This window comes from Kocuria salina, from assembly GCF_013368965.1.
GTDB lineage: Bacteria > Actinomycetota > Actinomycetes > Actinomycetales > Micrococcaceae > Kocuria > Kocuria rosea.
In genome coordinates, this window is record NZ_SSSF01000011.1 from 1 (window position 1) to 54,912 (window position 54,912).

The window sequence follows — 54,912 nt, forward strand, 5'->3', positions numbered from 1 at the left end:
ATGGTCCTGGGAGCGACATTAGTCCTGGCACTGCAAGGTGACTCAGGCTGGTGGTTCACCGTGGCCGCCACGATCCTGTTCCTGGTGGGTGTTTTCCTAGGATCCCGTCGATCCAGGGGGGAGCAGGACTTGGAACGAGCATCCTCAAGATAGAGCGTTGCGCCAACCCCAACTGCAGGGCGCCCTTGGTGCGTGTGGTGGTGCCCATAAGCTGGCTGCTGTGCTGATCATGCTGGATCTGGACAACACGCTGGTGGACCGCCGCGGCGCCTTCACCAGCTGGGCCAGTGACTTCGTCGCCGGCCTCGACGGCGACGCCAGTGATCTGGAGTGGCTGATCGCCGCCGATCAGGACGGTTACCGGCCCCGGGCGGAACTGGCCGCGCTGATGCGCGAACGCTTCCACCTGAGCACACCGGTCCCCGGCCTGGTGGACTCCCAACGTCACGAGCTGCTCGAGCGCATCGAGGCCTACCCCGGTGTGCTCGAGGTTCTGGAGACCCTGGTCGAGAAGGGGGCTGCCCTGGTGGTGGTGACCAACGGAAATGTCGCCCAGCAGTTGCACAAGCTCCGCCGCACCGGCCTGCTGCGCTACAGCCCGCAGCCGGTGATCTCCGAGGCGGTCGGGGCGAAGAAGCCTCACCGGCTGCTTTTCGACACCGCCTTGTCCCAGAGCGGGCACCGTCCGGAGCAGTCCTGGATGGTCGGTGATCACCCGGTGACCGACATGACAGGAGCTCATCAGCTCGGCATCCGCACCGGCTGGGTCAGCCACCACCAGCTGTGGCCCAACCCTTGGGTCCCTGAGGTGACAGGATCGACGACCAAGGACGTCCTGCAGCACATCATGGCCAAAGACGTTCCAAGCTGAGCCGCCAAGGCCATACCCGGCGTTGAAAGCGTTACAACGCAACCCGAACTGCGACGTCTCTCGCAATCTATGCGGACGGGACCGGTGCGGTATTCAGCCGGCTAGATGGGTATCGATGACCTGGCGTTGTGCGATCAGCTGGGCGGTGTGGCGTTCGAGTTCTTCTCGGCGCTGTTGCAGGTGCGCCCGCAGGTCCGCGCACATCTGCAGCTGCGGTTGCTGGCCGCGGGCGCAGGGCAGGAACCGGCGGATCGTCTCGGAGTTGAGCCCGAAGGAGAACATCCCCTGGATCTGGGCCACGATCACCGGAGCGTCCTCGGCGTACTCCCGGTACCCGTTGGAAGCCCGCTCGGGCACCAGCAGGCCCTGGTCCTCGTAGTAGCGCAACGCCCGGGCACTGACCCCGGACACCCGCGAGAGCTCACCGATCCGCATGCCTGCCCACCCTCCCGATCCTCGGGGTTGACCTTCACGTCGACGTCACCGTTGAGACTCACCCTATGCACACCGCCACCACCTCTTCCTCCGCCCCCATGTCCCGCGCCGTCATCGTCCACGGCTACGCCGCCGACCCGACCCGCCACTGGTTCCCCTGGCTCACCGACCAGCTCACCACCACCGGTGCCGAGGTCACCTGCGTGGCCCTGCCCGACCCGGCGGCCCCGGACGCCGCCACCTGGCAGCAAGCGATCGCCAGGGGGGAACCCTCAGCGGGCGCCTCGGGCACCTATGGTGGAACCCCGGTTAAGGAGCCCTCATTGCCGATGAGTAAAGTTTTCAGCGACACCACCCCCAGTGCCCGACGCATGGCTGCAAAGAGTCACCAGGCACAGCAACCACAACTCATGAAGGCGTGAACATGGCGCGATGGAATCCGTTCGACAAGCGTGAGCCCGCGTCCGAGCCATTGCCGATCGACTTACCCGAACTTCTGGGCCTCGAGGTCGATTCGCTGACGGCACAAGGGCATTTCATCGAGGCCGTGCGCATGGTTCGAGAGCGCACCAAGCTCGGTTGGCTCGGTGCGCTCCAAGCTGTGCGTCAACGACTGCGACGTCCGTAGTACGGCCAGGTGCAGCCCGCATTCAATGCGCAGACGGAAACCCCTACTGCAACAGGCGAGGCCATGCTCTTAGCGAGATCCGCTAAAGCCTTCATTTACTACCGGGCAGGCTAGCTACGTGGGTGCTCTCGATCATGCTGTGTTCGCCCTGGTGTAAATGCCCCGAGATTGTTTACCAGGAGCACCCCTCCTGCCGCGGGCAGGAAAAGCAACACTGGTACCCATTCGGTAACTGCGAAAATTCCCAGCACGAGAAGCAGGATGACCATTGCAGCAAACCGGACTTTGTTGTGCATGACACCACTTCCGTTGTGTCTGTGAAGCGTATCACTGGCATTTCATCGTTCCTTGAGCGTCGGCAAGTCGATGGGCCGACTCCTCACCCCGCGCTCGATCGTGCACCGTCAACGTCAGAGGACGTTGGAAGTAGTGCCGTTCGGCATGAGCCGCAGACGCTCGAGAAGGAACCCTCACTGGCACCTGCCGGTGCGGCAGTCCCATGGGCAGGACTGACCCGGTGCGCCCGGCGGCACCTGTCCCCTCCATGGGGAACACCGCCCCGCCCCTCCGAGGTGACGGTGGCGCGGGCCACGCCCCTCATCAGGGCTTCCGCCGTACACCCGGGGTGGACGCCTACCGTGGGTGGATGGAGCCTGCACCCACTCCCACCGCCAGAACCCGCCCACGGTTCCGCCACACGGTGCTGCAGGTGCTGGTCCGCGTGGCGCCGATCGTGGTCGTGCTGCAGGGCAGCTTCGAGGTGTTCCTGCGCAACGACTGGTTCGCCACCACCCCGAACACCCCCGGACTGGTTGCCGGGCTGCTGAGCTTCGTGCCGGCCGGGATCTGGGCGGCCGTCGACGGATACCGCTGGGCGTCCACCCGCTACGCCGTGGCCCTGTGGGCCGTGGTCGCTGCCCTGGTCGCCGTCGTGAACCAGGTCTACGGCTACCTACTCGGCCTCTGGCAGTACGCACTGCAGATGCCATTGGAGCAGCTGGCCCAGATGCTGAAACCGACACCGCTGCTCATGGTCATCCACGCCGTACCCGTCGTGCTCCTGGTCCTGCTGGGCGCCGGGCTCTCCCGCCTCCAAAGCAGACCGGCAACACCCGGGGCCGAGGGCTCCGCCGAGCCCGCCAGGTGACCTCAAGCGGGCCCGTATTCGCTCACGCGGAGCTCAGGCAACCGGGGGTGGTTGCCATGCCCGTTTACCCCGCGCGATGAAAAGCCCGCTGAGGTGCCTCATGCGCATCATGGTGTCCACAGGCAACGACGGACTCATATGGTCGTCGCCTGCGGAAGCTCCCGGATCCGCCGGTACAAGGTCGCGCGGGACATCCCGAGGTCGCGGGCGACCTGGGTCGCTGGCTCCCTCGATTCGATGAGTCGCAGCGCGTTGCGGATTTGGGAGTCGGTGAAGGTCTGCCGGCGCCCGCCGAGGTCCTTGCCGGCGGCCCGGCGCTTGGCCACCGAGTCGGTGATCCGCTCCCGCTTGATCTCCAACTCCATCTGAGCCAGAGCCGCCATCACGGTGAACACCATCGAGCCCATCGGGGTGGCGGTGTCCACGTCTCCCCCACCAAGGTTCAGCACCCGTAACCCCGCACCTCTCCCCCGTAGCGCTTCGGCGAAGGCCAGCATGTTCTGCGTCGACCGCCCCAACCGGTCCAGCGTGGTGATGACCAGCGTGTCGCCCGACTCGAGCGCTGCCACCGCCCGGTCGAAGGCCGGACGGGACGCACGCCCTCCAGACACTCCACTGTCTATATAGATGTCATCGCGCCGCACGCCGGCAGCCAACAGGTCATGTACTTGACGGTCGGCATCTTGCTGCCGCGTCGACACTCGTGCGTACCCGATCAGTTTCCCCATGTCCACCTCATCTGTCTCGCAACCAACGTTGAGTATCCGATTCTAGGGGTACGGATAAAGCACAAGGATGCGAGACAGGCTGAACCGCGGAAACATGCGGATGAAAATTTCTCCGATGAGACGTCTCGCATCCCATGCCTTCAGAGACACTCCCAGGGAGCGGCGCATGACTGTCAGGTGAGTACGTGCAATGGTTACGATGAAGCCTGCTGCTATTAGTCACGCACCATAGGGGGAGCGATGCCGTTCCAAGTGTTTGACAAGAGGATGACTCCGCTGGTTAAGGCGCCGAGCGTGACCATCCAGAAGCGCGGAGTGATTTCCCTGAACAAGGCCGCCCACGACCTCATCGACAACACGGAGACGGTAGAGCTGCTGTTCGACCGCGACCGTCAGGTCATGGCGGTGCGCGCCACCGATGACTCCTCCCCGCACGCCTACGCGGTACGCAGCGCCTCCAAGCGTGGACCAGGGCAGGCGGTGGTCTCGGCCACCGCGTTCACCGCCCACTACGGCATCGACACCACCGACACCCGCCGGTGGAAGCCCTTCGTGGAGGACGGCATGCTGTGCGTGGACCTCAGCCAGGAGGGCACCGTCATCACCGGCAATCGCACCAAGCCCACGGCAGTGGCCCAAGATGTCGAGGCAGCTGATCCCGTGGAGGACATCGACTCCCCCGTTGCCCAGGGCCACCCCGTCGGCGATGACACCACCGACGACTCCTGACCACCCCTACGCCAGCACCACCCTGTTCTACGACCCCCTCACGGAAAAGGAACCCACCCCCATGGCCCAGAAAGTCCAAGTGCACCTTGAGGACGACCTCGACGGCGGCCCCGCCGACGACACGGTCACCTTCGCCCTGGACGGCAAGGACTACGAGATCGACCTGTCCACCACCAACGCCGAGAAACTGCGCGAAGCCCTGCGCCCCTTCGCCGAGGCCGGCCGCAAGACCACCCGCAACAGCAGCGGCAGCGGCCCCCGTGGCACCCGCACCCGCGGATCCGGCAGCGACCCCGACACTGCCAAGATCCGGGCCTGGGCGAAGGAGAACGGCCACGAGGTCTCCGACCGCGGCCGCATCCACCAGTCTGTGAAGGACGCCTACTACGCCGCCCACTGAGGTTCTGCCCCCATAGGTGTCTGGGCTGCATCCTCTGCCCAAGGTGAGCCCAGCGCACCCGGGACTGCTGCGCGCCTGCTGGTGATGCTCATTGGCCGTGGCAGTAGTCCGGTGATGTCTCTGGCCCTATGTAGCAACGCCTTGGGCCGTCGACACCCCTGGCCTGGAGCTCAGGGTCGCTGGGGTCCTGTTTCCTCGGGACGGTCCTGCTCATGTTCGGGCTGCTCCGGATCGACGCCCTGACGCGAGGCGGGCGCCCCGGTCCTGCGCGCGTCGTGATTGCGGCGGCGCTCCACCTCCCGCTTGGCCAGAACGGAGGCGACCACGACCGGGACGATGTACTTGGCATGGTCCAGCACCCACCTGAGCCAGGCGGGGAGCTGCCAGTCCGGCCACTGGATCGAGGGCCAGGTGATGTCCGGCCACGGAATGGCCGGCAGGTCCGGCCAGTCGATGTCCGGCCACGGAATGGCAGGCGGGTCCGGCCAGTCGATGTCCGGCCAGGGAATGTCGATGACCACACGCCCCAGCAGCCCCACCAGCACCAAGGGGAGAAGGACACCTAGTACGGCCAGGACGGTCTGGCGCGCCTGGTAGCGGCGTGGATGAGCCCGGATCCAGGCCTCCCGGGCCGCGGCAGCGGAGCCCGGTTCCGGGTCGAAGTCGACACCACCGGTACCCAGGCGTGCCTGGGCGCCGGCGTCCATCGTTTTGGTGCCGCCGAACCAGCTCACCCGCCGTGCCGGGCCGGTGAAGGTCGGGAAGCGCAGCGCCACCGCGCCCACACCGGGATGGGCCTGCTGGTCGGGGACGAGCCGGACTTTCTCCTCCATCGAGGAGACAGTGGCCACCGGCGTCCCATCCACCGTCCAGGTGATGCTGCGCCGCCACCCCGTGTCGCCAATTTCGATGAGGTGCTCACGGTCCTCATGGGACAGGAACCACCGTTGGGGCGTTCTGTCCTTGACCATCATTGACCTCCCCCGCCCCGGACGGGACATACCATAATACTAGAGCAGCGACTCTAGGAATGGGGGACTCATGGCTCGTACGGTCGACCCGGCCCAGCACGAGGCGCGACGGATGCACATCATCGACGCCGCCCTGACACGCTTCGCCGCCACCGGATACGGCGGAACCACGACCGCGGCGATCTGCCAACAAGCAGGCATTGGCTCCGGCACCTTCTTCCACTACTTCCCCACCAAGACCGCCGTGCTCGTGGCGATCATCGACCTCGGCACCGAACAGACCCGCGCATGGTTCACCAACCAGCACGAACGCGCGGATCCACTCACAGTCCTCGACGACTACCTCACCCACACCACGGCCGAGATGGCCGATACCCGCATCGCCGGGTTCGTCCGTGCGGTAGGCGCGGTCATGAACCAGGCAGAGGTGGCCGCGGCCCTGGAACGCGACGACACCGCACTGCGCCAGGGGCTGCTCCCCTGGATCCAGGCGGCTCAAGACAACCGGACAGCCCGCAACGACCTTTCCCCCGAACGACTCACCGAGTGGATGATCCTGCTGCTCAACGGATTCCTCGACCACATCGCCACAACCCCTGAATTCACCGCAGGACACGAAGCCGCCATGCTCCACGACACAGTGCACCGCCTCCTTCGACCCCAGTGACCGAGCACCCAAACCGCAAGACCACCCACCACAGCACACGTCTCACAACCTCAGCGTCTCGCATCCCTTACCTTCAAAGACACACCTAGGAGCTGCGGCTACGTGTCGAATAAGTATGTGCAATGGTTACGATGGAAGTTGCCAATGCTTGTCATAAGCCATAGGGGGAACAATGCCATTCGAGGTGTTCGACAAGAGAATGACTCCATTGGCCAAGGCGCCGAGCGTGACTATCCAGAAGCGCGGGGTGATTTCGCTGAACAAGGCTGCCCACGACCTGATCAGCAACGCGGAGACGGTGGAATTGCTCTACGACCGGGACCGGCAGGTCATGGCCTTGCGCGCCGCCGATGACTCCTCCCCGCACGCCTACGCGGTCCGGAACGGGTCCAAACGTGGGCCCGGGCAGGCAATCATCTCGGCCACCGCCTTCACCGCCCACTACGGCATCGATACCACCGCCACCCGGCGCTGGAAGCCGTTTGTGGAGGACGGCATGCTTTGCGTGGACCTTGCGACTGAGGGAACTGTCATCACCGGCAATCGGACCAAGCCGATGACTCCGGCCAAGGCCACACAACCAACTGAAACATCGGTCGACGATGCGACACCTGAGGTGTCCACCGACGACGACCCCAACCATCCCTGACCCCACTCCCCGCGCGGATACCGAAAGGAACACCACCCATGGCCCAGAAAGTCGAAGTGCACCTCGAGGACGACCTCGACGGCGGCCCTGCCGACCACACCGTCACCTTCGCCCTGGACGGCAAGGACTACGAGATCGACCTGTCCTCAAGCAACGCTGAGAAGCTGCGTGAGGCTCTACGCCCCTTCGCGGAAGCCGGCCGCAAGACCACCCGCAGCAGCGCCCCTCGCAGTACCCGCACCCGCACCTCGGACAGCGACCCGGACACCGCAAAAATCCGCGCCTGGGCCAAGAAGAACGGACACAAGGTCTCCGACCGCGGCCGCATCCACCAGTCCGTGAAGGACGCCTACTACGCCGCCCACTGAGTCGGCGGCGTCACCGGTCGAAATGACGCATGGTGGACGGCCCTCGCCACAACGGGGCCGTCCACCGTCGCTTGCGGGATGGGTAGCACAGCCTCCACGGACGCGGTTGTAAGGGCGGAAAGGGTTCAACGCGTTGCGGTGAGCTGATCGATCCCCACGGCAGGCTCCGCCGCATGAGTTTGCTGCGCAGCCCGGGAGCACACAAGGCACCGCAGCCCTTCCCCTGACTCGAGCCCCGACGACAGGAGCATTTCATGCCCCGTACCACTGTCGCCCTGCTCGCCCTATCCGCTGTGGTGCTCACCGGAGGAGCCCACAACGCTTACAAGTGAGCGCCGTCTCGTACTGCACACGACGACGCATGTCGATTTTAAGTCTTCTTAGTGCAAATTTGGCTAATGCCGACGTACACAGGAGGTGTTGTCCGCGACATGAGCCCTTGTACCGATCTGCATGCATCGAGTTGGTAATGTGAATTACATGACAGATGCCGCGGCTCAAGAACAACCACCACTTAGTGCCATAGAAGAGCGTGACCTTCCTCGGGTTGCTGTAATTGTAACTAATAAAGGGGTCATGGATGAGTCGTCTGCGAATTATTTGAAAAGTTTGGGAACTGGCGTTTCCTTTTTTGAGTCACGCGGCACGGTTAGGCTTGAGTACTTCGATTTTCTGGTGTGTTTCGGGGAAATTGACATTGAGCGCGCAAAAAACAAGCCAATCATAATCTTTGATGAAGATGGATTCGGCTGGAACATATTCACCGCTCGTACTAGCAATCAAGGTCCACCCACAACTATTTCAGTTACCGTGGGGCAAGGGGCGCATGATTTTGATGCTGTCGCACCAGAGGGCTATCCGAGTAAAATTCGTGATCTGGCGACTCGGGAATTTAATCAAAAAGTCAGAAAGGGTGGCGAGTATCAGGTAATAAATTCCAATTCAACAGATATTCCCATTAAACCATTTTTCAAAGAAAGGGGTGGTAAATCTATTGCAGGAGCTATTGAATGGGGATCTTACAATATTTGGTACCTTCCGCCAGAGGCTTCACTCAGGCTTCAGTGGCTGAAGCTATTCTTCGAGTACTGGCGTTCCAAGACGCCTGACAAGTTCACTTTGGATGAGGTCCCCGATGAATGGCTGACCAGTAGTCAGACCGCTGCCAAGCAAGAACTTGTCAATTGTGACAGGTCAATTGAAGAGACAATTCGCAAACTTGAAGAAAAGCGCTTGGGTCTGGTTGAAGCCCTTGAAAATACTATGATGGACCGGGAGTCTCTTGAATCGAGATTACTGTGGTGTCAGGATGAATTACTGGCCTCTGCCGTGCGAGAGTGCCTAGAAGAATTCGGTTTCGTCGTGTCCGACTCGGATGAGGCTGTAAAAGTTGTAGGGGGTAACAAGTATGAGGACTTGCAGGTCCGAAACCCCGATGACTCTGACTGGGTAGCACTCGTTGAATGCAAGGGCTACAGTGCGAGCAACGGAAAGATAACTGACTTCAGGCAAGTTACTCGGGCTCGGACGCGGTACGAGTATTCGATAGGAGAGGTGCCCGACCGTTGCTGGTACGTAATTAATAATCGATTCAGCGATGCCCCCCATCTTCGACCCGAACCATTGGAATCCAACAAAGAAGACTTAAATGATTATTTTGCCAAAGACGGCATCGTAACCATTCCTTCCACGTCGCTTTTCCAGTTATATAAGGCATATTTGGCGGAGGAAATATCTGATGTCGAGGCGCGTGAGAAGCTCTTTAGTTCAGAAGCGCGGTTCTATTACCGCCGTGGTGAGTAGGCTACGCGGAAGGTAGCACCACTTTGTGGTGATTAGATAGACCGCTGGGCTGCAGACTCACCACCGGCGAGGCGGCTACGCTGGTGACCGCCGGTGCCGCCACAACCTTGGGACTGCCCCGACTTTCCCTGACGGGGTAAGCGAAACGTGGGGCAGGTCAAGGAGTCAGGCGAACCGGGGGTATTCCCAAGCAACTCCTGAGGCGCAGGACCCCAGGTTTTCGGCATGATGAAAGCCAGCGCCCTCCCAAGGACCCTAGTTTGTCTTGCGGTTGTTGAGGGCTGACTGCGCTTGGGGGCGTGCCTGCGCCGGGAGAAGGCGGTAGGTGGTCCAAGCCCGTTCCAGAGGAGTGCTCCCACGGCGGCCTCTGTAGATCCAGCGCTCCAGACGCCGTAGGTCTTGGGGTTCGAGGTCGTCCGTGGCTGCGAGGAAACGGCCGATGTCCGCGGAGCCGCTGTCACTGCCGTTTCGGCAGAGTGAGCATTCAGTGACTAGGACTATGTGCGAGGCCCCGTCGCTGCTCTGGATGGTACGTCGGCTCACTGCCAGGACGGCAATTTTGTTCTCGTCCTCGGGGTACGGGTCGCCGCCGGAGATCCCGCAGAGGGTGCACATGAAGTTGTCGCGTTTGAATGCCTGGAGGCGTTCTTTTGCTGTGACGGCTTCCGGCGCCGCGGCACGGCGTTCCCGCGGGTCCCAGACTGCTGCGCCGATCTTCACCAGCCGCTGTTCCTCGGGCTGGAGCGTCACATCGTGGGTGTTGGAGTCGATAACCCAGCCGTACGCCCGCAGGTCCCTGATGCGGCGGTCGGCCTGGGACACCTCGGGGAACGCGGTACGGACGTCGTGTTTGGTGAAGGTGTTGCCTTCTCCAACCTCCTGAACCAGCCAGAGAGCACCGCGCACCATGGTCCCGGCCTTGCTATCGGGGTCGTTCCACGCCGGTGTCGAGGACATATGCAGCTCCTTACGCTTACGTGGACGATACTCGATGCGGAACGATCAGTATGGTCCTTCCCTGCATGGTGCGGCAGCGACTCAGCACTGGAACGGGTCAGGTAGAACGTGAGCGTGCAGATGGGCACTCCGCCCGAGGGTGAAAAGATCCGTGAGCTTACGGAGACGCGCATCAGACAGGCACAGATTGATAACGGCGCCAAGATCACTGTGGAGTACCGCGGCGAGCAGCGCCACTTGCATGTCATTTCTATGCCTGTGGCCCAGTTGTACCTGAACCCGGACACACACCGGATCCGGGCCCAGAGAACCCTGGACCCGGAAAAGGACCGCATGCTGGAGGCAGAGCCATGGAGCGAGGGCGCCCAGGCTTACCTCGAGGAGCTCCTGAAGGCGCAGCCCTCCAACCCAAACAAAATCGATCCAGATTACGAAGCGCTGATGGAGGAGCTAGACGCCTCCGGACAGCGGGAGCCGGGGATCATTACCCCCTACGGTGTCCTGGTCGACGGGAACACCCGTGCCACGGCGCTGCGGGACCTAGGCGAGATGAACATCCGCGTCGGTGTGCTGCCGCAGGATGCCACCAACCATGACGTCAATGCGGTGGAACTGCACTTGCAGCTGCGCAGGGACCGGCGCCGTGACTACTCCTACATCAACCGCTTGATCGCCATCGAGGAACAGCTGAGAGCCGGGCGGCGCACCGATGACATCGCGCGCGACTTCAATATCAAGTCCGCCACCCTGGAGCGGGACCGCTGGGTGTACGCCCTCATCCAGGAAGCGATCCAGCGCAGCACGACCGAGGACGGCATGTCCCTGCGCCTGGTGGACTTCGAGGACCATCAGGAAAAACTGCGCGAGCTGCACCGCGACTTCACCAAGCTCAATGCGACCGACCCGGCCGGAGCGGAGGAACTCAAGGAATCCCGGTTGGCAATGGTGCTGCTGGGTAAGTCCAAAACAGACTTGCGTTTCGTCGACGCAGGGTTCCATGACCAGTACCTGAAAGAGCGGTTGCCGGAATCGCTGCAGCCTTCCCCCACAACCTCAACCATAGTTACCGTCCCCGGTCTGGAGGGTGTTGAGCTCGAGAGCAGGGGCTCGGCTGCGAAGGCGGTGACGGACCGCCTTCTCCACGCTAAGGCCGCGTCCCTAGCTGGTGACAAACTGCCCGCAAAAAAGGTCAAAGAGGCCGTCGAGCTCATCCAGACGGCGGAGAAAACCTTCGAAACTGCAGCAGACATGGCCGGCCGCAACGGGCGGTTGCAGAAACGCCGGGTGGTCGCCTCGGAGCGTCTCAGTGACGCGGCGGACCTCGTCCAGCAGTGCGCGGCCGAGTTCGCCGAGGCCCGGGCGAAGCGAGCCTTCGACGAGGAGGCCTTCGACGACGCCCTCGTGGAGCTGCGCGAGAGCATGGCGCGGCTGGCCAAGCTGGCTAGCCGTGCCTACCCGCAGCCGGGGCAGGGCGTGGAGTGGCTGCTGACCTCGGTGAAAGACCCGGCGTGAGCGGCCAAGCCCCCAGCCTCGAAATCACGTTCGGCGAGGGCGTCACCCGGGCCCGGCTGAGTGTGCGGGAAGGGTTCGAGGAGCATCTGCGGCTCCTGGCCCTGCGCATCCCCTCGAGCATCCAGCGCTCCCCCACCACGGTGGAGGTAGGCCTGGACGAGCTCCTCACCAACCTGGTGGCCCTGGGCGCCTGGCCTGAGCCCGCCACCGTCACCTGGGACCCTCACCTGGCCGGGCTGGCGCGCGACTCCGCCCTGGCCGCCCGTACCGTCACGGACCTCCTGGCCGCACCCGACGCGGCAGCAGCAGGGCCCCTGCCGGAGGAGGTCGAGTCCCTGCTCGGCGGCAACTGGAGGGAGGACCTGGCGTGGTTCCAGCGCCGGGACATCGCGAGGCTGCTTGGCCTGCGGCACGGGGCGAACTTTTCGGTGCCGGGGGCAGGCAAGACGCGCGTGGCACTGGCGGTTTTCGAGGCTGCCCGCCGCGCCCACGGCGTCGAGAGGCTGCTGGTCGTCGGGCCGAAGTCTTCCTACGAGGCGTGGCAGGTAGAGAACACTGCCTGTTTCCATCAGCCCCTGCAGTTCCAGGTGTACGGCGGGTCGGTGGACCCCGGGGCTGAGGCGGTCATAGTGAACTACGAGAGGCTCGGTGGGGCGGTCAACACGCTGGGCAGGTGGCTCTCGGCCCGGCCCTCGATGCTGGTCCTGGACGAGGCCCACCGCATGAAGCTCGGCGCTGAGGGCACTTACGGGGCCGCCTGCCTAGCGCTGGGGCCCCGGGCCCGGCAGCGCCTGATCCTCACAGGCACGCCGGCACCCAATGGCGTGAAAGACCTGCAGAACCTATTCGGTTTCGTGTGGCCCGGTTATGGCCGGCAGCGGGTGACCCAGGCGGTATCCGGCGGGAGCCTCGTACAGGCCAGCCAGGAGCTCAAGCCGCTGTTCACCCGCACCACCAAGCAGGAGCTCGCCCTGCCGCCGGTGAGGACGTCGTTGCGCCGGGTGCAGATGCCGGACCTGCACCAGGAGATCTACGAGGCCCTTCTGGGCCAGTTCTCCCCGCGTGCCGCAGCTGCCGAGGACGACTTCCTGGCCTGGGGTCGGATCGTGATCTACCTGCTAATGGCCGCCACCAGCCCGGCCCTGCTCACGGTAGGGGGCACCGCGCACGAACCGCTGGCGTACCAGGTCCCACCGCTGCGCATCCCGGAGGGCTCTCGCCTCCAGGACCTCATGGCCGACCTGATGAACTACGAGATGTCACCTAAGTACAAGGAGGCCCTGGCGATCGTGGCTGCCAACGCCGCAGCCGGGCGTAAGACACTGGTCTGGTCAACGTTTGTGCGCAGCCTCAACACGCTGGCCTCGGTCCTGCGGGATTTTTCACCGGCCGTGGTCCACGGCGGGACCCCCGACCGGGAGGAGCAGATTGCGAGGTTCCGCAACGACGACGACTGCATGGTGCTGTTGTCCAACCCCGCAACCCTGGGCGAAGGTGTGAGCCTGCACCAGCACTGCCACGACGCCGTCTACATCGACCGTGACTTCGCCGCCGGCAAGTTCCTCCAGAGCCTGGACCGCATTCACCGACTCGGACTCCCTGCTGGCACGGAGACCCGTGTGACAGTGCTGGCCACGGAAGGGACCATCGACGAGGTCGTGGCCCAGCGCCTGGAGGACAAGCTCATCTTCATGGGCGGCATCCTCGACGACCCCGCAGTCCAGCAGCTCTCGGACCTCGACGAGGAACCAGCCGTGGGTGGGGGCCTGGCACCGGCGGACCTGAGGCTGCTGATGGGACACCTCGGTGCGGGCCCTTCCTGAACCCATCCTGCGCGCCGCCCAGCGCTGGCTCCAGCACCTGCCCGGGGCCGGGGCGGCCCGCGCCCGGTCGCTCTTCGCCACGCACCCTGGGTTCGGGGACCTCACACCCTCACAATACGAGGCGGCATACACCTGGCTCTCCGACAACGGTCTGCTCACCGGGCCCGGTCCAGGGGTCCCCGTGGACGAATTTTTGTTCGACGCCGTCGTTTCCAGCAGCGAGACGGGCTGGCTGCGAGACGCAGACGTCCTCGTCCGCGGACCCGACGAGATCCCAGTCGATGCCTTGCAGGCCGCTGCCATCCTCGGGCTCTCCCCGGATACCGCCTATGCGCGTGTCCATGGGATGTGGGGCAAGGTGGACACAGCAGAACGCGCACGCATCGGTGCCGCCGGAGAGCTCGCCCTCGTCAAGCTGCTCGCAGAGTCCACCACGTGCCAGGTGGACCACGTGGCGGCGCGCTCCGATGGGTATGGCTACGACATCTGTGTGTCATGGTTCAGCGAGGTAGCCCACCTAGAGGTGAAATCGACGCTACGGCGCGGGAGGCTCTCGGTCTACCTTTCCCGGCACGAGTACGAAACGATGCGGCGCGACCCTTGGTGGTGTCTAACAGTGGTCCGCCTGACGCCGGAGCTGGACCTGGACGCCATCGCCACCGTCCCGGCGCCGTGGATTGCCGCGCAGGTCCCCTCCGATTCCGGTTCCTTCGGCCGCTGGGAGTCCTGCCGGCTAGATGTTCCTCAGGAAGAACTGCGTCCCGGCATCCCGGTCCTGTCACCAGTATTGAATGGCACCGCGCCCGGAATCCTCACAGGTGCCATAGGCTGGTAATCCCTCCCGAGCCGATTCAGTGGCCAAGTCCGACAAGGAGATCTGGGCCGTCATCACCGGCTGAAATGACCGCCGCCACTTCTTCGCCTGGACCAAAAACAGCACCGACATCCTCCAGAAAGCCAACCGCCCAATGACCTCAAAGAGTGGCCACTAGTTACTCTTGGCGCGGATCCAAGAGTAAGCAAAACGCTGTCTCGGTTCTTTAGCTGATCCTGGAGCGTGCAGCCGATTGAGCGAAGGCCAGGTGGCGATGATGGTCAGCCTGGCCGGTGAATGCCTTGAACTCGCCGAGCCGGTAAGCCAGGCCTTTCCTCGTCTTTTTTGTCTCGATGACGAAGTCCTTATCCAGGTTGGCCAGGCGCTTCTCCAGTTCCGCGAGTCCGTAGGACTGTGCCAGGCGCTTGACCAGGTCTTCCAGGGCCACAAACTCTTCGGCTTCCCGCAGGGCGCGGTAGACGTCGTCGTGGATGCTGCGCTCGGCAACCTCCCGGGCGCCCTGGACTTCAGTCTCGTGATCGAGAGCGGCCCTGATCGAGCGGCCCACGGCCTCGGCCAGAGGCGGTGGGAACGCGTTGCCGATCTGCCGGTACTGGGCAGTTTTCCGCCCGGCGAAGTCCCACTTGGTCTTGCCGTTCCAGCCCTGCAGGCGGGCCACCATCTCCACCGTCAGCTTCGGCGGCTTCTCCAGAAAGTGCGGATCATCGGGCAGCGGGGCGTGATTGGCCACGCCCATGGCATCCACGTGCATGGCCCGCCACGCCCGCTTGGCCCGTGTCGGGCCCAGGTCGGCACCACCGTGTTTCTTGCTGCCGCCGACAATGGTGGGGGCGATCCCGGTGACCGCATCAGCCCATTCGCCCGCATGGTGCCAGCCATTGGAGGCCATCAGATCTCGTAGCGTCTCGCCCACGGAAACCTGGTGGGTAGCGGGTTCGGGCCACTGGAAGTACGGGGCGTCCTCCTCTTTAAGAGCCACCAGCACGAACCGCGGCCGCAGCTGCGGCACCCCGTAATCAGACGCCTGCAGCAGCTTCCAGTCCCCGACGTATCCAGCCTCCGCCAGCCGATCCAGCACCGCCTGGCGGTAAGCGGCGAACCGCGGCATCGACAGCCCGCGCACGTTCTCGAGCATTAACGCCCGCGGCTGCACACGGTCGCACAATTCCACGGCCCAGGCGAAGAGATCCCGCTCATCGGCCGTGCCTAGCTGCTTGCCAGCGATCGAAAACGGAGGGCAGGGAACCCCGCCAGCCAGCAGGGACACCCCCTGGTAATCCTCAGGTGTCCATACGGCAGGGTCGGCGACATCGCCCTGGGCGACCTTCCACTTAGGGCGGTTCATTCGCAGGGTCTCGACGGGATAGTTATCGAGCTCCACGGCCAGCGCATGACTGAAGCCGGCCCGTTCCAGGCCCAGAGCCTGCCCTCCGGCACCGGCGCAGATCTCCACGACGTCATGCGACACGCTTACACACTCCCTTATTGCCTCAGTCCGTGGGACAGAATCAGCCCCGGCTACCGGCCGCAATCTTGCCGCATGGCCCCGACTAGCTGCGGGTTTCCATTCCCGCGACCTCCTGGGTTATGCATGGGGTGGGCCTGCACCCGGCAAGGTGGCGGTAGATTCACCCAGCTATGGCCTCTGGTTCGGACCTGCGGCTGGACAACTTAGCTTAACTGAAGCGGGGGATCCGGCCTTCCACCGTGCATTACCCAGGCAGTGCCGGGCGGTCAGCGGCCTGATAAAGCGGCCGTGACCGCGCCCATCGCTTCGGCAACCGGCTCGTGCTCCCACACGCGCACGACCACCCATCCCGCCTGTTCAAGCGCCTGGGTATTGCGCCGGTCGCGGTCCCGGTTCCCCTGCAGCTTCGGTGACCAGTACCCGCTGTTCACGGCCGGCTGCCGGCCATGCTCGGGGCAGGAATGCCAGAAGCACCCGTCCACGAACACGGCAACCTTCCGGCGTGTGAAGACGATGTCTGGGCGCACCCGGGCGCCGGACAGATCTATCCGCAGATCACAGCGGTAGCGGTACCCGGCTGCATGCAGGGCTGACCGCAAAGCACGCTCTGGGCCGGTATCACGTCGGCGAATGGCTTGCATGTTGCGCCGGCGGCCTGGGCTCACGCCCGAGGCCGTCGCTGGGTCTGGGACTCTGCCGCTAGCCATGGCCATTCATCACACGAAGGTGTGCCACAACAGCCCCTTGCCGGTGGGGCGCATCATGCGAAGTTGGCAGCAACTCTCATCACTCCGGTTCTGGATCCGGTGACCTGCTATCGCCCCGGGGTGCGGTTTCTTCAGCTCATCCCTTTCCAAGCTATGCATCCTGGCCATCATCTCACCGGGTGAAATCGGTGCACCAAGGAGTCCGGTCGGTGGGAATCCTTCACGGCGTGAGTGCTGTTTGGGCAGCACCGGCCCGAAGTGCCCTGTTCTCATGATTGGCTACGTCTGCCGTTTGCTGGCGGCGGGGTGGACGCCGAGGGTGTTCATTGCCGCCATCACGATGGTCACCAGGGGAGCCTTGCTGACACCATTCTCGTCGGCGGCCTCAACCTCGCCGGCCATGTCGAGCCATTCGATGGCATCGGCGCCGTGGCCGTTCATCCAGGCGAGCAGGCCCAGCAGGGCGAACACGTGGGCGCGGTCGGTAACGGGCGTGCACCCCGCCACAGCGTGCAAGCCGTCACGCACGGCTTGTGCCCGGGCCGGGTCGGGATCCACCACTCCCCCGGGCACATCCGTCACTCCCAGGGTCCGCAGCCAGGTCAGCTCGAAGTTGGCGCTTCCGGGGTCTGCCGTCACCGCGCAAACGGCAAAGCGCGCTGCGGACGGATAGACCAGGGCGGCGGCGAGCCGCTCCACCGTTTCCCCGCGGTCCCCGGCGATCAGCTGCTCCCACAGCCCGGCCAGCTCCCTTCCGGAAGGATGCCGCTGTTCCCACAGTTCTTGCGCGTGCACTGCCGCGAGGTAGCCGTAGCCGGCGCGGTACATCGCCACGTGGGCGGCTACGGCCTCATCGGCACGATAGGCCGGGGGCTCGACAGATCCCCTCTGAGATGCTGAGACGATCCGCTCGTCACTGGCCCAGGCGATGAGGTCAACAGACTGGGCGATCTGCTCAGCGCTTCCCTTCGAGCCGGTGTGGAGCAGGGATTCCCAGCCCGCCGAGGTCACCCGGACGGCGTCAGCAACGTCGGCACCTGTCGCCGCAGCGAGAGCCTCCCCGACCAGTCCGGCGCCGAGATAGCGGGCCTGCTCCTGGTCCAGGTCATCGCTGAAGAGGTAGATGTAGACGCCCGTGGCATCCACCCGCTGGCCGTGGAACAGCTGCTCCAGGGAGGTCCCGAACCCGGCCATCTGGTCCGGCATGGGGGCATCAAAGCGGTGGACCGGGCCGGGTCGCGCGCCTCCGTAGAAGTACAGAACGATGGAATCCTGCGGCATGTAACCGAGGGTCCCGGCGATGGTGGCGATCATGTCAGGGTGGCTGCTGACGACGATCTTGGGGCCAACCATAATTCCTCCCACGGTGAGCTACGAGTGCGATTGTCCTGCCCAGTTCTGTGCAACCCGGCTCGAGCCAGACAGGCACAATCTCACTTTATCCCATTACAGCCATTTATTCCATTTATTCCGTTTACTCACTGCTTCTTCAAGGTGATGCACTTCCGACCCGACCCGCCGGAGGTGCGAGCGAACCGCGATCTGGGGAGTCCTCAGTTCGCAGCGGGCCCCTACAAGACATTCGGATGAGGGGCCATGCGCAGAAAAGCACTGGACCCACCGTTCTTGGACAGCTCCCGTTCCCCCGAGATTGCCGATCGTGGCGGTCGAGCCTTCAATACTTCGGAGGCCTGCCCCGGGTCACGGTGCCTGCACCGCCGAAAGGCCGCCCGTCGTTGACCTCGTCGCGGTATTGGTGGATCCGGTCGGTGATGATGCCGGCGACGAAGTCGCTGAGGGTCTGCCCGCGCTGGGCGACGTGGTTGTAGGCCGAGCGCAGTTCGGCGAGGTCGTCGATGTCCATCTGGACCTGGAGGCGACGGCGGGTGTCCGTGGCGTTGCCCTTCTTCTGCTCACCCTTTTGCTGCTCGTCTGCAGGTGGCGGCACCGTCTCCTGTGGTGCGGCGGGTGCCGCAACCTCCGGTGCCGGTGTAGGTGCGGCGGGGGCGGTGGTGTCGGTAATGGAGGGGGCGACGGCGTCTTGGCCGGTGAGGAAGGTGGATTTCCGGCGGCGTCCTGTGGTGCTCATGGTGGGGGTCGTTCCTTTCGTGCCGGCCGGGCTTACCGGTCGGTGATCTTGGCCAGGTGGCGGGTGTAGAGCTCGGCCATGGACTGGCCGCCCTTGATACGGTCCAGGGCATCACCGGTCTCGATGGCGTCGCGGATCACCGCGCGCTTGGGAATGGGCGGGTCCAGCAGCTGCTCCCCCAGGGCTTCTTGGAGGGTCAGGCGCCATTCGCGCCCGGCCAGGGTCGCCGGTTCCCACTTGTTGAGCAGCACCCCGCGGATCGTGAGGTCGGGGTTGTAGTGCTGCTGGACGGAGCCGATGGTGTCGCGCATCAGGGCCACCCCGTCGGCGGCGAACAGGCCGGCCTCGGTGACCAGCACGGCCCCGTGGGCGGCCACCAGGGCGTTGACGGTGAGCATGCCCAGATTCGGCGGGCAGTCGATGATGACCAGGTCGTAGCGCTCCCCCACCCCCTGCAGGGCGCGCTGGAGGGTCCGGGCGCGTTCCTCGGTGCGGGGGGCCTGGGTGAGGTCTTGCTCGATGATCGCCAGGGCCCGCCCCACGGTGGGGGCCAGATCCACCCCGGGCCAGATGGTCGCCACGATAACGTCGGCCAAGGTGACGGGCTCCTCCCCCGGTGCCTGCTGGGGATTGATGACATCGGCCAGGCTGACCTCATCCAGGGGCAGCCGCTCGGGGGTCAGGGCGGTGGTGAGGTTGCCCTGCGGGTCCATGTCGATGGCGAGGACGCGCCTGTCCGCCCGCTGGGCGGCACGGATGAGGTGGTAGGCCGTGGTGGTCTTGCCCACGCCACCCTTCTGCAGCACGGTGGCAAGGATGTCCATACGGTGCCTCCTTTGAGTGTTTGCCTCAGTTTAGTAAATGGAGGCGTTAAGTAAATGGAATGCACAGGTGTGTGCAAGCGTCTCACGCGGTGATGGAGAAGTACACGCGGTAGAGGTCGTCCCGGGCGCGGCAGGCGGTGGCGGTGACCTCCACCAGGTGCTCCCCGTCGAGGTGGCCGGCGTTGACGCACGCCTCGGTGGCGGCATCCGCAAGGTGCTGGGCCTTCCGCGCCAGTTCCTCCAGATGCTGGGCGTGGCGGGTGAGCCACTGGGTGCACTTCTCGCTGTCAGCGGCGGCCTGGGCGGCTGCGCGCAGCTTTTCAATCTTGGCCAGGACCTCCTGGGCGGCCCGTGCCGCTTCTTGGGCGGTCGCCCGGTGCTTGCTGGTTGGATGTTCGGGCTGGATGGTCATGGCGTCCTCCTGGGGGCGGGCGAACTTCGCGTGGGCCGGTCGTGGGGGGGGGTGCCGTGGATCTGCGGTCGACGGGTTAGGTCAGCTGGGCGCGCTGTCGCACCAGGGCGTAGAGCTTGTCCGGGCGCAGACCGTGCCAGTGGTCGCAGACGGTGCCGTCGTCGTCGCGGACCACGGTCACGGGCACTCCCTGGTAGCCCAGGCCGCGGAGGAAGTCGGCGGCCGCGGGCAGGGAGGCGACATTGATCAGGCCGAAGGGGATGTCCTTGCGGTCCATGGCCTGGCCGGCGGCCTGGCAGTCCACACACCCGGGGAGGATGTAGAGGGTGATGGTGGTCATGATGCCCTCCTGGGCTCAGGGGAAGAGCGGGTCTTGGACGTAGAGGCTGTACCCGGCGACGGCACCGTCGTCGTCAAGGACGGCAACGACTGCGGCGGTGCCGTCACCGGGAACACCGTGGGGATAGAGCACGTGTGTGACGTCGAAGTAGTGAGGCCATCCTCGCCAACTGGTCTGACTTCGGTACTTCTGCTCTAAATTTATTCCATTACGTAATTGGAGTAAATAGTGTAAATGGATGATTTTGAGGATCTGTGGAATGTCGGGAATGGCCAGGCGGACAAAAGCCTCAGGAACGAGTAGTCGGCGGTGGGCGTCAGCATCAGCGTTGACACCACGCGGAAGGGCGGCCATCTATGAGTCCCTGCGAACATGGAGTGACTCGATTCCCTCGGGGATGGGAGCGAGCAGCTGCTCGCGAGCGGCAACGCAATCCTCACCCTTAGCTTCACCTGCTGGGTCGCCGTGGATTGGATCATGCCGACGATTTTCATGTTGGGCTCCTTCTTCGTGCAGCGACATGCTCACCCTCCTAAAGCTTCAGCAGGGCACACATGCGTCGACGCGCGCGAGGATGCCGGCCCGCCTCACTCTGCTGCATCTCGTGGACTCCGCTGCCCACAGAGCCACTGAGTCGTCGGCGCTCAGGGTGCTGGGCGGAGCCCCAAGGCTTCCGTCTTCCCTGGACGTCTTCACCCCCTCGAACCATCTAATCGGAAGATTTACCTCCATTTATTCCAAAAAGTCCTTTTACCCACCAGGGTTGTGTGTCACCTCGACCGCAAGCATGGTGCTGGTAGTGATCGCGGTCCAGTCCGGGCTCGGAGGTTCCCGCGGCTTCCCTTGGGCAATCATTTTGGAGGCCCGCCAGGGCCGAAGAAATGTGCGGCAGCCATCGTCTGCCGACCCAGCCCCAAGGAGGACTGTCGCCTTGATCGGCTGGGGGAGTAGGTCAGTCCTAGTGCGGCTCAGCGAAGAAGCATGTGTCTAGGAGACGGTGCGAAGTTCGTCCCAGTCGGTGGTGTAGCGAGGAGAGAGGTCTGCTTGGCGATTGCCCCAGGGGGCGGGGGAGTGGCCGCCGAATCGGCCCAGGGCGAGGGTGCCGGTGCCGAAACGACGGTTCACGGCGTCGATGAGCTCCCCGATCGGGGCAGGCTGATCGAGTACCCCCGGCAGAACAGGCACGGCCCCCTCGGGTGCCAAATCCATGCAGAGAATGCCGGCGCGCATGTACTGCATCCCATGCACCAGCTTGGGCACCAGGGCCGCCCGGGCGGCGGCCACCAGGGGCGTGGGTTCATTGGTAGGCACAGCCAGCCGCACGTGCGCGGAGACATTGTGGGCTGGCCCGGGCCGATGCGGGGAGGTGCTGGCGAAGACGGTGAAGCGTCCGGCAACCTCGCCTTCTTTGCGCAGCCGGCGGGAGGCACGTTGGGCGAACTCGGCCACCGCGGCCCCGACGATCTCCGGGTCATGAATCGGGTCCGGGAAGGACCGGGAGACCAGGATCTGCTGCTTGGTCGCCACCTCGTCCTCCACGGGGATCGCGGGGAAGCCGTTGAGCTCGAGCACTGTGCGCATCTGCACCACGGAGAACTTATGCCGGATAGCCACCGGATCCGCATCACGCAGCTGCGCGATGGTCTCGATGCCCATTGCCTCCAGGCGTTTCGCCAGCCGCCCGGCGATCCCCCAGACCTCGGTGACCGGCAGGGCGGCCATGAGTCGGTCCCAGTACCCGTCCGGGGCCTGGTCCCAGTGGACGACTCCACCGGTGGCGGGCAGCTTCTTCGCGGCCTCGGTGGCGATCTTCGCCCGTGTCTTCGAACTGGCGATCCCGATGCTCACCGGTAGGCCGACGTTGCGGGCCACGGTGGCCTGCAGCCGGCGGGCCCACCGCACCTGCTCGGCCGGAGTGCCGTGCGGGGGGAGGAGGAAGCACTCGTCGATGGAGTACACCTCCTGACCCATCGCGTGGCGGGCCAGCAGCAGCATCACCCGCTCGGACAGGTCGGCGTAGAGCTGATAGTTGGAGGAGCGTTTGATCAGCCCCCACCGTTTCGCGTCGGCGCGCAGCTGGAACCAGGGGTCGCCCATCTTGATCCCCAGGGCTTTGGCTTCGGGGGAGCGGGCGACGACGCAGCCGTCGTTGTTGGAAAGCACCACCAGCGGTTTGCCGGCCAGGGAGGGCTCGAACAGTGCCTCGCTGGAGGCATAGAAGTTGTTGACGTCCACCAGGGCAATCACGGGTCATCACCTTGTTTGGGCCCGGCTAGTGCAGTTTCCGGGAGTGGACGTGGTGGATTGAGTAGGTCACCACACCCCATACCTGGAGCTGGGTCATCGAGGGAATCGTGATGTCGGGATAGGCGGGATTCTCCGCGTGGAGGACCACGCCGTGGTCGTGGACGTGCAGGCGTTTGACGGTGAACTCGTCGTCGTAGACGGCGATCACTACATCGCCGTGTTTGGGGGTGATGGATCGGTCCACGAGGATTTCATCCCCGTGGTAGATCCCGGCTCCTTCCATGGAGTCTCCGGTGACCCGGAAGGCGTAGGTGGAGGTGACGTCTCTGATCAGGACCTCGTTGAGGTCGATCCGGCCGTCGTCGAAGCTGTCCTGGGCAGGGGAGGGGAAGCCAGCCGGGACTCGGACCAGGACCGCAGAGACCAGCACGGGGCGGTCAATGGTGAGCGGAACTGGATGTCTCATGCCGCCAGGATAGAACACACATTCTAAAGATCAGCCCACAAACACAATAGACCCGTACACATATACGGTTTGGCTAGTGCTGATGCTGGGGATTCTTCCCCGTCGACCGGACACGCCAAGGGGCCCGGCTACGGAGCCGAGACGGCACCGGCGGCTTGGTTCTGGCCGGCGGCGATCTGGGCGGCCCAGCGTTGCCGGAACGGCCGGCGGGGGCCAGGCACGGGAGAGGACGCCGGGGCGGTGTGGGCGGTCGCGCAGTGGGGGGTGCCGGCAACCAGAGTGATCTGCGATGCCGCAGGTGGGGCCCCGCCATGGGATTCAGCGGGGCCCCGTGCGTCCATGAAGCGGCCAAGCCTGGACGCACATCGATGAGGGCACCTGCCTGCCGGTGGATTGTCTTTCACGTCCAGCAGGTTCCAGGCGGCGCATCGACGTAGCCAGGGTAGGAGCCGGAACTGGGTCTTACCTAGACACAGCACCGCAGCAGACAACCACCTACTCCTCTCACGGCGGGCAGTTCCGCCTAGTTGGTGGTGTCGCTGGGGGAGGTCCTCAGGGCAAACCTCAATGAATACTGCGCCCCGAACGGCAACGCTTCCTAGAGGGCCAGATGTCCACTGTTGCTCTCGGGGTGGAGGATTACGGTTGTCCGCGGCGTTCTTGGGAGCGTCGGGTGAGCTCGTCGAGGTCGATGTCACCGGCTACGTAGCGGTCGGTGTCGGCCATGGCCGCCGGGGTGGGGGCGAGGTCTTCCAGCACCGCATGGTGCCAGCTCATCTCTGCGGCCAGCACGTGCTGGAGCTGTTCGCGGGCATCGGTGGCTTCGGACTTCGGTTTGCTGAGGAGGGTGTCCACCGAGGGGCCGACCATTGCGCCTAGCGCTGCCGTGGTCACGGCCACACCTATGACCAGGACCCCCAGCGCCCCCAAGGCATGGGCGGTCCCTTGCCGTACGTGGAATGCACGACTCTTCCGCTTTTGTCGTTGTCGCATCAGCAAAAGGGTACGGGAGTGCGTTTCCCGGATCGAAACGCGGTGCATCCCTTGAGGGCCTTCCGAGGCGCCGTGGTCACGGGAGTAGACGCCCGTCAGCACGGGGAGGACACTGGGCCTCGGTGAAAGGCATCTCACCCGAAAGGCCGGGGATCATCCCCGGTCTTTCGTCTGCCATGGGGACCGATGCTGTGGTCCCGGTGGACTCCTTTACCGGGTGCCTGGCTTAAAAGGGGGCGGGCCCTGCCTAGTCGAGGGGGCGGCAGGGCCCGTCCGATGCCCGCACGGGGGAGGTGGCGGAACATCGTCGATCAGCATCTACTCCTGTGGCACGCAGGAATACGTCCATCTGCGGCAGGAGTACTGGCCGTTGCTGATCGATGTCCCCAGGGTAGGACACGTGTGCGTTCGTGTACGTGGTGCGGTGGAAGGTGAAGCCGCGTGTCGGCCGGCACTGGGTCGGGCAGGGAACCGCCGGGGAGCACTCCGGCGGGTCCCTGGTAGGCAGGTGCGGCCATGGGGGGGGGGGAGGGGGGCAGTTCTCCTGTGCTGGGGGCGGGATCAAGCTAGCGGTGCGGCGGCGCGGCCGGCGGCGATCTGGGCGGCGAAGCGTTGCCGGAACGGCCGGCGGGGACCAGGGGCGGAAGAGGACGCGGGGAGGGCCGCGGCGGCCGCTGTGCGGGCCGCGTAGCGTTCAGCGGCCGCCCGTGCGGCCGCCCGGCGCTGGGCGGCCTCGGCGGCGACACGCTGGTCGCGGGACCGCATCGGGGTGCCGTCGGTGTGGGTCCAGGCGCGCATGCGGGCGGTGAGCCAGGCTCCGGGGTTGTCGATGCCTTCCACGGTCAGGAAGCCGTAGCGGGTGCCCGCGGGGCTCCAGTCCAGGGCGGTGAGCACATCGGCGATGGTCCACCCGGCCTCGAAGAACGGCTTGCACACGCTCACGACGTGGGCGGTGGTGAGCTGGCGCAGGACGATGGCTTCGTGCTGGAGCTCCAGGGCAGCCGCCCGCTGAGTCTCCTTCCGCGCCCGACGGGTCACCCGCTTCGTCAAAGGCTCCGTCGTTGCATGACGGGGCCACAGCGGGGCTGTACGACGACTCAGCGCGGCGACCACCTCGCGCCGCTGCGCGGCGCGCTTTCGGGTCGGTCGCGGCGTAGCCGCGTCCTTCGGGGAAAGCTCTTCGCGCGCGTGCGGGGAAAGACTCTCCCACTTCGTGGGGACCGGGGTGTCAGTTAGTTCCACAGGCTCCACTGCCGGTTGCGGGGTGTTGTGGATGAGGGCGTAGACGGGGGCCTCGCCCTGGGTGCGGCCGGTGGCGGCCGGGGTGCGCCCCGCGCTGCGGCCGGTGGCGACCACGGCCAGCAGCCCGGCCTCGCGCAGGTGGCGGATCACCCGCGCCACGGTGGAACGGGAGCGGTCGATCTTGTTGGCCACCCAGTCCCAGGTCGTGCGCCAGGTGCGCGAGGCGGGGTCCTGCTGGCGGCAGATGATCTCCACCACGGCCAGCACGTTCGCCCGGGCATCGGCACGGATCAGCTCCAGGCTGGGGTGCTCCAGCACGGCCCGGCGCCAGGCGGCGACGTGCTTGGCGAGCTGGCATCCCGTGGGCACCGCCCGCAGCACGACAGCCTTGGACCGCTCGTGCTCCACCCGCACACGACGGGTACGCGACGGGAACTCTTGGGGGTGCTGAGGTTTTGGCAGGTCAGCGGCCAACGTCACGTCGGCGGCACGGAGCCGGGAGGACTCCACATGGTGACGCGTCTCAGCTACACTAGGGGGCACAACAGTCCCCTGGTGATGGGTTCATTGCTAGGTCTCATTCAGTTAGCTGTTGAACCAGCTGTCCCCGGTCGCCAAACTAGCGACAGCTGATTGACTTAGACGGCCCGCCCACCACGGCGGGCCGTCAGTCATTTAATGGTCAAGAGGTAGTTGGTCCTTCTCCTGGTTTTGCCGCTCGTCAATCACGTTCGGCAACCCATAATCACGATCAACCAGAGCACCCACATAGTCAGCCTGGGACAGGCCCAGCGCAGCTGCCCGCTCCGCCACACGGCGGTGCTGAGCGGGCTTAACGCGCATGTTGAGTGCGACGCGCTGCCCGAACAGCTTGGGGGGTGTGTACTCCTTCATGTGCTCACCCTCTCACACAGCTTTTGCTAGCGCTAGAACGCCGAGGGGTGTGTCTTATTTATGGCCGACTCATAGGTTCCATTAGCCAAGCCGCTGGGTGAAGCCGAGCAGGGCCGGGGTCTCATCCCCTATGTCAGGGACAAAAACAGGGGATATAGCCGATTGCCCCTCCCCTTGCGCATTGCTTTCGCCGCTGATCACGGCCGATGGAAGGCCGGCAGTACACATTGGGAAGCAGTCGTTTGCATACATATCATCACTGTAGGCGCCCCGGAAATGTCCGCCGGACGACAAGGCCAGTAGCGCCTCAGGGAGATGTGTCGGAGTGGTGTGCCGCGATAGGTCAGAGCGTGTCTTGGCTCAGCAGATACGCGGTCCAGATATCCAACAGCTCACGGGTCCTGTCCATATCCAGCGTGTGAAGTGTGGGACGGCCCCTTCCTGGTTGCGGGGTGGACGTGATGACCCCTTGACCTCGAAGGAGCTCCAGGTGCGGTCCCACAGTCCCTGAAGGCAGGCCGAGACGGGTGATGAGGTCTGGGCCGAGGACGGGGCCTCGCGCGAGCTCGTGAATGATTGCGAGGCGCACGGTGTTTCCCAAGGCCACAGCTGCCGCATGTACTGCGTCGCTCTGACCTCGGGGTTGGATCGGGGCTGGCATGCGTCCCATTCTCCACTGTCCTCTCACTTAAACGGATACAGCGTGATGACGCACGCTGCGAATAAAACGGGTTATACTTTTCATAGAGGATAACCCTGAATGGTTGTTAATGGGACCGGAGGTTGGCGTGAGCGAGGAGTCCAAGGGAGGCGGTGGCTTGGTGACCGCGGTGACCGTGGGTGCGCTCTTGCTGACGGCGGTGCCGCTGGTCGGTGTGGCGGGTCTGGCTGTGCTGACGCAGACCCAGGCTTCGGCCGATGATTGCGCCCCGGCCGCGGTGGTCTCCGGCGAAGAGTCCGAGGACGGTCTGATCAACGTTCCCAATGGTTGGGGCCCGTTGGTGGAGGCGGCGGCTGAGGAGGCTGGGTTGCCGGTGAGTGTGGTCGCTGCCCAGCTCAAAGCCGAGTCCAACTGGGACCCCAACGCTGGTAGCTCCGCTGGGGCGCAGGGGGTCGCGCAGTTCATGCCTGATACCTGGGCCCGGTACGGCCAGGGTGGGGACGTCACCGATCCCGAGGACGCGATTCCGGCCTATGGGCGGTACATGGCTGCGCTGCGCGATGAGGTGAAGGACCTGGCCGGCGATGACGCGGACCAGCTGGTGCGCCTGATGCTGGCCGCCTACAACGCCGGCCCCGGTGCGGTGGCCCAGCACAAGGGGGTGCCACCGTTCGCGGAGACCCAAAAGTACGTGACCACGATTCTCGACGGTGGGCAGGTGGAGTTCTCCGCGGATTGCGAGGTGCCCACCGGTGCCAAGGAGTGGGACGGGGACCTGGGCGACGGAGAGTGGACCACACCGTTGCCGGGCGGGAAGTTCACCTCCGGCTACGGGCGGCGTAACGTCCCGGGCTTGCCGGCCTGGGCCCAGGACCACGTGGGCGTGGACATTGCCACCCCCGGTACCGGCTCAGGTTCGGGAGGTCCGGTGATCGCGCCGACCGATCTGCGCATCACCGGGTTCAACAACGAAGACGGGTGCGTGATCGCTAAGGAGAACGGCGACGATCCCGATTTCGGGTTCGCCTTCTGCCACCTGAACTCCTACGCGGTGAAGAAGGGCCAGAAGCTCTCCCGCGGCGACGTGATCGGCACCGAGGGCAACCGGGCCGGCCTAGGAGCGGTGGCCACGCACCTGCACTTCGAGATTTACAAGCCCTCCGCCCCAGACGTCGTTTTCCCCTACGAGGGCTACAACATCGACCCCGAACCGATCCTCAAAGAGAAGGGAGCGTGGCCGAGATGATCCGCCACCGTCACCGTCTGAGTGCTGTCCTGATCCTGTGCGCCCTGCCCCTGGCGGGCTGCGGGGCGGGCGCTGAGCAGACGTCCCAGCAGGCCACCACCTCTCCCACGAGTGCGGCCGCTTCCAGCAGCACTGCCAGCACCCCTACTGTCCCGGCGACCCCGGCGGTGCCGGGGGATGGCACGTTCCCGGTGCCGGGGGATGCGGACCGCTCCGATGTGGAGTCCACCGCGCGCACGACCGCACTGATGCTGCACTCCTGGGACACGGCCACCGACCGCACCGAGACGGCCGCGGCGATCCGCGCCAAGCCGTTGATGTCTAAGGAATGGGCGGCCAACCAGATCGAGCCGCAGCGCAATTCCTCGCAGGGCGCGTGGTTGAAGCCCTCCGAACACCGGGCTTACAGCGAGGCTCGGGCGGTGGCGGCGATCGGGGACGCTGCCCGGGACGTGGCAGCGGACAAGGCGATCCGGGTCTACGACGTGACCTGGAGCTGGATCAGCCGCGACGAGGAGCCGGCCCCGGGCACGGGGCGGCGGCAGGTGACTCTCTACCTGGAGAAGCATGACGGTGCGTGGGAGGTCGTGGGGCATCAGCTGCGCGACATGGACCCCGCCCATACGGGAGGGCAGTGATGAGTGGGGTGGTCCACCGGTGGCCGCTGATCGTGGTCACGATGACTTCCCACGAGGCTCTGGCGGTGTGTGGGGGCAAGCGGTCGGTGGTCGCCGTCGATGAGGCCGGGTCGGTGGCCTTGGCGGCTCGTGATGCCGCGTTGGCGGTGTGCGAGGCCTTGGGGAAGAGGCGGTGCCGGGTCGAGGGGATCACCGATGACAACCAGACGTATCAGATGGTCGTGGACGTTGATGAGGGCACCTTGGTGGAGCTGCACGAGGCGCCTGGCCCGTCCTCGGGTGCTGGTGGTGTGGCGAGGACCGGGAGCATGGCCGCGGCCGCCGGTGAGATCCGGCGGGGCCGGCGGTGGAACCCGCGCACGCTGACCAAGCGGCAGGCCGGCTACGCGCTGACCGGATTGTTCGTGTTGGCCGGGGTCGCGGTGCCGGTGGGTGCCCAGGTGCTCGGGGAGGACTCCAGTGCCGAGGTCGTGCTGCCGGCGCCGGGGCCCACCCAGCTGCCGGTGGCGGCCCCGGCCGGGTGGTCCACCTACGCGAAGTGGTCGGCCCCGGCCGAGGACCGGGTGCCCGTGCGCCAGGACGCCGCAGGGCGGTTGGTGATCGTCGAGGGCCGCGATGTGGTCACCCGGCAGGCCGAGACCGGGCGGGAGGTCAAGCGCGTGACGGCCCCGTTCGAGCCGACCGGGCTGGCGGTGTGGACCGACAACGGTACGCCGCGGCTGGCCGTGTCCGGGGGCGGGGGCCGGTTGGCGGTGATGGACCAGGACGGCGAGCAGTTCACTGAGGTCCAGCTGCCCGAGCGCGCCGAGGTGGTGCTGGAGGGTGGAGAGCCGCTGATCGTTGGAGCGGACCAGACCGCCGGAGTGCTGGCCGGCAACAGCGTCCAGAAGCGGATCGTGCCCGCTGGGGCCGAAGCGGTCGCTGCCGATGGTGGGGCCTTGATCGCCGCGGACGCGCAGACCGGCCGGTTGTGGAAGATCACCGATGAGAGCCCGGAGCTACCGCAGCCGGCCACCGTGAAAGTACCCAAGGGCATGGAGGTGGCGGCGTTCCCGGCCGGGCACGGGTCAATGGTGGTGGCCCAGTTCGCCGGGGAGAAGAGCACCAGTGAGGTCGCGGTCCTGGAGGTCACCGCCGGAGAGGGCAAGACGGAGGTGACGCAGCTGGTGTCTGAGGCGGTGAAGGGCTCCACCGGGACAGGCCAGCCGCAGTGGGACCCGGCCGGGGCACTGGTGTCCCTGGGGCGGGTGTCGGTGGATTTCGAGGCCGTGACGGTGACGGTGTTGCCGGAGTCGGCCCAAGCCTCGGCTGGGCACCTGTGGGTGACAGGAACCGGGGATGAGACCAGCGCCCGGCTCTCCCGAGCGGGTACCGCCCTGGATGCCGGGGACCCCAAAGCCTCGGTGCCGGTGCTGATCACAGACGGTGGGCTGGCCGTGGTGGAGGAGAACGGCCAGGTGTACGCCGTGACCGAGACCGCCCCGAACCCGATAACAACCCCGAGTGGGCAGGCGAGCACGGAGCAGGACGAGCAGAAGACGACGGACGGGGACGCTTCGACGGCCCCCGAGGATAAGGAGAAGTGATGGAGCTGCACGCGACGATCACCGAGACCGGAGCCATGACGGTCACCATGGGCCCAGACCAAGAGGAGCTGGCTGAGCAGCACGAGAACGTGGCCTCGGCCCGGCGGGCGCTGGTGAAGCTCTCCAGCGAGGTCGCTGGATCGACCGGGGAACCGACCCGGGCGGTGACCTTGGACCCCTCGGGGATGCACGTGCTGACGGTCTCCGCCGATGGGCAGGTCTCCAACGCGCCGGCCCCGGCCACCGAAGAGACCCCGGCACGACAGGCGCCCGCTGAGGAGCTGGCGTCCACGGCAGCGGCCGCACCCGATGAGGTTGCCCCTGAGGATGTGGAGGAGACGGCCCCGCAGGACGTCGAGAAGAGCGCCCCGGCGCAGGCGGAAGGGGCGGAGGCCGCGGCTGAGGCTACTGCTCCTACCGCGGAGAAGCCCGCCGGGGGCAATCCGTTCCTGGTTGCGAACCCCCCGGTCCCGCCAACACAGGGCCAGCCAGAGGTGCCCGCCACAGCTCCGGTGTCGGCGCCGCCGGGGGAGAGCCTCAGCGCCGCCGGCGCTGGGGAACAGACCCCGAACTTCTTGCAGAACAACTCCCCGGTCACTCCAGACCCCGCCGAGCAGGGCTGGCAGGGCTGGCTCAACCGGGTGTTCGGGCTCAAAGTTGGACCCTCCGAGTCCGAGCTGCGCCAGCGCGCGGCGGTGGATGCCCTGTCGCGCCATTGGATTGGTTCGCGCACGGTGGCCGTACTCAACTCCAAGGGCGGGGCGAACAAGACGCCCACGGTGATCCGGCTGGCCTCTGAACTGGCCCGAGCCGGTGGTGGCGGGGTGCTGGCCTGGGACAACAACGAGTCATTGGGGACCCTGGGGTGGCGGACCCACTCGGGGGAACACAGCGCCACGGTGCTGGACCTCATCACTGCCGCCCCGGAGTTCTTGAAGGCCGGGGCGAGCAAGGCCGATCTGGCCGCGTTCGTCCACCACCAGCCTGAGGACGCTTTCGACGTGCTGCGCTCCGACGAGCGACCCGAACACGATCACCGCATCACCGGGGCCGAGGTGGACCTGCTGCATGAGGTCGCCTCCCGTAACTGGCGGCTGATCATCATGGACTCGGGCAACTCGACCCGCGGGGAGAACTTCACGCGGATGATCGACCACACCGACCAGGTGGTAATCGCCACCACCTCTGAGTCGGACAAGGCCCAAGGCGCGGTCAACTCCCTCCAGGCCCTCCACGCCCGCGGGGGCCACGCCGCACAACTGGCCCGCAACGCGGTGGTGATCGTCTCGGAGGTTCATCCCCAGCACTCCCTCAAAGCCCAGGAAATCGTGGGCGAGTTCGCCCCGATCGTGCGCTCGGCCCACATCGTGCCTTTCGATCAAGCGCTGGTGCAGGGCCGGATGCGCGCCCAGGACCTCTCCGGTCCCACTCGACGGGCGTGGCAGTTGGCTGCCGCGGCTGTGATCGCGGAGTTCTAATGCGCCACCTCACCGCTGAGCTCCCCGGCCTCGTGCCGGCCGCGGCCTGAAAGGAGGAGAAGTGATCACCAACCACGACAAAGACACCCAGGCAGGTAGTCAGGACCAGGAAACGGCGGCCCCCGCCCCTGCGCCACTGGACCGGCCGGTGCGGCCGGGGCCACCGGCCGGGGGCAACCCCTTTGTGCTTCCCCCCGAAGAAGAGGAGGCCGGTCCTGAACCGATCGACACCGATCCTGTGCTGGGCACGGCAGCCTCGCTGTTGGGTCGCACCGGCATGGAGGACACCGGGGCCGGCAAGGGCTTGTGGCTGATCGGTGCGGCCGGTGGGGTGGGCGTGTCCACTCTGGCCGCCGCGTGCGGAGCACACGTGCACGATGGCGCCGACTCGGAGCCGCCATGGTCTGCCCGCGCTGCGGTGGTCACCTCCTGCACCCGTACCGGTCTCGATGCCGCCCAAGAACTGGTGCGGGCCTCCCAGACCGGGATCGTGCCCTGGGAGGCGGTGGCCGTGGTCATCGTCCACGACCGGCCCGCTGAGCTGGTGTCCAAGGACTGCCGCCGCCGGGCCCGCGCGGTCCTACGGATGGTCAAAGGCGGCGGGTACACGATCCCGTTCTTGCCGGAGCTGCGCGAATCCGCGGTCCCGGCCCTCGATCTGGGGGTGACTCGATCACGGAAGGTGATCGAGGCCCTCGACAAGCTCGCCACCCGGGTGAGCTCCCCCCGAAAGGAGAAGTAGTCATGAGCATCCCCCCTCTCTACGCCAGTGCCCAGGCCGCTGTGATGCGGGCCATCAACGTCTCTCCCGAGCCCCCTCCGGGCCTGGACAACTTCAACCTGATCGTGTCCTGGATTCTGTGGGGCGCCGGCATCGTGTTGTTCGTCTTCTTCATCTTTGGCCTGGTCTCAGCTGGGCGGAACCGCCGGCACGGCAACGAGATCGAAGCCCCGATCTGGCCGCTGGTGGCCGCCGCCCTGCTGGGCGCTGCCGGAACGATCTGGAACGTCATCATCGGCTGACACCGGCCTCTGCGCGGTTGCGGGCCTGCCCCTTGCAGGCCCGCAACCGCGCCCTGGAACACGACGCCCCATAGGGAGGACAGGACAGATGAAGCAGGAACGAACACAGCAAAAGACCCGTCCGCGGTGGCTGGGAGTAGCCGTAACGGTCGGGGTACTGGCCGCGCTAGTGATCATCGCCTTGCTGGTCCGCACCGTCACGGCAGAGCCCGACGAGCAGGCCGGCCCCGCCGAGGACAACGCGCAGGCGCCGGCCTCGGAGGCTGGTCCTGAGGTGGACGGGCTGCTGGACTCCTCTTCCGAGGATTTCGCTTACCCGTGCCAAGCAGAGCTGTCCACCGACACCGCTTCGGTCGAAGACAAGGCACCCGAGGTCGATGAGTGGGTGTCGGCAGGCTACAACGTCGTGCCGATGTCCACGGAACTGGGCGGATGCGAGAAGCGGGATTCTGGTCTGAGGGTGGGCTACGCCCACACCCCCGCCGGGGCCCTGATGGCGGCCGCTAACTACGCCGTGGTTGTCGATCCCTCGGGTACTGAGGCGCAGGACAGCATCAAGGCAGCCGTTGCCGAAGGCCCTGATCGGGACGAGCTGCTTGACCGAGCCGAGCAGATCAGCAGCGGAAGCGCCCCGGCGACAGACCCGGCGGCAATGCGCAGTGCCGAGTTTGTTGGCTACGACGTGCGAGAGGCCAGCAAAGATCAAGCGTCATTCAACATCTACATGAGCTTTGACAATGATGCAGGCGTTCGTCAGCAGGCAGTCGGGCAAGTCGATCTCATGTGGGAAGACGGGGATTGGCGAGTGGAGCCGGCATCCGGCCAGCAGCTCATGACGGTTGACTTTGCCACTACTTCACCGTCCGTGACTTGGGGCCCGTGATGCTCGAACGTCTTGGCGAGATGGCGGCCTCAGCGGCCGAAGGTGGGGTCGAGGCGATCTTGACGTGGCTGGCCGGGGTGGTGCTGACTGCGCTGTTCGACACGGTGCAATGGCTGGGTACCTGGTGGCTGTCGATCGAGGCCCCTGGGATGGGCGAGGGGTCGGCGGCCATGCGTGCGGTGGAGGCCACCCGGGTGTTACTCCCGTTGTTCGGTGTGATCGGTATGGCCTTTGGCTGCGTGCGGATCGCACGGGAGCAGAGCCGTGGATCGGTGGAGGGTCTGATCGCGTCGATGCTGCGCAGTGTGGCTGCCGTGGCCGTCGCTCTGGTGGCCACGTCCATGGGCTTGGATTTCGGCACGCAAATTTCCCCGTGGCTGGTTGAGCAGATCGGCGGCCAGGACGTCAATGAGCAGATGGCCGAGACCCTGGGGTTGCAGGCGATGATCAGTGGCGTCCAGAGTTCCGCGGCGTTGGCAGTGATCGTGCTGGTGCTGGCGTTCATTGCGTTGCTGGGGTCGCTGGTCAACGCCTTCCTAGTCCTGTTCTCCTACGGGATGGCGTCTGTGCTGGCGGGGTTGCTCGCGTTCTTCGCCGCGGTGTCCACCACGGACAAGGGAAAGAAAAGCTTCGACAAGGTGTTGTCGTGGCTGATCGCTGTAGTGCTGTTCAAGCCGGTGGCCGCGATCATCTGGGGAGTGGGCCTTGCCCTGGCCAAGGGCTACGTCGGGGAGGGCTCTCAGGAGCCGATGGATCAGATGGTGGGCCTGTTCGTGGGCCTGGTGATGGTTGTGGGAGCCTCCCTGGCCCTGCCGGCCCTGGCCCGGGTGGCGGCCCCGGTGGTGGCCGAGGGTCCGCGAGGTATGGGGGCGGGCAGCCTCGTGGCGGCCGGTGGCGCGCTGGCCACCGGCGCGCTGATTGGTGCCGCCACCGCCGGTGCCGGCGCGCTGGCCGGCGGTGCTGGGGCACGAGCGGCCGGAGCCGGCGGTGGCGGCTTCGGCGGCGGAATGACCGGTAGCGGGATGGTCGGTGGTGGGCAGGGTGGCGCCCTGGCCGGTGGTGGCGGGACCGGCCCCAGCAGTCGCATCAGTGGCGGCTCTGGCGCCGCCGGCGGCTCCGGGGGAGGCGAGGGCCCGGGGGCACCTGCACAGGCCAACGGTGCCCAAGGCGGCAGCGGAACCTCAACCAGCGGTGAGGGATCTACTGACGCCGGTGGCGCCGCCACCGGTAGCAGCGCCGCCGAGGGACGTGGCGGGAGCGGTCCTGAGGGTGCACAGCCTGAGACTGACCCCGGAGGGTCCTCCCCGGATGGTGCCCCTGGTGCTGCCGCGTCGGGTCCGGGTAGTTCAGGCAGTCACGGCTCCGGCCCTTCGGGTGCCTCTGCACAGAGCGCGGAGGAAGCCGGGGCGGGCATCGGGCCGGCCGGAGGGACATCGAGCGCCGCGGGTGGTCCCACGGGTGCCGCCGGAGCCAGCCCGGGGCGAAACAACGGTGGCGCGGAGGAGCCGTTGCGTGAGGTGAGTGGCCCGGAAGGGTCCGCTGCGCAGACCGGCGGGGCGATGGGCGCGCGGGCTTCGTTCGTGCAGAACGCGGTCCGGGCAGCAGGGTACGAGGCGCGTCGGGCGGCCGATGACGCTGAGAAGTCGATGGAGTCAGGGGAGTAAGCGATGTCAGAGATGGTGGTGGATTCCACGTCGCGGGTGCGGTCCTACGGCAACATCACGGACACCAAGGTCACCGGGATCATGGGCCTGTCCCTGGCAGCTACGGCGGTGGCCGGGGCCGGGGCGATCGGGGCGTTGCTGGTGCTGTGGTTCGGGCAGCTGTTGTGGCTGGCGGTGTTGCTGCTGGTGCTGACGGTGCCGGCGACCTGGTATTTGCAGTCCAAGGACCGCAACGAGCGGTCCCGAGCGGAGAAGAGGCTGGCGCAGACGATGTTCCGCAAAGCGCAGAAGAAGGGGCACACCCGGTATGTGGCCGGGCCGGCCTCGCAGGTCCCGGACGGCAGTTTCCGGGCGCCGGGGCTTTTGGCGGCCACCGAGATGCTGGAGGGACACACCACGTTCGGGCAGCCGTTTGCGATGCTGTGGGCCCCACGGACCCAGACGGGGGCGGTGTTCATCGGCACCTCCTCGACCGGCATTGGGCTGCGCGATCAGGAGAGTGTGGATCAGATGGTCGATGCCTGGTCAGAGTTCCAGCGTGAGGCCGGCAGTGTCCCGTCCCTGGTGCAGGTCTCGGTCACCACCCAGTCCACGGCTGATCCTGGGGAGCGGTTGCGTGATGCCGTAGAGGTCGCCCGGTCGGTGGCCGGCGCCGAGGCGGATGGGTCTACGTTCGCCCGGGAGGTGATCGGTGATGTGGTCGATGAGCTCTCGTCCTGGACACCGCGGTTGGATCAGTGGATCACGCTGACATTCTCCGCCCGAGAGTCCACGGACGGGGCCGTGCCCGCGCGCACGGCCCCGGAGTTGATGGAGGAGATCGGTGGTGTCCTGCCCGGTTTCTGCGAGTTGGCCACCGTCTCCGGGGCCGGTGCGGTGTCGCTGCTGCAAGTAGCGGACGTGACCGACTCCACACACGTGGCGTTCAATCCCTCGGCGGCCGCCGATGTGGAACGGGCCCGGCTGACCGCCGCCGGCACCGGGTTGTCCTGGGAGGAAGTGGGACCGACCTCGGCCGAGGTGTTGGCTAAGCCGATGTGCTACGCGCACTCGGGGGCGGTGTCGAAGTCCTGGCAGATGTTCGGCGCCCCCTCGGGGGTGTTCCGGGAGTGGGGGCTGCGGGCGCTGCTGGAGCCCGATGACCGGTTCATGCAGAAGCGGGTCACGGTGTTCTACCGTCCGGCTGATCCTCAGTCCAGCGTGCGGGAGGTCAACGCCCGGATCGTCAATGCGGAGTTCGCGGCCAACCAGAAGAACCGGCGGGTCTCTGCCGCTGAGCAGCTGGCGGTGGCCAAGGCCAAGCAGGCTGCCCAGGAGCAGGCCCGGGGCGCGGCGATGGTGCGGTTCTCGATCCTGGTCACGGCCACGGTGGGTTCGGCCGGCCAGGAATTAGCCAAGGCTGAGGCTGCTATCCGGCAGAAGGCGGCCCAGGGTATCCAGCTGCGGTTGCGCGGGTGCGATCACAACGACGACGCGGCCTTTGCGATGGGTCTGGGTCTGGGGATCGTCCCGGACAAGGCCGCCACACTTTCCGATGCGATGAGGAGGGCACTGTGAGCGTTCTTGATGATGTGATCGACCGGATTGGCAATCGATTCTTCGGTGAGCGGGAAGGCGCCGCTGGCGGAGACCGGATGCCGGGACTGACTGCCAAGGGTTTCGACATGGCCACTGGGGGCCGGTGTTCGTGGGTGGAGGCTCCGCCGGAGTTCGCGGCCACCAGCGCTCAGACGGCCGGGCTGTGGCCCTATTGCGTGGGCACGTCCTCCCCGCTGATTGGCGCCCCGCTGGGGCGCAACACCAATAACGGGTCGGTGGTGTGCGGAGACCCGATCAGCCTGTTCATCCGCGGCACGATCTCCTCCCCGTCGGGGTTCATCATGGGCCTCAACGGCCGGGGCAAGTCCTCGGTGACGGTGCGGATTTGCATCTACCTGTCCTCGTTGTCGTTCGTGCCGCTGATCCTGGGCGACCTCAAACCGGACTACGTGGGCATGATCCAGGAAATCGACGGACAGGTGATCCGGGTGGGTCCTGGCATCGGGTCGGTCAACCCCCTGGATGCGGGGCCGCTGTGGAACCGGGTCGAGGAGCTGCCGGTGGCCAAGCGCAACGAACTGCTCTCGGAGATTCACACCCGCCGGGTCAACACGGTGCGCGGGCTGCTGGAACTGGCCCGTGGCCGGGGCTTGGACACGGAGAAGCAGGAGCCCACGGTGCTGTCCATGGCGATCCGCACCGCGACGGTCCGCGCCGAGGCGGAGGGGCGGCAACCGTTGCTGGGGGACCTGGTGACGGTGATCCGGGAGGCGCCGGCAGAGATGCAGGCGGTGACGCTGGCCAATGACGCCGCGGAGTTCCTGGCGGAGTCCAAGTCCTTGGTCAAAGGTCTGATCGGGTTGCTGGAGGACGGCCCGTTCGGGGACGTGTTCTGCAAGCCCACCACCCAGCAGATGCGGGTGGACCGCCCGGCCTGCTTCGACGTCTCCGGGGTGGACATCTCCGATGAGATGATGCGCGCGGCCATCCAGATCGTGTGCTGGGCCTACGGACAGGCCGGGGTCTCGGCGGCCAAGACGCTGGCGGTGGCCGGGCTCGAGCCCGAGCGGCACCACCTGATGATCATGGACGAGCTGTGGCAGACCTTGCGCGCCTCGGAGCTGCTGGTGCACCAGATCGACGCGCTCACCCGACTGAACCGGCAAAAGGGCTTGGGGCAGATCATGATCACCCACACCATGAAAGACCTCACGCTGTCCACCGAGCAGCTGTCCGAGATTGCCCGCGGGTTCCTGGAACGGTCCTCGGTGAAGTACTTCGGCGGGCTGGCCCGCAACGAGATGGAGCTGCTGGAACAGGTCTTGCCGCTGTCCCAGCGGGAGAAGGACCTGCTGGTGGAGTGGTCGGCCGAGGGCGCGACCGATCCGCGCACCGGCCGGTCGCTACCCCCGCCAGGGCGGGGCCGATTCATGATGAAGCTGGGGGAGAACGCCCCCGGGGTGCCGTTCAAGATGAACCTCACCGACACCGAGCACCGCATCCACGACACGAACGAGGCGTGGGTCGAGGCGATGGCGAGGGCCCGGGCATGAGCGGCTCACTGTGGATGCTGATCGGGGCCCTCGTGTTGGGAGCGGTGACGGCGGCCTGGTGGTACTCCGGGCGTCAGGGCGGGTCGATGGGGGAAACCGTCAAGCGCCTCGACCGGGCCCACCCTGTCGGTGCGGTAGACCGGGACAAGCGCCAGGAGGAGGCCCTCCAGCTGCACCCGAACGCCCCGGGCATCGGCCCGGGCCTGAGCATCGGGGCGCTGGGCGAGCACGGGGACCGGCGCCTGTACCAGGGCTGGCGGGAGTGCTCGGTGCACGTATGGGGCACCGGACGGGGCAAGACCACCAGCCAGGTCGTCCGGCACGCGGCCGAGGCACCGGGAGCGTTCCTGATGACCTCGAACAAGGTGGACGGGGTGACCGAGGTGATTGCCGCCCGCCGCGACCGGGGCCGGGTATGGGTCTTCGATCCTCAACGCATCCTCGATGAGGCCGGGGAGCCAACGATGACGATCGACCTGTTCGCCTCGGTGGAGGACACCCGCACCGCCGATGAGGTCGCGGCGATCTTCGAATCCGCCTCCGCCGGGTCCGCCGGCGCCAGCGGGCGGGACCCGCAGTTCGACTCCCAGGGCCGGGACCTGCTCTCGGCGTGCATCCTCGCCGCGGCCGAGGACGGGCGAGACCCGGCAACAATCCTGGAATGGATCACCTCGGGGAAGCTGCGCGATCCCGAGGCAGTGCTGCGCGAGCACGGGCACACCGGCCGGGCCGCGATGCTGCGCGGTATTTCCCAGCAACCGGACGACACCCGCGGTTCCGTTTTCGCCACGGCCCAGCGCATGGCCTCGGCGCTGTCCCATGACACGCTGGTGCGGTGGGCCACCCCGACCACGGGGGTGCGCCGGTTCGATCCTGAGGCCTTCGTGGACAGCGACGACACGATGATCCTGCTGGCCCAGGACACGGCCGGCTCCGGGGCCGCGTTCGTCTCCACGGTGCTGCACACGGTGTTCACCGCCGCGCAAAAGAGCGCCCGGCGCAATGGCGGGCGATTGCGCGTGCCCCTGGTGGCCGATCTGGACGAGGTGGGCAACGTGGTGAAGCTGCCGGCCCTGGCCGAGTGGTACTCCTACTTCGGGTCAATGGGCATCGTGGTCTCGGCGTTCTTCCAGACCAAAGGTCAGGGGGTGACCATGCTGCGCCACACCGGATGGGAGACGCTGTGGTCGGCGGCCGCGGTGCGGGTCTACGGCGGCGGAGTGGAGGACGACAAGTTCCTGGAACAACTCTCCAAAGTCACCGGCAAATACGACCACCGCACACAGTCCTACTCCACCAGCCGCGGTGGGGGGCGCAGCACCTCGGTACAGACCCAGCAGCGCGAGATTCTGCCCGTGGACAAGCTCGCCGCCCTACCTCCAGGGCGGGCGTGGGTACGCACCAACAAGGGTGGGGGCACGATCGTGCGCACCCTGGGCTGGTTTGCCGATCCGCCGCTGGCTGCCTGGATCAACGAGGGCCTGGACGAGATGAAGGAGGCCGGCTGAGCCATGAGTGACATTGAGGACGACCAGTTCCCCGACCCGAAGGATCACCGGGGCCCGGACGAGGACGGGGTGCTGCCCGAGGGTGAGGACGTCCCGGACCGCGATTCCTCCTGGATGTCGCTCGTGTCGTGGGTGGAAACGCTGATCGCCAGCGTGGAGAGCTTCGACCACGAGGGCAACATGCACTGGTGCCCGCAGTGGTGGGCCCACCCCGAGGCGGTCGAGCGGTTCCGCGGGATGCACCAGCAATACCTCGCCTCGGCCCCGAATAAGGATCAGCCCTACGGGCTCTTCTCCTCATGGTGGACCGATCACTTCGACCGTCACGCGGCCGTGCTCTTCGCCAAGCGCGGCCCGTTCGGGGAATGCCGTGACGGGCACGTGGACAAGCCACGTCTCCCCACGGTGCCACCGCCGGCGGGATGGAGCGCATAGGAGGACACCGCGCCGTGGCCACGAGTAGAGCCGGGCTTCCCACGAGGAAGCCCGGCCCTACTTCTGCGCCCGGAGGAGGGTTGGACGTGTTGTTAGAGGCTGCGGCCGCCGGTGTCGCGTTGAGCTTGCTGCGCCCGCCGGGATGCGGCGGCCGCCCGGGCCGCTTCTTGCTGAGCCGTGGTGCGCTGGGAGGTGGGCGTGTCCTTCTGCTGCTGGTGCGGGTACTTGGCGGCATGGGTTTTGCGTGCTTGTTCGGCTTGCTCCTGGCCCAGCTGGTGCAATGACTTCCGCTGCGGGGTCCGAGGGGTCTCCGTCATGGCGGCCTCCTTCTTGTCCTGATTGGTCGGGGTGATGCCCTGCTCCTGCACTGGATCGGGGCGTTCGTGAGCTTGGCTGGCCCGATAACGGGCCACAGCCGCATTGATGAGCTGCTGACGGTCGGTAATGCTGTCGTCCCCGCCGCCGGTGGCCGCGGCGGCGACCGCGGCCTGGCGGGCTTGGCCGGCCGGTAGCGGATCGGGCCCCTGAGCGCGGGTAGTACGCAGCTGCTCGATAACCTGCTGCGCTTCGGCGGGGGTGCTCCGCACCCGTTCGGCCACGTGAGCCTCATCGACTGTCCGGCGGATGCGGGTTTGGCCCTGCGGAGTGGCAGCGATGAGCGCGGAGTGCTTGTGCAGGGCCGTGGCCCGGGCGATCAGCGCGGCCGCCACCGGGTCGTCCTGGTGGGCTGTGGGGATCAGCGTGGTCTCATGGGTCCCGATGTTGTAGCGGTTGCGGTACGCCTCGACCTCGGCGGCGACCTGGTGCCACTCGGCGGCCTTGGCGGGCTTGGCCGGCACCGGCCCCAGGGCCGTGGTCCACTCCGGGCGGGCCTCAGCCAGTTCCGCCCCACGCACCGCGATACGGTCATCCATGCGGGTACGCAGCCTCTCCAGCTGCTCCCGATACTGCACCGGCACCTGCGGGTCGGTCAGCAATGCCGTGGGGGCCAGGTCCTCGCTCACCCGGCGCCCGTCCGCCACGGCGGCCGATGCCGGGGTCTTACCGGCCACCGCGCGCACCTGCTGCTCGGCGGTGATGGCCTCACCGATAGTGATGCGCGAGTCGGTGCGGGTGCGCTCACCGCGGGCCATCTGCTCCACGGCCGCCTGGGCCGGGGCGAGGCGTGCGCGGCGGTCCTGTTCGGCGCCCATGGTCTGAGTCATCCACTCCAGTTTGGCTGCGGTGGTGGAAGTCCACCGCTCGGGAGGCAGGGCCTCCATCTGGGCCAGGCCGAGTCGAAGGGAGTCAGCCAGCTGCTCGGAAGGCATGAGCGCGAACGGGCGCTCCGCCCAGTCCGGGTCCTCGATCACCGGCTGACCCTGAGCTGAGCGGGTGCGTTCAGCCAGCTTCCCCAAGTGCTCGTCGGTGAGATTGCCCAGGGGCCGACGGTCGGTGTTGTCGAGGATGCGCCGGCCGGCCTGCATCTGGTGCTCGACACGCCAGGCCAGAACCGCGGCGGGGTCCGCTGCGTCGCCAAACCCGCGCTGAGCCACCGCCCGGGAGAGCAGTACGGCCGGGTCCATCCCTGCATCCTGGGCCTCTCGTAGGTGGGTGGCCACCGCACCCCATGCGTCCGAGCTCGTGAACTGCGCAGCCGTTGCGGCGCCCAGGGTCTCCACGGCCAGCGTCTTGGTTTTGGCGGTCCAGGCCGCCTCCTGGGTCTCGCGGTAGATGCCGGCCAGGGTGGCGACGTCGCCGTTACGCATGGCCTCGGCGGCCACCGTCTCGTGCGCGGACAGGTTCCGGTCGTAGGCCCCGGCGATCGCCTCCAGCACCTCCTCCCGGGACTGCCCCTCGGCCAGGGAGACGTAGAGCCGGTTGGTCTCGCGTCCCCGGGTGGCGGCCACATAGGCGGCAGCACGGTCCGTGGCGGAGTCCACGATCGCGTGCGCCGTGTCCACGGTCGCACCCTGGGCCCGGTGTACCGTCGCCGCGTAGCCCAGCTGGCCGTGCTGGGCCAGGTAGTCGGCGTCCAGGGTGATCTTGCCGCCGTGGCCGGTGTGCCGCAGCGTCGCAGTGTCCGCCCCGACTTTCTCAACGGTCCACACATCGTTGTTCTTCACGAAGTCCTTACCGCCGTTGAGCTGCAAGGTCCGGTCGTTGCGGCGGGTCACCACCACGTCCCCGGCATGGGCCATCAGGCCGTCGCGCAGCACCACCGACTCCCCGGATGCATCGAGGGCCCCGGTGGCGATCCGGGCCGCCTGGGCGCGGGCGTTCAGATCGGTCACGGTGGCGTTGTCGGTGGCGATCAGCAGCGACCGCTTGCCCGCCTGGGTGTCGGTAATCCAGGCCCGCAGCGCGGTGTCGGTCATGGCCTCGGTGTCCCCGGCGACCACGCGGCGGTTCTCCAGATACCAGGCCCACGGAACGTCGGCCCCGGCCTCCGGCGGCTCGCGCAGCGCCAAGGACGCGGCCGCCTCCCCCTCGGTGCGGAAGCGGTGCACGGCCTCCAGGCGAGTCGCCCCGACTTCATTGTCGAGCAGCCGCAGCGCCCCGCCGGAGCCGATCGCGCCCAGCTGGCGGTCATCACCAATGGCGCGCACCACGGCCCCGTGCCGGGCCGCCACGGCCACGAGCTCGGCCAGCTTCGGGGTGGTCACCATGCCCACCTCATCGAGGATCACCACGTCCCCGGCGTGCAGCTGCGCCGCTCCGGTGCGCCCGGTGCGGTGGGCGATCAAGAAGGCGTCAATCGTGGTCGCCTGCGCCCCAATGTCCTCCGACATGACGGCGGCGGCAGCCGCGGTGGGGGCCAGGCCGATGACGTTGCCGCCGGTGGCCCGGACCGCATCAGCGGCCAGGGACAGGCTGGTGGTCTTGCCGGCACCGGCCGGGCCGATGCCCAGGGTCAGCAGCTTTTCGTCGGTGGCGAAGGCCCGTGCCAGGGCCACTTGCCCGTCACTGAGGGGGCCGGTGTGGGCGGCCAGCACCTCGTCAAAGGTCTGGGTGGAGACGGCCGGGATGACGGTGCGCTGGGCGGCGGTGAGCACCTGGTGTTCGGTCTCCAGGACCTCCCGGGAGGTGAACACTGCCGCGTCGGAACGGATGAACTGGCTGGTGCCATCGGCGCGGGTGAACTCCGCCAGGTGCGGCACATCGGCGGTCGGGGTGACGGACAGGCTGTGCGTGTCGGTGGCTTCGCGCACCACCTCGGCCACCAGCTCATCGGGCACGGTGCGCCCGATCATGGCTTCTTTCAGGTGCCGGCGGGTCTGGGCGTGGACGTGGTTCACGCTCCAGGTGGAGCGCTTCTGGGATAGCTCGTGGACGACCAGACGGGCGTGCTCGGCCACGTCGATCTGGGTGACATCAGGGCCTGCCGGCAACCTGGTGGCGGCCGCCCGCACGTGGTCCAACAGGTCCTCTCCCACCGGCATCTGCGCCTGCTCGCGGTACTCCTTGCCCCACTCCTCGACCAGCTCGGACAGGCGTCGGGCGGACTTCTTCGCCGGTCGGGATTCCAGGGTGGCTTGCTGGGCTAGGGCGATTTTCTGCTTGGCGTTGGGTGCGTAGCCGTGGCGGTCGGTGAACTCCGTGTGCAGCCGCTCCAGGGTCCCGGCGATGTCGGCTCGGCGGGAGGAGGCGTGGTGGATCGCGTCCAGGTCCACCCCGGCGATCTCATAGATCGGCTCGTCCCCACCGACCATCCGCGGCACCACGGCGACCCCCAGGGAAGCGGTGACCTTCTCCATCACCTTCGCGTTGTAGGTCTCCGAGGCGGCCACATTCATCCGGTACAAGGTGCGCCCGTCCAGGGAGGACCACTTGCCGTCCGCACCCAACACCTTGTTGGCGATCACCACGTGATCGTGCAGCTGCGGGTCCCCATTCCGGGAGTCATAGTGGCGGAACTGAGTGGCCACCAACCCACCCTCCACGTCGATCTGCCGCACTCCGTTGTACCCGCGCCGGGTGTACGTACCCTCCTGCTCCAGGAAGCTCAGAGTCTCGGCAATGGCCTCGCTGTGCGCCGTCTCCACCGCTTTGCGGGCCTCGTCCCCGCCCAGGGCCCAGAGCAGGGAGACGGATTTGGCGGGGGAGAACACCAGGTCGTACCCGGCCACTGTCTGTTGCTTCGGGGTGGTCTGGGCCGTGATGAATCGGCCCAGCTCCTCCTTGTTCCGCACGTCGCGCCCGTGCGTCTCGCGGAACAGCTGGCCACCGACTCGGCGCCGGATGACCTGCCGCTCCTGCCGGGTCGGGGCCGCCCCGGTGGTGCGTTCGTGCCGGGCGATTTCCTCGTCCAGGCGACGGGTCAGCTCGGTGTTGGCCTGGGTGTACTTGTGGAACTTCCGCCCCAGAGCCACGTCGGATTGGGTGCCGCCGGCAGCCAGGATGCGGTCCGTGTCCGGGTGGACACCTTCCCCGAACAGGGCCGCCATCTGCGCCTCGGTGACCTCTCCGGACATCCCCAGTAACGCCTCGGAGTGGGCGACCCACTGCCCCGGAGGCATGCCCTCCACGGTGTAGTAGTCGCCCAACTCCCGGCCCTCGGCCCGCAACTCATCAGCCGAGGCTACCTCGCTGGTGTAGTAGGCATACCCGTCCCCAGCGCTGAGCTTGTGGACGGTCATCACAGAAGCAATCATGCGCGTTTTCATCCTCAGTTATCAACAATGCATGAGGTGTGACGGTCTACAGGGCTTGCGGGTCGTCGGATGAGCGCCAGCGAAGGAGACGGCCAAAAGACCAGAACGTCCGTCACGAACGTGACGCGGTTGTGCACATGAGACTGCTCTTGTGGGCAGGGGATGCCAAGGGCAGGACGAGGAACGAGGACGAACCGCAGCGCATCGGCTGTCCAGAAGACCAGTCGATTGGGTGCAAGCGAAACCGGGGTGTCCACATGCGGTGTTCATGTGGTCAACCCGCATGAGGTGTAGTGGGGGCTGTGGGTCCGGTGAAGAGACCGGAGGATGAATCTCGGAGGCGGTCCACAGCCCCCACCACAGCTCACAACACTGCCGCCGGGTAGGCGCCCTCTCGCGCGCCGCCGGCTCGACCGGCGGAACGCTCGGGATGGAGAAGTTGGTCTATGACCGTTAGGGGGCGATTGGTGTTCAATGGGATGGAATGGTGTTGCTGGTGTGAAGGAGGAGTGATGGCGCAGCGTAAAAGTGCGACGAAGACTGAGGCTCGGGAACGGGCCCGCCGGGCGGCCGCCGAGTCGATGGCCCGGGAGCAGCGGTTGTTGGAGCTGGGTGAGGAGTTCTTCGTCGCCGCCGGTGAGGCGGAGCAGATCATGGAGACGGCCGAGCAGCGCATCACGGAGATACGTGCCAAGGCCGAGCAGGAGGCCGCTCAAGCCAAGGAAGCGCAGGCGCGGGTGGTGGCCGGCATGAAGGGTGAACGGGTCACGGTGACCGAGATTGCCCAACGCCTAGAACTGTCGGCCGCTGAGGTGCGCACCCTGTTGAAGGAGTCCTCGGCTCATGCGCCGACTGACGCCGCAGACGTGTCCAGCGACAACGACGAGGTAGCGCAGGCCCAAGCTGATGCTGAGGCGTCCCCGCGTAAAACCGTCAGCGTGTAACCGACCCACCTTCCACGCACAGGAGCAACGGATGATCCCCGAGCCAGCACGCCCGCCTCAGGCCTGGGTCCGCGCGTCGGTGGCCGGGATGGTCACCGCAGCAGCATTGACCGGCTGCGCCCCCGCCTCCATGCCCACCAGCGGGGCACCTGTGGTCGTCGAGACGGTAGGGACGGACGTGACCACATGCCTCACCAATCAAGGGTGGGAGGTGTCGCACGTGAGCGCGGCCGGTTTCCGTGTGGATGCCGGCCTTCCCGCGGATCAGCAAGACGATGTTCAGCTGGCCTGGAGCGAGTGCGTGGGAACTACCGCCACGTTCTCGGTTCCATTTTCGGGATAGATCTGCGACTAGAGCCCGACCTGTGAATGGGCGACATGTCGGGCCAGTATCACGATGAGAGGGTAGGGACTACCAGTGTGCTGCCCCGACCGCGCCAAGGAGCTCGATGATGACAGCCCTCAACGTGAGGATTGCCCACGCTGCAGAGGAGGGCGCGAACCCGCTGATTCCCCACGCCTGGGAATGGCTAGCCATGGTGCCGCTGGCCTTGGCGATCGCACTACCAACCGCCGCGGTCATCTCCTTGGCATGGGACCGGCACTACAGCACCACCCAACGCCTGCTGTGGCTGATTCTCATCGTCATCGCACCCTTCATCGGCCCCCTGCTGTGGTTCACCCTGGGGCGGACTCACCTGCTCACTCAACGCACAACTCATGCTGCTTCACAGAGCCAGTCTTAGAGCCTGTCCTGTGAATCAGTGGTCCGGATGAGTTCTTCAAGGTAGGCCAGGTGAGACCGGTAGGCGCTGATGCCGCGTGCGGTGAGCCTGGCCCAGCCGCGTGGACGAGTGTTGACCGTGCGGGTGGACAGCTCCACGTAGCCAGCCTCTTCCAGTTTCTTCAGGTGCTTGCTCAGCACCGAGGGGCTCACCTGCAAACTCTCGCGGAGCAACTGGTACTCGGTGGTGCCCAGCTGGTGCAACAAGGCACAAATCCGCAGCCGGTAGGGGCTGTGAATCGTCTCGTCCAGCACGGGGGGCACCTCCTGCGCGGCGGTCACCGTCGGCTCTGGCGCATCGAGCGGGCGAAGACCGTCTCCATCCACGTGCTCAGCCCGAAGCACAGAGCCCCGGCCAACACGGCGGCCAGCCACAACACCCAGCCCAGGCCCGTGGCAGTGAACAGTGCGATCCCCGCGGCGCCGACCACGAGCACGGCCGCGGACTGGGCCAGCCCTATCCGCAGGCTGGCCTCGTCGTTCCAAGGGTCAGCTTGGGTTTTTGTCACCCAAGGACGCACCGCACCGAGCAACACCGCAGCAACCGCACTGACCGAGACAGCAACCGTGAAAGCGTCCTCGTCCAAGGCAAAGGCTCCGATGAAGGAGGCCACCACCAAGGCGAGCCCAACGCGATACCACAGAGGGGCCCGCAGGGCGGAGGAGACCCGAGCGCGATCGGCGTGAACCTGCTCAAGAATCCGTTGCGCGGCGGTGGCGTCGGAGGGGGCACCATTGTTTTCCATAAGTGAAACACTAGGTTTTCCAGAGCGGAAAATCAATGGTGCGGGTCGAGCGCAGCCGGAACTTGGCGCGAATCCACTCATCACGCTGCCCCTGACCCCAGACCGGCTGCCCCCATGCCGGCAAGCTGCCGCAACAGACTCCCTCTTGACCGGGCGCGCCGATTCGCAGAACAGATCCTAGAAGAGGGTGGGGTGGTCGGGGTCGATGCCGTGCACGAGCTCGCGCACCACGTCCTCATCCCACCCGTGGGTTTTCAATTCCTCGCGCAACTGCCGGGACCGGGCCGAGCGTTCGGCCCGCGACAGCCGCCGCCACCGGGCGGCGGTGGCCGAGGGCATCCGGCCCTTCATCGCCCGATCGGCCATGTTGTCTGACCGGGTGCCCAACAGCAGGTGCGTGGACGGCTCCAGGGACGCGCGCACGCACAGCGGGACGTCGCACCAGTGCAGCGCGGTCAGCCCTTCGATCGCACCCAGCCCACCGTGGACGGTGGCCAAGGAGAAACGGTGAGCGGCGACGGCTTTCTGCCCGTTGGCGGTGGGCAACCAGAAACGGCCGTAGCCGTCATCACTGATCGCACCGAGCCACAACCAGCACGAGTCGGGCTCCGGTCCTTTCAGGACGTGGGAGTAGAAGCGCTCAACGTCGGACGACTGCACGGCGGGCCTCCGCTCGATGGACCAGCAGCAACAGCAGACCCGTGAGCACCGCACCCACTCCGATCGCCGGCCAGGTGTTGTCGTTGATGACCACCACCTCCCACACCCAGAACAGATACGGGGCGATGGCTACGGTGCCGGCCAGACGGTGGCGCAGTCCTGAGGGCATCGGGATGATGCGCAGCACCCAGTGCGCTATCGCGTGGCCGATGCGGTAGAACAGCCGCACCCACCACAGCAGGTAGAGGATCACGAGGCGGGGCATCAGCGGTCTCCTCTCGGCGTGGGAGCACTCTGGGTGGCCGCCAGTGCCTCGGCGTCCCAGACGTCAATCTCATCCTCGGGCAACTCCAGACTCACATGCGCCAGGGACTTAATCTCCCCGCGCAGCACCCGACCCACAGCCCCCTTGGACACCCCCACCCGGCGGTGGATCTTGTAGTGGAGCAGCCCCGCCCGGTGCAGCCGGTGGATAGCGCGGACTTGCTCCGGGGTGATCGGGGATTTGCGCCCCAGCTGCACCCCGCGGGCCCGGGCGGCCTCCAAGCCGTCCTGGACCCGTTCCACGATCAGCGCCCGTTGGTACTCGGCCATGGCCACAAACACGTTGAGCTGGAAGCGGCCGGACGCCGGTGGTGGTGTCGATGGTGTCGGTGAGACTGCTCAGCGCAACGCCGCGGCGGATCAGCTCGTCAATTGTGGTGACCACGTGCACCAGGGACCGGCCCAGCCGGTCCAGGGAATACAGCACCAAGGTGTCCCCCTCCTCGGCCTCAGCCATGAGCGCGGCCAGGCCGGGGCGCTCCGCCTGGGTGCCGCTGATCTTGTCGGTAAAGACCAGCTCCGCCGGCACCCTGGCCTCGGTGAGCGCGCGCAGCTGCACATCGAGGTTCTGGGAGGTGGTGGACACCTGGGCGTAACCGAGCAGCCGGCCGGGGCGACTCGAATCTGGGGCCGTTGTGAGCTTTTTGAGTCATCGTCTATCGAGTCCTGGATTTCGAGTCGGATTTGGGAAGCTGTTGCCGGCCCTCGTCGGCGGGCCGGCCACTATGGTCACCGAGCCAGTGATCAACCCCTGTAGACGACTGTGCCATCCGGCCATGTCTCGTCCGGCTGCCGCACCGTAGAGCCCGGGCGGTCCTCAACAGTGCCGGTGCCATGCACCTGCACGCCTCGAACTCCTTCGTTGACCAACTCGCCGTCAATGTTCATCGTCCCGAGGGCAACGCATGTCTCCGCGAGGCGCACGCGCCCACCCTGGCTGATGTTGAGCGTGCCCGACGCTTGCTGATGGAACGTCGCCTCACCATGAGCGGCAACATTGACGGTTCCCATGACATGCCCCTTGGCATCGAGGGACGCCCCGCTCTCCACGTTGACAGATCCGGTGAGCTCCGCCAGAGACACCACATGGGCCCCTGCTTTGATGACCACCGTGACAGTGATCGGCTCGGAGAGCTCACAAGACTCCGTGATGACGACGTCGGGGATTTCCACCAGTTCACCGTCTTTGTAGGTGTAGCTGGGCATGGCAACTCCTCCATTTGTATTCGTGCAGTGCTGAGGACTTCGGCTTCACTGTGCCTATGTATTTTTATGGCACATAGGCACATAGGCGGCTAGTGGTGAGTGCGCTTGGGGTGGCGGCTCCGCTGATCCGGTCCGGTTATGCGGCGCCGTGGCCGGCGTTGTCACTGATCGACTGTGGCTGATGCCCCCTCACCGAGACGGATGTAGGCGATCAGTGCCTCACGCACGATCTCGGACTCATTGCGGTGCTGCTCCTGCGCAATCTGGTGCAGCCGGTCTTTGAGTGCTTGTGGGACGCGGGCGCGGACCACTGGGGACTTTCCTTCCTGGCCCAGCGCGGGCCGGCCCACCGCGATACGGGTAGCCTCCTCAGCTGTCGTTGTGCCGGTAGCAGCCATCAAGGCGGTCCGGGCGGCCTCGGCCGCCTCCGGTCCGCGCCGGACGGTGCCCGGCTTCACGCTCAGACCGCCGTGCTCGGCGTGCCGGGCCAGCTCGTCGTAATCACCCATGAGGGTCACTCTCCTTCGTAGAGCAGATGCCGGTACAGGTCGGTGAGCTCCATCGCGTGGAAGATCACCAGGTCACGTGGTGGACGGTGGGCGGCGATGACTTCGAGGTATTTCTCCGTCTGCCCGTGCGGGTGCCCCACGTAGACGACCGTCACCTCACCAGGACGCCCCTCCACCTCAGCGCTGACTTCGGCGTGCGTCATCGCGTACAGGGCATCTTGCCTAGTAATGCCATGTCGGCCTGCGCTGTGCGTCCACTCAACTCCCATACCTAATAGTGTAGCACAAAATACGGCTACACTATTAGGGCCCCGTGAAAGGTGAGGAGTTGCACCTGCCGGGGTGCTCCAGAGGTCTCACACTCTCCAGCGACGGTTTCACAGGGACTGATAGAGCTTCGCGTACTCATCGATGGCAGTGGAGGCCCGTTTTTTGCTACCGGCAGAGAGCCCAACTCCCACTGCGGCAGCCATGGCTTCACATCGTGGCGTGCCCTTTAACCAGTCATGGCGCTGTGATCGTTATGGGCTCCAAGCCATGACGCCATCGGCTTCGCGGCCGGGGACGTCCACGAAACCCTCAGCCAGGTAAAGCTTCTTGGCGTAGTTGTCAGCCTCCACAGAAAGACTGATGCGAGGCACCTGCCGAGTCCGCGCATCATCCTGAGCCCGACGCAGAAGTGCTCTGCCCAGTCCGCGGCCACGCCAGTCCTCCCGCACCCAGAGACTCACCTCCGGGGTGTCCTCGTCGAGGAAGCCGTAGCCGAGGTCATCCGGGGGCAAGTGCAGGGCCCATACGACGCCGATGGCTTCATTGCCGACCTCCGCCACCCACCCGAAGTCCCCGCGGTACGGATCAAGGATCGTGTAGTGGACGAACTCCAGTCGCGTGCTCACATCGATCGCCGAGAACCGCTCCCCGCACCAGTTGAGGTTTTCGAGCGTGGCGGTTGTCAGCAAAGCGCTCTCCGCTGCCGTCAGTTCTCGGAAGAAGACGTCATCGAGCATGCATTCATCGTAGACAGAGGTGGCCAGCTGATGAGCGACAGGAGGAACTGAACGGATCGGCCGGAGAAGACTGAACACTGGGCTGTCGAGGAACCCCTACTGCAACATTGTTCTCGCGGAAAGTGTCCGGTAGCCGGGCCACATGTAAAGCAAACGACCTCGCGCTGATTGTGCGCTGGAGTGGTGCCATCGGCACACCACAGAGCCGGGTCGATGGGATCACTTCACCGGGTCCGGGAGGAGCCGGAATCGTTCCAGCACCACAAGCGTGTCGTCGTCCAAGTCGTGCCCCGGGACCTCGGCGCACGCCTCCGGCGGCGAGGCCGTCCAGAACTCCTCGTGGGCCTCCCGCCACAGGGCCACACTGCGGTGCCCCTCGCCCTCGGCCAGCACGTGCTCCCAGGGCACCTCAGCCAACCGCATCGTGGCCACCTCGGTGATCTCCAAGGTGGCAACCACCCGCCCGGTGGAGTCGATGAGGGCCTGACATTCGCCGGGGCGCGGCAGGGGCTGGTCCTCGGCTTCGTAGTCATCCAGCAGCGACGATGTGCCTGTCTTCGCGCTGGACCGGATCAGCTGGACGAGGCGGTCCCGCAACGGTCCGGGGGTCGCGAACTCGGCCACCGGCATCGATTCATCCATGGTCCGAGTATGTCGCCCGACGACCTCAGAAGAGCGCACTCGACCCCACGGGCAACTCGCTCATACAGGAATCAAGCGCCCACCAGCGAACCCCTATCGCATGTGCTGAGCGTGGGTCACCACGTGCATGTGCTCGGCAGGTGTTGGATACGGTGACAAGACCACCTATGCCTATGCCAGAGGTCTTCTTCATGCGCGTTGCTCCCTCGATCACCCTGCGCCCGTTCCGGGAGACGGACGCCGCCTTCTTCACCGGTCTAGCCACCGACGAACGCGTAACCCGCTACGTCGGCGACGGCCAACCCTGGGCGCCCCAACTCGTACAGGACCGTCTCGTCGTCGCGCTGCAGCAAGAGCCGGTGGAGCAGGTCGGGGCGATCCGGTGGTACATCGCCGAGGAAGCCGGCGAGGGGGTCGGTCTGCTCGTTTCAACCCGACGGGAGACGGGCGTGGAGATCGGCTATTGGGTCTCCCCCGCCCACTGGGGTCGCGGAGTGGCTGGGGCCATGGTCGATCGTGCTGTGGCCGTGGTCCCACAGGTCTACGGTCGGGCCCGGCTGATCGCACGCGTGGACCCGGCCAACGCCGCCTCAGCCCGTCTACTAACCCGCCGCGGTTTCGGGCTCGGGGCCAACCACGATGGCCTGGACCGCTACGTCCTGGTGCCGGCGCAGTAGTCGACAACGACCATCAAGGAACCTCTACCGCGGTGCCGTCGAAAAAATGTCACCGCAGAAAGTAGCACGGGATCCTACCGGCGGCACAGCAGATTAGGAGAGTGGCGCACCGATGCTAGGCCTCGGTCTGACTACGCTGAGCTCAACTTCCCCGCGGCAGGAGGACAGCGATGCACTCGACTCCATCTCCGGTGACAGCCGGCCTCAACGGCGCAGTGCTCGGCGCGGCCGCAGCCGGACTGCTCGGTCTGATGCTCACGGTGACCGCGCTCCTCACCGGCGGTCACGTGAATCTGCCCGGACTCATCGAGGCGACCGGTGGGACGACCAACGGCGCGGCCTCGGTGGAGTTCACCCTTGGGTGGACAGCACTGGCGGCCGCGGCCGTGATCGGCGCGTCGTTCGAGGCTCGACGAACTCGAAGCCGTACGCATGGGGCCTGACCGCTTCGCCTCGCTGAAGGGCACCTGATGAAGCTCACCGCCGCAGCACGCCATTTGTTGCGCATCCCCTTGGCCCTGATCGCTCTGGGTGCTGTCACCGCAGTGGGCGGCTGGGTCTGGAACATCGCGGAGTGCTGCGAGGGCGGGGCGAACATCGGCGCCGGGATGGTCTGGTTGCTCGGTCTGACCTTGCTCGCCAGTGGTGCCCTATGGGGCCTCATCACCGTGCTCGCCACCACGCGCGATCGAGGCTAGATCACCCCTGGGCCGGTCCTCCTGCCACACCCGCTGGGTCTCGAACCGTGCCACGGCCTGATCCCCAGTCGTGCCGGCCCGGAGCCGAACCTCAAGCGCACGACGGTGGATACACCCATTTGTGCGCCCCTTCATTTACGGTGCGCTGAAACCGAACGGGATGGGTGTCGATGATGAACCACCGCATAAGGCAGTACGCGTTCTTGGTCATGGCCTGCGGCCTGATGGGGGCCGTGTCCGGCTGCGGTGATAACACCGATGAGCTACCGGCCTTCGACTCCCTGGAAGCCACCTATCGCGCCGTCGACGAGGTCGTGGACTGCTCCGATGATCCCCCGGAGCCCACACTGAAAGTCCCGAAGTCAGGCGGACCCACCGGCGAATCGATGATGTGCACCAACACGGTCGAAGTGCTCTGGTTCGACAGCGAGGAAGCCCGCGCGAACGTCTACGATCTCTTCGCCAACGCCGGCAACACGGTGTACCTGGCAGAGGGCCGCAATTGGTTCGTCGTTGATGCCTCCGAGATCATGGTCGAGACAATGTCCGAACGCACGATCGACATGGAACGGCTCGCCGATATTTTGGACGCCCGGTACACGGTGGAACCGTAAAACCATCCCCCAGCAGATTCGCCGTAGTGGCTCATCACGGAACCCCAGGTGAACCCTCGTTGAAGTAGACTGGTCCGCGGCCGCGCGGACGCCCATCTCCCTAGCAGTAGTTCGCGTCGGCGGCGTCGTGGGCTCGAGGGACAGAGACAGCACCACGGTCCCGGATGGCCAGGACCACCCCACCGAGCAACCCGGCCACCAGCCCGTACGGGGTGAGGACCAGGACGTAGAGGAACCACACCGGGTCGAGGACCACGTTGAGCGCCAGGAAGGGCAGCATCAGCGCCGCACCGGCAACGGTCATCAGGCCGACACGGACCCCGGCGGTTAGGCCGTAATCGGCCCCGGCCTCCCAGCACGGGCCCCACACCAGCTGGGTCCACACCAACCCCACTCCCATCAGCACCGCCCAGCACAGCATCCAGGCCGACCAGCCGCCGCCCGGTGACAGGACGGCCGCGTAGGCCAGGGCCAGCACCGGGGTCAGCGCTTGGAACACCAGATAGGTGCTCAGTCGATGCACGTGCAGGGCTCGCCTCACCAGATCACGCCTCTCCGCTCGACAGTCCCCACCGTATGCCGCGCGCCGGCCCCATGACGCGATAACCCTGCTCGGGGCCACCACTCAGGGACACTGAACGCGGCGTCCGCCACTTCGCGTTCGTAGCCTTCGACCTCGGGTTGGCAGGACCGCTGCGGCGGCATACTCCCCTGCCGCTTGCGTGGCCTCATCTACCGATGATTCTGATCAGCCACCCCAGCAGGGGAACGACGTTGACGACATCGAACACCCGATCCAGGAGATGGCCCATTCTCCACCACCAACTCGGATCCTGCGGCGGGTCCTGTTTGGTCTTGATCATGGGGTACATCCCTCCTGCGCTAGGACAGAGGCGACCAACGTCTCCTGCCCCACCCTTCCCGAAGACTCCGCCGGATCCCCGCAGGACAGTCCCGGCGCCGAAGACCTTCCGTGCATTCTGACGAACCGGGTGATCTACCTGTGCTGTCGAAGGATCCGCTCGACCCGGTTCACCACCGTTCTCCT

At 66.2% G+C, this 54,912-nt stretch carries 61 protein-coding genes and 1 pseudogene; 31 read left to right on the plus strand and 31 right to left on the minus strand.

The features are described from left to right. The first annotated feature begins 229 nt into the window (after positions 1 to 229). Positions 230 to 871 carry an HAD family hydrolase gene (locus E7Z53_RS17100; RefSeq protein ID WP_255219661.1) on the plus strand — a complete coding sequence of 214 codons (642 nt, stop codon included), beginning with the start codon at positions 230 to 232 and terminating at the stop codon, positions 869 to 871. A gap of 93 nt (positions 872 to 964) precedes the next feature. Here E7Z53_RS17100 and E7Z53_RS17105 read toward each other — a convergent pair whose 3' ends face one another. Continuing rightward, on the minus strand, positions 965 to 1,306 hold the full coding sequence (locus E7Z53_RS17105; protein ID WP_176338345.1) for a MerR family transcriptional regulator: 342 nt from the start codon (positions 1,304 to 1,306) through the stop codon (positions 965 to 967). 65 nt (positions 1,307 to 1,371) lie between these two features. Here E7Z53_RS17105 and E7Z53_RS17110 point away from each other — a divergent pair, with 65 nt between their 5' ends. From E7Z53_RS17110 to E7Z53_RS17120, 3 genes are all read left to right on the plus strand, one after another. Continuing rightward, the gene (locus tag E7Z53_RS17110; protein ID WP_176338346.1) at positions 1,372 to 1,728 is read left to right on the plus strand and encodes an alpha/beta hydrolase; all 357 of its coding nucleotides are present in this window, start codon (positions 1,372 to 1,374) and stop codon (positions 1,726 to 1,728) included. A 2-nt stretch (positions 1,729 to 1,730) separates the two neighbouring features. Beyond that, positions 1,731 to 1,934, plus strand: coding sequence for a hypothetical protein (locus E7Z53_RS17115; RefSeq protein ID WP_176338347.1), 204 nt, complete (start codon positions 1,731 to 1,733; stop codon positions 1,932 to 1,934). Between the two features lie 646 nt (positions 1,935 to 2,580). Then, positions 2,581 to 3,081 carry a hypothetical protein gene (locus E7Z53_RS17120; RefSeq protein WP_176338348.1) on the plus strand — a complete coding sequence of 167 codons (501 nt, stop codon included), beginning with the start codon at positions 2,581 to 2,583 and terminating at the stop codon, positions 3,079 to 3,081. Positions 3,082 to 3,215: 134 nt separating this feature from the next. Here the strand turns inward: E7Z53_RS17120 and E7Z53_RS17125 are convergent, their stop codons facing one another. Beyond that, positions 3,216 to 3,809, minus strand: coding sequence for a recombinase family protein (locus E7Z53_RS17125; RefSeq protein WP_176338349.1), 594 nt, complete (start codon positions 3,807 to 3,809; stop codon positions 3,216 to 3,218). Positions 3,810 to 4,103: 294 nt separating this feature from the next. On the opposite strand from E7Z53_RS17125, the gene E7Z53_RS17130 reads away from it, so the two are divergent. Together E7Z53_RS17130 and E7Z53_RS17135 are read left to right on the plus strand one after the other, a co-directional pair. Next, the gene (locus E7Z53_RS17130) at positions 4,104 to 4,538 is read left to right on the plus strand and encodes a hypothetical protein (RefSeq protein ID WP_176338350.1); all 435 of its coding nucleotides are present in this window, start codon (positions 4,104 to 4,106) and stop codon (positions 4,536 to 4,538) included. Positions 4,539 to 4,599: 61 nt separating this feature from the next. Further along, positions 4,600 to 4,938: a histone-like nucleoid-structuring protein Lsr2 gene (locus E7Z53_RS17135; RefSeq protein WP_176338351.1), complete on the plus strand. Its 339-nt coding sequence runs from the start codon at positions 4,600 to 4,602 to the stop codon at positions 4,936 to 4,938. Between the two features lie 170 nt (positions 4,939 to 5,108). On the opposite strand, the gene E7Z53_RS17140 is transcribed toward E7Z53_RS17135, so the two are convergent. Next, the gene (locus E7Z53_RS17140) at positions 5,109 to 5,912 is read right to left on the minus strand and encodes a hypothetical protein (RefSeq protein ID WP_176338352.1); all 804 of its coding nucleotides are present in this window, start codon (positions 5,910 to 5,912) and stop codon (positions 5,109 to 5,111) included. A gap of 109 nt (positions 5,913 to 6,021) precedes the next feature. Here E7Z53_RS17140 and E7Z53_RS17145 point away from each other — a divergent pair, with 109 nt between their 5' ends. From E7Z53_RS17145 to E7Z53_RS17160, 4 genes are all read left to right on the plus strand, one after another. Continuing rightward, positions 6,022 to 6,576, plus strand: a complete 555-nt coding sequence (locus tag E7Z53_RS17145; RefSeq protein WP_217905918.1) for a TetR/AcrR family transcriptional regulator — start codon at positions 6,022 to 6,024, stop codon at positions 6,574 to 6,576. Positions 6,577 to 6,802: 226 nt separating this feature from the next. Beyond that, a complete protein-coding gene (locus tag E7Z53_RS17150) occupies positions 6,803 to 7,225 on the plus strand; it encodes a hypothetical protein (RefSeq protein ID WP_176338354.1) in 423 nt (140 codons plus the stop codon). A gap of 38 nt (positions 7,226 to 7,263) precedes the next feature. Next, positions 7,264 to 7,593 carry a histone-like nucleoid-structuring protein Lsr2 gene (locus tag E7Z53_RS17155; RefSeq protein ID WP_176338355.1) on the plus strand — a complete coding sequence of 110 codons (330 nt, stop codon included), beginning with the start codon at positions 7,264 to 7,266 and terminating at the stop codon, positions 7,591 to 7,593. 480 nt (positions 7,594 to 8,073) lie between these two features. Further along, the gene (locus tag E7Z53_RS17160; RefSeq protein ID WP_176338356.1) at positions 8,074 to 9,396 is read left to right on the plus strand and encodes a hypothetical protein; all 1,323 of its coding nucleotides are present in this window, start codon (positions 8,074 to 8,076) and stop codon (positions 9,394 to 9,396) included. Between the two features lie 255 nt (positions 9,397 to 9,651). Here the strand turns inward: E7Z53_RS17160 and E7Z53_RS17165 are convergent, their stop codons facing one another. Continuing rightward, positions 9,652 to 10,353, minus strand: coding sequence for a hypothetical protein (locus E7Z53_RS17165; protein ID WP_176338357.1), 702 nt, complete (start codon positions 10,351 to 10,353; stop codon positions 9,652 to 9,654). 108 nt (positions 10,354 to 10,461) lie between these two features. On the opposite strand from E7Z53_RS17165, the gene E7Z53_RS17170 reads away from it, so the two are divergent. From E7Z53_RS17170 to E7Z53_RS17180, 3 genes are all read left to right on the plus strand, one after another. Further along, a complete protein-coding gene (locus E7Z53_RS17170) occupies positions 10,462 to 11,865 on the plus strand; it encodes a hypothetical protein (protein WP_176338358.1) in 1,404 nt (467 codons plus the stop codon). Continuing rightward, a complete protein-coding gene (locus E7Z53_RS17175) occupies positions 11,862 to 13,688 on the plus strand; it encodes a DEAD/DEAH box helicase (RefSeq protein ID WP_176338359.1) in 1,827 nt (608 codons plus the stop codon). The genes E7Z53_RS17170 and E7Z53_RS17175 overlap by 4 nt, the downstream gene beginning before the upstream one ends. A 181-nt stretch (positions 13,689 to 13,869) precedes the next feature. After that, positions 13,870 to 14,523, plus strand: a complete 654-nt coding sequence (locus E7Z53_RS17180) for a protein NO VEIN domain-containing protein (protein ID WP_176338360.1) — start codon at positions 13,870 to 13,872, stop codon at positions 14,521 to 14,523. A gap of 205 nt (positions 14,524 to 14,728) precedes the next feature. Here E7Z53_RS17180 and E7Z53_RS17185 read toward each other — a convergent pair whose 3' ends face one another. The 13 genes from E7Z53_RS17185 to E7Z53_RS17245 form a co-directional block, all read right to left on the minus strand. Further along, a complete protein-coding gene (locus E7Z53_RS17185) occupies positions 14,729 to 15,991 on the minus strand; it encodes a DNA cytosine methyltransferase (RefSeq protein WP_369598011.1) in 1,263 nt (420 codons plus the stop codon). 266 nt (positions 15,992 to 16,257) lie between these two features. Further along, positions 16,258 to 16,704, minus strand: coding sequence for a very short patch repair endonuclease (locus E7Z53_RS17190; RefSeq protein ID WP_176338361.1), 447 nt, complete (start codon positions 16,702 to 16,704; stop codon positions 16,258 to 16,260). A gap of 273 nt (positions 16,705 to 16,977) precedes the next feature. After that, complete coding sequence (locus tag E7Z53_RS17195; protein WP_176338362.1) at positions 16,978 to 18,012, minus strand: DUF4192 family protein; 1,035 nt, start codon at positions 18,010 to 18,012, stop codon at positions 16,978 to 16,980. A 361-nt stretch (positions 18,013 to 18,373) separates the two neighbouring features. Beyond that, positions 18,374 to 18,787 (minus strand): hypothetical protein, encoded by a 414-nt coding sequence (locus E7Z53_RS17200; RefSeq protein WP_176338363.1) that lies wholly within the window; start codon positions 18,785 to 18,787, stop codon positions 18,374 to 18,376. Positions 18,788 to 18,819: 32 nt separating this feature from the next. Continuing rightward, a complete protein-coding gene (locus tag E7Z53_RS17205; RefSeq protein ID WP_176338364.1) occupies positions 18,820 to 19,611 on the minus strand; it encodes a ParA family protein in 792 nt (263 codons plus the stop codon). 82 nt (positions 19,612 to 19,693) lie between these two features. Beyond that, positions 19,694 to 20,023, minus strand: coding sequence for a hypothetical protein (locus E7Z53_RS17210; protein WP_176338365.1), 330 nt, complete (start codon positions 20,021 to 20,023; stop codon positions 19,694 to 19,696). A gap of 76 nt (positions 20,024 to 20,099) precedes the next feature. Then, positions 20,100 to 20,363 (minus strand): glutaredoxin domain-containing protein, encoded by a 264-nt coding sequence (locus E7Z53_RS17215; protein ID WP_176338366.1) that lies wholly within the window; start codon positions 20,361 to 20,363, stop codon positions 20,100 to 20,102. 15 nt (positions 20,364 to 20,378) lie between these two features. Next, on the minus strand, positions 20,379 to 20,717 hold the full coding sequence (locus tag E7Z53_RS17220) for a hypothetical protein (protein WP_176338367.1): 339 nt from the start codon (positions 20,715 to 20,717) through the stop codon (positions 20,379 to 20,381). A 633-nt stretch (positions 20,718 to 21,350) separates the two neighbouring features. After that, the gene (locus E7Z53_RS17225) at positions 21,351 to 22,610 is read right to left on the minus strand and encodes a Y-family DNA polymerase (protein WP_369598012.1); all 1,260 of its coding nucleotides are present in this window, start codon (positions 22,608 to 22,610) and stop codon (positions 21,351 to 21,353) included. Positions 22,611 to 22,635: 25 nt separating this feature from the next. Continuing rightward, positions 22,636 to 23,076 (minus strand): LexA family protein, encoded by a 441-nt coding sequence (locus tag E7Z53_RS17230; RefSeq protein ID WP_062737464.1) that lies wholly within the window; start codon positions 23,074 to 23,076, stop codon positions 22,636 to 22,638. A gap of 639 nt (positions 23,077 to 23,715) precedes the next feature. Next, on the minus strand, positions 23,716 to 23,970 hold the full coding sequence (locus E7Z53_RS20895) for an antitoxin VbhA family protein (RefSeq protein WP_176338368.1): 255 nt from the start codon (positions 23,968 to 23,970) through the stop codon (positions 23,716 to 23,718). Positions 23,971 to 24,630: 660 nt separating this feature from the next. After that, positions 24,631 to 25,719, minus strand: coding sequence for a hypothetical protein (locus E7Z53_RS17240; RefSeq protein WP_176338369.1), 1,089 nt, complete (start codon positions 25,717 to 25,719; stop codon positions 24,631 to 24,633). A 267-nt stretch (positions 25,720 to 25,986) separates the two neighbouring features. Then, positions 25,987 to 26,205 (minus strand): hypothetical protein, encoded by a 219-nt coding sequence (locus E7Z53_RS17245; protein WP_082157287.1) that lies wholly within the window; start codon positions 26,203 to 26,205, stop codon positions 25,987 to 25,989. A 788-nt stretch (positions 26,206 to 26,993) separates the two neighbouring features. Between E7Z53_RS17245 and E7Z53_RS17255 the strand changes: the two genes are divergently transcribed. The 12 genes from E7Z53_RS17255 (at position 26,994) to E7Z53_RS17310 (ending at position 40,419) form a co-directional block, all read left to right on the plus strand. Next, entirely contained in the window at positions 26,994 to 28,112 is a 1,119-nt protein-coding gene (locus E7Z53_RS17255; RefSeq protein WP_369598013.1) for a transglycosylase SLT domain-containing protein, read from the plus strand. Then, the gene (locus E7Z53_RS17260; protein ID WP_176338407.1) at positions 28,109 to 28,750 is read left to right on the plus strand and encodes a hypothetical protein; all 642 of its coding nucleotides are present in this window, start codon (positions 28,109 to 28,111) and stop codon (positions 28,748 to 28,750) included. The genes E7Z53_RS17255 and E7Z53_RS17260 overlap by 4 nt, the downstream gene beginning before the upstream one ends. Next, positions 28,750 to 30,336, plus strand: a complete 1,587-nt coding sequence (locus E7Z53_RS17265; RefSeq protein WP_176338372.1) for a hypothetical protein — start codon at positions 28,750 to 28,752, stop codon at positions 30,334 to 30,336. Before E7Z53_RS17260 ends, E7Z53_RS17265 begins: the two co-directional genes overlap by 1 nt. Next, on the plus strand, positions 30,336 to 31,814 hold the full coding sequence (locus E7Z53_RS17270; RefSeq protein WP_176338373.1) for a chromosome partitioning protein ParA: 1,479 nt from the start codon (positions 30,336 to 30,338) through the stop codon (positions 31,812 to 31,814). The genes E7Z53_RS17265 and E7Z53_RS17270 overlap by 1 nt, the downstream gene beginning before the upstream one ends. 61 nt (positions 31,815 to 31,875) lie before the next feature. Beyond that, on the plus strand, positions 31,876 to 32,556 hold the full coding sequence (locus tag E7Z53_RS17275) for a DUF6668 family protein (RefSeq protein ID WP_176338374.1): 681 nt from the start codon (positions 31,876 to 31,878) through the stop codon (positions 32,554 to 32,556). Positions 32,557 to 32,558: 2 nt separating this feature from the next. Beyond that, the gene (locus tag E7Z53_RS17280; RefSeq protein WP_176338375.1) at positions 32,559 to 32,837 is read left to right on the plus strand and encodes a hypothetical protein; all 279 of its coding nucleotides are present in this window, start codon (positions 32,559 to 32,561) and stop codon (positions 32,835 to 32,837) included. 88 nt (positions 32,838 to 32,925) lie between these two features. After that, entirely contained in the window at positions 32,926 to 33,720 is a 795-nt protein-coding gene (locus E7Z53_RS17285; RefSeq protein ID WP_176338376.1) for a hypothetical protein, read from the plus strand. After that, a complete protein-coding gene (locus E7Z53_RS17290; RefSeq protein ID WP_176338377.1) occupies positions 33,717 to 35,384 on the plus strand; it encodes a hypothetical protein in 1,668 nt (555 codons plus the stop codon). Before E7Z53_RS17285 ends, E7Z53_RS17290 begins: the two co-directional genes overlap by 4 nt. Before the next feature lie 3 nt (positions 35,385 to 35,387). Continuing rightward, positions 35,388 to 36,941, plus strand: a complete 1,554-nt coding sequence (locus E7Z53_RS17295; protein ID WP_176338378.1) for an SCO6880 family protein — start codon at positions 35,388 to 35,390, stop codon at positions 36,939 to 36,941. A gap of 77 nt (positions 36,942 to 37,018) precedes the next feature. Then, positions 37,019 to 38,476 (plus strand): ATP/GTP-binding protein, encoded by a 1,458-nt coding sequence (locus E7Z53_RS17300; RefSeq protein WP_176338379.1) that lies wholly within the window; start codon positions 37,019 to 37,021, stop codon positions 38,474 to 38,476. Continuing rightward, positions 38,473 to 39,984 (plus strand): type IV secretory system conjugative DNA transfer family protein, encoded by a 1,512-nt coding sequence (locus E7Z53_RS17305; protein WP_176338380.1) that lies wholly within the window; start codon positions 38,473 to 38,475, stop codon positions 39,982 to 39,984. The genes E7Z53_RS17300 and E7Z53_RS17305 overlap by 4 nt, the downstream gene beginning before the upstream one ends. 3 nt (positions 39,985 to 39,987) lie before the next feature. Further along, on the plus strand, positions 39,988 to 40,419 hold the full coding sequence (locus E7Z53_RS17310) for a DUF4913 domain-containing protein (protein ID WP_176338381.1): 432 nt from the start codon (positions 39,988 to 39,990) through the stop codon (positions 40,417 to 40,419). A 92-nt stretch (positions 40,420 to 40,511) separates the two neighbouring features. Here E7Z53_RS17310 and mobF read toward each other — a convergent pair whose 3' ends face one another. After that, the gene (gene mobF, locus E7Z53_RS17315) at positions 40,512 to 45,053 is read right to left on the minus strand and encodes a MobF family relaxase (protein WP_176338382.1); all 4,542 of its coding nucleotides are present in this window, start codon (positions 45,051 to 45,053) and stop codon (positions 40,512 to 40,514) included. A gap of 512 nt (positions 45,054 to 45,565) precedes the next feature. On the opposite strand from mobF, the gene E7Z53_RS17320 reads away from it, so the two are divergent. Then, entirely contained in the window at positions 45,566 to 45,997 is a 432-nt protein-coding gene (locus E7Z53_RS17320) for a hypothetical protein (protein ID WP_176338383.1), read from the plus strand. A gap of 57 nt (positions 45,998 to 46,054) precedes the next feature. Here the strand turns inward: E7Z53_RS17320 and E7Z53_RS17325 are convergent, their stop codons facing one another. Then, entirely contained in the window at positions 46,055 to 46,192 is a 138-nt protein-coding gene (locus E7Z53_RS17325; protein ID WP_176338384.1) for a hypothetical protein, read from the minus strand. A gap of 257 nt (positions 46,193 to 46,449) precedes the next feature. On the opposite strand from E7Z53_RS17325, the gene E7Z53_RS17330 reads away from it, so the two are divergent. Further along, entirely contained in the window at positions 46,450 to 46,743 is a 294-nt protein-coding gene (locus tag E7Z53_RS17330; protein WP_176338385.1) for a PLD nuclease N-terminal domain-containing protein, read from the plus strand. On the opposite strand, the gene E7Z53_RS17335 is transcribed toward E7Z53_RS17330, so the two are convergent. The 10 genes and pseudogenes from E7Z53_RS17335 to E7Z53_RS17380 form a co-directional block, all read right to left on the minus strand. Then, positions 46,740 to 47,036 (minus strand): transcriptional regulator, encoded by a 297-nt coding sequence (locus tag E7Z53_RS17335; RefSeq protein ID WP_369598014.1) that lies wholly within the window; start codon positions 47,034 to 47,036, stop codon positions 46,740 to 46,742. The genes E7Z53_RS17330 and E7Z53_RS17335 overlap by 4 nt on opposite strands. A gap of 23 nt (positions 47,037 to 47,059) precedes the next feature. Continuing rightward, positions 47,060 to 47,527, minus strand: a complete 468-nt coding sequence (locus E7Z53_RS17340) for a hypothetical protein (RefSeq protein WP_176338386.1) — start codon at positions 47,525 to 47,527, stop codon at positions 47,060 to 47,062. Positions 47,528 to 47,704: 177 nt separating this feature from the next. Beyond that, positions 47,705 to 48,187 (minus strand): hypothetical protein, encoded by a 483-nt coding sequence (locus E7Z53_RS17345; RefSeq protein ID WP_176338387.1) that lies wholly within the window; start codon positions 48,185 to 48,187, stop codon positions 47,705 to 47,707. After that, positions 48,168 to 48,452 carry a hypothetical protein gene (locus tag E7Z53_RS17350; RefSeq protein WP_176338388.1) on the minus strand — a complete coding sequence of 95 codons (285 nt, stop codon included), beginning with the start codon at positions 48,450 to 48,452 and terminating at the stop codon, positions 48,168 to 48,170. The genes E7Z53_RS17345 and E7Z53_RS17350 overlap by 20 nt, the downstream gene beginning before the upstream one ends. Then, positions 48,452 to 49,097, minus strand: a pseudogene (locus E7Z53_RS20485) (recombinase family protein). Before E7Z53_RS20485 ends, E7Z53_RS17350 begins: the two are co-directional and overlap by 1 nt. Positions 49,098 to 49,255: 158 nt before the next feature. Continuing rightward, the gene (locus tag E7Z53_RS17360; RefSeq protein ID WP_176338389.1) at positions 49,256 to 49,717 is read right to left on the minus strand and encodes a hypothetical protein; all 462 of its coding nucleotides are present in this window, start codon (positions 49,715 to 49,717) and stop codon (positions 49,256 to 49,258) included. Positions 49,718 to 49,878: 161 nt separating this feature from the next. Further along, a complete protein-coding gene (locus tag E7Z53_RS17365; protein WP_176338390.1) occupies positions 49,879 to 50,226 on the minus strand; it encodes a ribbon-helix-helix protein, CopG family in 348 nt (115 codons plus the stop codon). Between the two features lie 5 nt (positions 50,227 to 50,231). Further along, entirely contained in the window at positions 50,232 to 50,429 is a 198-nt protein-coding gene (locus tag E7Z53_RS17370) for a hypothetical protein (protein ID WP_053004906.1), read from the minus strand. A 318-nt stretch (positions 50,430 to 50,747) separates the two neighbouring features. Continuing rightward, the gene (locus E7Z53_RS17375; protein ID WP_176338391.1) at positions 50,748 to 51,233 is read right to left on the minus strand and encodes a GNAT family N-acetyltransferase; all 486 of its coding nucleotides are present in this window, start codon (positions 51,231 to 51,233) and stop codon (positions 50,748 to 50,750) included. A 219-nt stretch (positions 51,234 to 51,452) separates the two neighbouring features. After that, a complete protein-coding gene (locus tag E7Z53_RS17380) occupies positions 51,453 to 51,875 on the minus strand; it encodes an ASCH domain-containing protein (protein ID WP_255219659.1) in 423 nt (140 codons plus the stop codon). A gap of 191 nt (positions 51,876 to 52,066) precedes the next feature. On the opposite strand from E7Z53_RS17380, the gene E7Z53_RS17385 reads away from it, so the two are divergent. The 4 genes from E7Z53_RS17385 to E7Z53_RS17400 all read left to right on the plus strand — a co-directional run bounded on the left by E7Z53_RS17385 (position 52,067) and on the right by E7Z53_RS17400 (position 53,864). Then, positions 52,067 to 52,552, plus strand: a complete 486-nt coding sequence (locus E7Z53_RS17385; RefSeq protein WP_176338392.1) for a GNAT family N-acetyltransferase — start codon at positions 52,067 to 52,069, stop codon at positions 52,550 to 52,552. A gap of 170 nt (positions 52,553 to 52,722) precedes the next feature. After that, complete coding sequence (locus tag E7Z53_RS17390; RefSeq protein ID WP_176338393.1) at positions 52,723 to 52,995, plus strand: hypothetical protein; 273 nt, start codon at positions 52,723 to 52,725, stop codon at positions 52,993 to 52,995. Positions 52,996 to 53,022: 27 nt separating this feature from the next. Beyond that, a complete protein-coding gene (locus tag E7Z53_RS17395) occupies positions 53,023 to 53,250 on the plus strand; it encodes a hypothetical protein (RefSeq protein ID WP_176338394.1) in 228 nt (75 codons plus the stop codon). A 164-nt stretch (positions 53,251 to 53,414) separates the two neighbouring features. Continuing rightward, complete coding sequence (locus tag E7Z53_RS17400; protein WP_176338395.1) at positions 53,415 to 53,864, plus strand: hypothetical protein; 450 nt, start codon at positions 53,415 to 53,417, stop codon at positions 53,862 to 53,864. 100 nt (positions 53,865 to 53,964) lie between these two features. Here the strand turns inward: E7Z53_RS17400 and E7Z53_RS17405 are convergent, their stop codons facing one another. Beyond that, positions 53,965 to 54,405, minus strand: coding sequence for a hypothetical protein (locus E7Z53_RS17405; protein ID WP_176338396.1), 441 nt, complete (start codon positions 54,403 to 54,405; stop codon positions 53,965 to 53,967). A gap of 187 nt (positions 54,406 to 54,592) precedes the next feature. Continuing rightward, positions 54,593 to 54,727, minus strand: a complete 135-nt coding sequence (locus tag E7Z53_RS20490; RefSeq protein ID WP_255219660.1) for a hypothetical protein — start codon at positions 54,725 to 54,727, stop codon at positions 54,593 to 54,595. Positions 54,728 to 54,912 lie beyond the last annotated feature (185 nt).

Coding starts and splice junctions, on each gene's coding strand:
- E7Z53_RS17210 (WP_176338365.1), bottom strand. CDS start 20,023: ATGACCATCCAGCCCGAACATCCAACCAGCAAGCACCGGGCGACCGCC.
- E7Z53_RS20490 (WP_255219660.1), bottom strand. CDS start 54,727: ATGATCAAGACCAAACAGGACCCGCCGCAGGATCCGAGTTGGTGGTGG.
- E7Z53_RS17300 (WP_176338379.1), top strand. CDS start 37,019: ATGCCGGGACTGACTGCCAAGGGTTTCGACATGGCCACTGGGGGCCGG.
- E7Z53_RS17270 (WP_176338373.1), top strand. CDS start 30,336: ATGGAGCTGCACGCGACGATCACCGAGACCGGAGCCATGACGGTCACC.
- E7Z53_RS17245 (WP_082157287.1), bottom strand. CDS start 26,205: ATGAAGGAGTACACACCCCCCAAGCTGTTCGGGCAGCGCGTCGCACTC.
- E7Z53_RS17135 (WP_176338351.1), top strand. CDS start 4,600: ATGGCCCAGAAAGTCCAAGTGCACCTTGAGGACGACCTCGACGGCGGC.
- E7Z53_RS17330 (WP_176338385.1), top strand. CDS start 46,450: ATGACAGCCCTCAACGTGAGGATTGCCCACGCTGCAGAGGAGGGCGCG.
- E7Z53_RS17110 (WP_176338346.1), top strand. CDS start 1,372: ATGCACACCGCCACCACCTCTTCCTCCGCCCCCATGTCCCGCGCCGTC.
- E7Z53_RS17340 (WP_176338386.1), bottom strand. CDS start 47,527: ATGGAAAACAATGGTGCCCCCTCCGACGCCACCGCCGCGCAACGGATT.
- E7Z53_RS17350 (WP_176338388.1), bottom strand. CDS start 48,452: ATGCCCCGCCTCGTGATCCTCTACCTGCTGTGGTGGGTGCGGCTGTTC.
- E7Z53_RS17265 (WP_176338372.1), top strand. CDS start 28,750: ATGAGTGGGGTGGTCCACCGGTGGCCGCTGATCGTGGTCACGATGACT.
- E7Z53_RS17305 (WP_176338380.1), top strand. CDS start 38,473: ATGAGCGGCTCACTGTGGATGCTGATCGGGGCCCTCGTGTTGGGAGCG.
- E7Z53_RS17280 (WP_176338375.1), top strand. CDS start 32,559: ATGAGCATCCCCCCTCTCTACGCCAGTGCCCAGGCCGCTGTGATGCGG.
- E7Z53_RS17195 (WP_176338362.1), bottom strand. CDS start 18,012: ATGATCGCCACCATCGCCGGGACCCTCGGTTACATGCCGCAGGATTCC.
- E7Z53_RS17295 (WP_176338378.1), top strand. CDS start 35,388: ATGTCAGAGATGGTGGTGGATTCCACGTCGCGGGTGCGGTCCTACGGC.
- E7Z53_RS17230 (WP_062737464.1), bottom strand. CDS start 23,076: ATGAGACATCCAGTTCCGCTCACCATTGACCGCCCCGTGCTGGTCTCT.
- E7Z53_RS17380 (WP_255219659.1), bottom strand. CDS start 51,875: ATGGATGAATCGATGCCGGTGGCCGAGTTCGCGACCCCCGGACCGTTG.
- E7Z53_RS17200 (WP_176338363.1), bottom strand. CDS start 18,787: ATGAGCACCACAGGACGCCGCCGGAAATCCACCTTCCTCACCGGCCAA.
- E7Z53_RS17370 (WP_053004906.1), bottom strand. CDS start 50,429: ATGACGCACGCCGAAGTCAGCGCTGAGGTGGAGGGGCGTCCTGGTGAG.
- E7Z53_RS17220 (WP_176338367.1), bottom strand. CDS start 20,717: ATGGCCGCCCTTCCGCGTGGTGTCAACGCTGATGCTGACGCCCACCGC.
- E7Z53_RS17375 (WP_176338391.1), bottom strand. CDS start 51,233: ATGCTCGATGACGTCTTCTTCCGAGAACTGACGGCAGCGGAGAGCGCT.
- E7Z53_RS17390 (WP_176338393.1), top strand. CDS start 52,723: ATGCACTCGACTCCATCTCCGGTGACAGCCGGCCTCAACGGCGCAGTG.
- E7Z53_RS17285 (WP_176338376.1), top strand. CDS start 32,926: ATGAAGCAGGAACGAACACAGCAAAAGACCCGTCCGCGGTGGCTGGGA.
- E7Z53_RS17395 (WP_176338394.1), top strand. CDS start 53,023: ATGAAGCTCACCGCCGCAGCACGCCATTTGTTGCGCATCCCCTTGGCC.
- E7Z53_RS17165 (WP_176338357.1), bottom strand. CDS start 10,353: ATGTCCTCGACACCGGCGTGGAACGACCCCGATAGCAAGGCCGGGACC.
- E7Z53_RS17365 (WP_176338390.1), bottom strand. CDS start 50,226: ATGGGTGATTACGACGAGCTGGCCCGGCACGCCGAGCACGGCGGTCTG.
- E7Z53_RS17310 (WP_176338381.1), top strand. CDS start 39,988: ATGAGTGACATTGAGGACGACCAGTTCCCCGACCCGAAGGATCACCGG.
- E7Z53_RS17260 (WP_176338407.1), top strand. CDS start 28,109: ATGATCCGCCACCGTCACCGTCTGAGTGCTGTCCTGATCCTGTGCGCC.
- mobF (WP_176338382.1), bottom strand. CDS start 45,053: ATGATTGCTTCTGTGATGACCGTCCACAAGCTCAGCGCTGGGGACGGG.
- E7Z53_RS17105 (WP_176338345.1), bottom strand. CDS start 1,306: ATGCGGATCGGTGAGCTCTCGCGGGTGTCCGGGGTCAGTGCCCGGGCG.
- E7Z53_RS17360 (WP_176338389.1), bottom strand. CDS start 49,717: ATGCCCAGCTACACCTACAAAGACGGTGAACTGGTGGAAATCCCCGAC.
- E7Z53_RS17205 (WP_176338364.1), bottom strand. CDS start 19,611: ATGGACATCCTTGCCACCGTGCTGCAGAAGGGTGGCGTGGGCAAGACC.
- E7Z53_RS17115 (WP_176338347.1), top strand. CDS start 1,731: ATGGCGCGATGGAATCCGTTCGACAAGCGTGAGCCCGCGTCCGAGCCA.
- E7Z53_RS17215 (WP_176338366.1), bottom strand. CDS start 20,363: ATGACCACCATCACCCTCTACATCCTCCCCGGGTGTGTGGACTGCCAG.
- E7Z53_RS17140 (WP_176338352.1), bottom strand. CDS start 5,912: ATGATGGTCAAGGACAGAACGCCCCAACGGTGGTTCCTGTCCCATGAG.
- E7Z53_RS17190 (WP_176338361.1), bottom strand. CDS start 16,704: ATGGCCATGGCTAGCGGCAGAGTCCCAGACCCAGCGACGGCCTCGGGC.
- E7Z53_RS17320 (WP_176338383.1), top strand. CDS start 45,566: ATGGCGCAGCGTAAAAGTGCGACGAAGACTGAGGCTCGGGAACGGGCC.
- E7Z53_RS17155 (WP_176338355.1), top strand. CDS start 7,264: ATGGCCCAGAAAGTCGAAGTGCACCTCGAGGACGACCTCGACGGCGGC.
- E7Z53_RS17120 (WP_176338348.1), top strand. CDS start 2,581: ATGGAGCCTGCACCCACTCCCACCGCCAGAACCCGCCCACGGTTCCGC.
- E7Z53_RS17100 (WP_255219661.1), top strand. CDS start 230: ATGCTGGATCTGGACAACACGCTGGTGGACCGCCGCGGCGCCTTCACC.
- E7Z53_RS17385 (WP_176338392.1), top strand. CDS start 52,067: ATGCGCGTTGCTCCCTCGATCACCCTGCGCCCGTTCCGGGAGACGGAC.
- E7Z53_RS17145 (WP_217905918.1), top strand. CDS start 6,022: ATGCACATCATCGACGCCGCCCTGACACGCTTCGCCGCCACCGGATAC.
- E7Z53_RS17125 (WP_176338349.1), bottom strand. CDS start 3,809: ATGGGGAAACTGATCGGGTACGCACGAGTGTCGACGCGGCAGCAAGAT.
- E7Z53_RS17160 (WP_176338356.1), top strand. CDS start 8,074: ATGACAGATGCCGCGGCTCAAGAACAACCACCACTTAGTGCCATAGAA.